The organism is Paenibacillus sp. JCM 10914 (genome assembly GCF_001315105.1).
GTDB lineage: Bacteria > Bacillota > Bacilli > Paenibacillales > Paenibacillaceae > Paenibacillus_AQ.
Genome location: NZ_BAZR01000016.1, coordinates 1 through 57,671, shown reverse-complemented (window position 1 = coordinate 57,671; position 57,671 = coordinate 1). Strand labels below are relative to the sequence as shown.

52 protein-coding genes, 6 pseudogenes and 1 riboswitch (1 of these 59 running past the window's edge) are annotated in these 57,671 nt (G+C 48.7%); of the genes and pseudogenes, 29 read left to right on the top strand and 29 right to left on the bottom strand.

Features of this window, described 5'->3' with window-relative positions:
- Positions 1-846, bottom strand: the 5' portion of a protein-coding gene (locus tag JCM10914_RS17330; protein ID WP_036718750.1) for an AraC family transcriptional regulator. 24 nt of this gene lie to the left of the window's left edge; only the first 846 of its 870 coding nucleotides appear in the window; its start codon is at positions 844-846; the stop codon falls past the left edge of the window.
- Positions 847-1,044: 198 nt separating this feature from the next.
- On the opposite strand from JCM10914_RS17330, the gene JCM10914_RS17325 reads away from it, so the two are divergent.
- Complete coding sequence (locus JCM10914_RS17325) at positions 1,045-2,343, top strand: alpha-glucosidase/alpha-galactosidase (protein ID WP_023963382.1); 1,299 nt, start codon at positions 1,045-1,047, stop codon at positions 2,341-2,343.
- Between the two features lie 13 nt (positions 2,344-2,356).
- On the top strand, positions 2,357-3,202 hold the full coding sequence (locus JCM10914_RS17320; RefSeq protein ID WP_036718747.1) for a class I SAM-dependent methyltransferase: 846 nt from the start codon (positions 2,357-2,359) through the stop codon (positions 3,200-3,202).
- Between the two features lie 101 nt (positions 3,203-3,303).
- Here JCM10914_RS17320 and JCM10914_RS17315 read toward each other — a convergent pair whose 3' ends face one another.
- Positions 3,304-4,563 (bottom strand): HAMP domain-containing sensor histidine kinase, encoded by a 1,260-nt coding sequence (locus JCM10914_RS17315; protein WP_036718786.1) that lies wholly within the window; start codon positions 4,561-4,563, stop codon positions 3,304-3,306.
- A 242-nt stretch (positions 4,564-4,805) separates the two neighbouring features.
- Here JCM10914_RS17315 and JCM10914_RS17310 point away from each other — a divergent pair, with 242 nt between their 5' ends.
- The 13 genes and pseudogenes from JCM10914_RS17310 (at position 4,806) to JCM10914_RS17250 (ending at position 22,800) form a co-directional block, all read left to right on the top strand.
- The gene (locus JCM10914_RS17310; protein ID WP_036718744.1) at positions 4,806-6,626 is read left to right on the top strand and encodes an ABC transporter substrate-binding protein; all 1,821 of its coding nucleotides are present in this window, start codon (positions 4,806-4,808) and stop codon (positions 6,624-6,626) included.
- Positions 6,627-6,742: 116 nt separating this feature from the next.
- Positions 6,743-7,753 (top strand): ABC transporter permease, encoded by a 1,011-nt coding sequence (locus JCM10914_RS17305; RefSeq protein WP_023963378.1) that lies wholly within the window; start codon positions 6,743-6,745, stop codon positions 7,751-7,753.
- 1 nt (position 7,754) lies between these two features.
- Positions 7,755-8,591 (top strand): ABC transporter permease, encoded by an 837-nt coding sequence (locus JCM10914_RS17300; RefSeq protein WP_023963377.1) that lies wholly within the window; start codon positions 7,755-7,757, stop codon positions 8,589-8,591.
- Between the two features lie 8 nt (positions 8,592-8,599).
- On the top strand, positions 8,600-9,610 hold the full coding sequence (locus JCM10914_RS17295; RefSeq protein WP_036718780.1) for an ABC transporter ATP-binding protein: 1,011 nt from the start codon (positions 8,600-8,602) through the stop codon (positions 9,608-9,610).
- Positions 9,597-10,397 carry an ABC transporter ATP-binding protein gene (locus tag JCM10914_RS17290; RefSeq protein ID WP_023963375.1) on the top strand — a complete coding sequence of 267 codons (801 nt, stop codon included), beginning with the start codon at positions 9,597-9,599 and terminating at the stop codon, positions 10,395-10,397. The genes JCM10914_RS17295 and JCM10914_RS17290 overlap by 14 nt, the downstream gene beginning before the upstream one ends.
- A gap of 254 nt (positions 10,398-10,651) precedes the next feature.
- A complete protein-coding gene (locus tag JCM10914_RS30585) occupies positions 10,652-11,164 on the top strand; it encodes a PAS domain-containing protein (RefSeq protein ID WP_023963374.1) in 513 nt (170 codons plus the stop codon).
- Entirely contained in the window at positions 11,092-13,083 is a 1,992-nt protein-coding gene (locus JCM10914_RS17285; RefSeq protein WP_231638691.1) for a PAS domain S-box protein, read from the top strand. Before JCM10914_RS30585 ends, JCM10914_RS17285 begins: the two co-directional genes overlap by 73 nt.
- Positions 13,084-13,119: 36 nt before the next feature.
- A complete protein-coding gene (locus tag JCM10914_RS17280; protein ID WP_023963372.1) occupies positions 13,120-13,782 on the top strand; it encodes a response regulator transcription factor in 663 nt (220 codons plus the stop codon).
- A gap of 290 nt (positions 13,783-14,072) precedes the next feature.
- Positions 14,073-16,082, top strand: a complete 2,010-nt coding sequence (locus JCM10914_RS17270; RefSeq protein WP_023963370.1) for a methyl-accepting chemotaxis protein — start codon at positions 14,073-14,075, stop codon at positions 16,080-16,082.
- 92 nt (positions 16,083-16,174) lie between these two features.
- The gene (locus JCM10914_RS17265) at positions 16,175-17,089 is read left to right on the top strand and encodes an AraC family transcriptional regulator (protein ID WP_023963369.1); all 915 of its coding nucleotides are present in this window, start codon (positions 16,175-16,177) and stop codon (positions 17,087-17,089) included.
- A gap of 106 nt (positions 17,090-17,195) precedes the next feature.
- Positions 17,196-18,697, top strand: a pseudogene (locus JCM10914_RS17260) (alpha-glucosidase/alpha-galactosidase).
- 257 nt (positions 18,698-18,954) lie between these two features.
- A complete protein-coding gene (gene ald / locus JCM10914_RS17255; protein WP_023963366.1) occupies positions 18,955-20,073 on the top strand; it encodes an alanine dehydrogenase in 1,119 nt (372 codons plus the stop codon).
- Positions 20,074-20,223: 150 nt separating this feature from the next.
- Positions 20,224-22,800 carry a TPM domain-containing protein gene (locus tag JCM10914_RS17250; RefSeq protein ID WP_036718775.1) on the top strand — a complete coding sequence of 859 codons (2,577 nt, stop codon included), beginning with the start codon at positions 20,224-20,226 and terminating at the stop codon, positions 22,798-22,800.
- A 7-nt stretch (positions 22,801-22,807) separates the two neighbouring features.
- Here JCM10914_RS17250 and JCM10914_RS17245 read toward each other — a convergent pair whose 3' ends face one another.
- Entirely contained in the window at positions 22,808-23,368 is a 561-nt protein-coding gene (locus JCM10914_RS17245) for a DUF1273 domain-containing protein (protein ID WP_023963364.1), read from the bottom strand.
- A 136-nt stretch (positions 23,369-23,504) separates the two neighbouring features.
- On the opposite strand from JCM10914_RS17245, the gene JCM10914_RS17240 reads away from it, so the two are divergent.
- Positions 23,505-24,374, top strand: a complete 870-nt coding sequence (locus JCM10914_RS17240; RefSeq protein WP_036718738.1) for a DUF6612 family protein — start codon at positions 23,505-23,507, stop codon at positions 24,372-24,374.
- Between the two features lie 352 nt (positions 24,375-24,726).
- Here JCM10914_RS17240 and JCM10914_RS17235 read toward each other — a convergent pair whose 3' ends face one another.
- The 3 genes and pseudogenes from JCM10914_RS17235 to JCM10914_RS31930 all read right to left on the bottom strand — a co-directional run.
- On the bottom strand, positions 24,727-25,761 hold the full coding sequence (locus tag JCM10914_RS17235) for a DUF4871 domain-containing protein (RefSeq protein WP_023963362.1): 1,035 nt from the start codon (positions 25,759-25,761) through the stop codon (positions 24,727-24,729).
- A complete protein-coding gene (locus tag JCM10914_RS31935; protein WP_023963361.1) occupies positions 25,758-25,967 on the bottom strand; it encodes a sigma factor-like helix-turn-helix DNA-binding protein in 210 nt (69 codons plus the stop codon). The genes JCM10914_RS17235 and JCM10914_RS31935 overlap by 4 nt, the downstream gene beginning before the upstream one ends.
- Before the next feature lie 134 nt (positions 25,968-26,101).
- Positions 26,102-26,233, bottom strand: a pseudogene (locus JCM10914_RS31930) (sigma factor); the annotation flags it as partial.
- Between the two features lie 195 nt (positions 26,234-26,428).
- On the opposite strand from JCM10914_RS31930, the gene JCM10914_RS31925 reads away from it, so the two are divergent.
- The gene (locus JCM10914_RS31925; protein ID WP_023963360.1) at positions 26,429-26,749 is read left to right on the top strand and encodes a hypothetical protein; all 321 of its coding nucleotides are present in this window, start codon (positions 26,429-26,431) and stop codon (positions 26,747-26,749) included.
- Positions 26,750-26,989: 240 nt separating this feature from the next.
- On the top strand, positions 26,990-27,505 hold the full coding sequence (locus JCM10914_RS17220) for a mismatch-specific DNA-glycosylase (protein ID WP_023963359.1): 516 nt from the start codon (positions 26,990-26,992) through the stop codon (positions 27,503-27,505).
- Positions 27,506-27,580: 75 nt separating this feature from the next.
- Here the strand turns inward: JCM10914_RS17220 and JCM10914_RS17215 are convergent, their stop codons facing one another.
- The 9 genes and pseudogenes from JCM10914_RS17215 to JCM10914_RS17175 form a co-directional block, all read right to left on the bottom strand.
- Positions 27,581-28,438, bottom strand: a complete 858-nt coding sequence (locus tag JCM10914_RS17215) for a 1,4-dihydroxy-6-naphthoate synthase (protein WP_023963358.1) — start codon at positions 28,436-28,438, stop codon at positions 27,581-27,583.
- A pseudogene (locus tag JCM10914_RS17210) lies at positions 28,435-29,093 on the bottom strand (futalosine hydrolase). Before JCM10914_RS17210 ends, JCM10914_RS17215 begins: the two are co-directional and overlap by 4 nt.
- A gap of 179 nt (positions 29,094-29,272) precedes the next feature.
- On the bottom strand, positions 29,273-29,992 hold the full coding sequence (locus JCM10914_RS17205) for a hypothetical protein (protein WP_023963355.1): 720 nt from the start codon (positions 29,990-29,992) through the stop codon (positions 29,273-29,275).
- 2 nt (positions 29,993-29,994) lie between these two features.
- Positions 29,995-30,867, bottom strand: a complete 873-nt coding sequence (locus JCM10914_RS17200; RefSeq protein ID WP_023963354.1) for an ATP-binding cassette domain-containing protein — start codon at positions 30,865-30,867, stop codon at positions 29,995-29,997.
- Positions 30,857-31,240, bottom strand: coding sequence for a GntR family transcriptional regulator (locus JCM10914_RS17195; RefSeq protein ID WP_023963353.1), 384 nt, complete (start codon positions 31,238-31,240; stop codon positions 30,857-30,859). Before JCM10914_RS17195 ends, JCM10914_RS17200 begins: the two co-directional genes overlap by 11 nt.
- 153 nt (positions 31,241-31,393) lie before the next feature.
- Positions 31,394-31,975, bottom strand: a complete 582-nt coding sequence (locus JCM10914_RS17190; protein WP_023963352.1) for a M15 family metallopeptidase — start codon at positions 31,973-31,975, stop codon at positions 31,394-31,396.
- A 146-nt stretch (positions 31,976-32,121) separates the two neighbouring features.
- The gene (locus JCM10914_RS17185) at positions 32,122-33,309 is read right to left on the bottom strand and encodes a MalY/PatB family protein (protein WP_023963351.1); all 1,188 of its coding nucleotides are present in this window, start codon (positions 33,307-33,309) and stop codon (positions 32,122-32,124) included.
- 27 nt (positions 33,310-33,336) lie between these two features.
- Positions 33,337-34,258 (bottom strand): annotated as a pseudogene (locus JCM10914_RS17180) (AEC family transporter).
- A gap of 227 nt (positions 34,259-34,485) precedes the next feature.
- Positions 34,486-35,204 (bottom strand): annotated as a pseudogene (locus JCM10914_RS17175) (3-ketoacyl-ACP reductase).
- A gap of 100 nt (positions 35,205-35,304) precedes the next feature.
- Between JCM10914_RS17175 and JCM10914_RS17170 the strand changes: the two are divergent.
- Positions 35,305-37,416, top strand: a complete 2,112-nt coding sequence (locus JCM10914_RS17170) for a class I SAM-dependent methyltransferase (protein WP_023963347.1) — start codon at positions 35,305-35,307, stop codon at positions 37,414-37,416.
- Between the two features lie 61 nt (positions 37,417-37,477).
- Here the strand turns inward: JCM10914_RS17170 and JCM10914_RS17165 are convergent.
- The 4 genes and pseudogenes from JCM10914_RS17165 to JCM10914_RS17150 form a co-directional block, all read right to left on the bottom strand.
- Positions 37,478-38,193, bottom strand: a pseudogene (locus tag JCM10914_RS17165) (peptidylprolyl isomerase).
- A 190-nt stretch (positions 38,194-38,383) separates the two neighbouring features.
- Entirely contained in the window at positions 38,384-38,773 is a 390-nt protein-coding gene (locus JCM10914_RS17160) for a hypothetical protein (RefSeq protein ID WP_023963345.1), read from the bottom strand.
- 108 nt (positions 38,774-38,881) lie between these two features.
- A complete protein-coding gene (locus JCM10914_RS17155) occupies positions 38,882-39,085 on the bottom strand; it encodes a hypothetical protein (protein WP_023963344.1) in 204 nt (67 codons plus the stop codon).
- A gap of 86 nt (positions 39,086-39,171) precedes the next feature.
- Positions 39,172-39,852, bottom strand: a complete 681-nt coding sequence (locus JCM10914_RS17150; RefSeq protein WP_023963343.1) for a hypothetical protein — start codon at positions 39,850-39,852, stop codon at positions 39,172-39,174.
- A 664-nt stretch (positions 39,853-40,516) separates the two neighbouring features.
- Between JCM10914_RS17150 and JCM10914_RS17145 the strand changes: the two genes are divergently transcribed.
- Both JCM10914_RS17145 and JCM10914_RS17140 read left to right on the top strand, forming a co-directional pair.
- Positions 40,517-42,409 carry a HAMP domain-containing sensor histidine kinase gene (locus JCM10914_RS17145; RefSeq protein WP_023963342.1) on the top strand — a complete coding sequence of 631 codons (1,893 nt, stop codon included), beginning with the start codon at positions 40,517-40,519 and terminating at the stop codon, positions 42,407-42,409.
- A gap of 153 nt (positions 42,410-42,562) precedes the next feature.
- Positions 42,563-44,464: a HAMP domain-containing sensor histidine kinase gene (locus JCM10914_RS17140; protein WP_197286854.1), complete on the top strand. Its 1,902-nt coding sequence runs from the start codon at positions 42,563-42,565 to the stop codon at positions 44,462-44,464.
- Between the two features lie 97 nt (positions 44,465-44,561).
- On the opposite strand, the gene JCM10914_RS17135 is transcribed toward JCM10914_RS17140, so the two are convergent.
- On the bottom strand, positions 44,562-44,801 hold the full coding sequence (locus tag JCM10914_RS17135) for an NHLP leader peptide family RiPP precursor (RefSeq protein WP_023963340.1): 240 nt from the start codon (positions 44,799-44,801) through the stop codon (positions 44,562-44,564).
- 68 nt (positions 44,802-44,869) lie between these two features.
- On the bottom strand, positions 44,870-45,634 hold the full coding sequence (locus JCM10914_RS17130; RefSeq protein ID WP_023963339.1) for a hypothetical protein: 765 nt from the start codon (positions 45,632-45,634) through the stop codon (positions 44,870-44,872).
- Positions 45,635-46,028: 394 nt separating this feature from the next.
- Between JCM10914_RS17130 and JCM10914_RS17125 the strand changes: the two genes are divergently transcribed.
- Positions 46,029-46,706, top strand: coding sequence for a general stress protein (locus tag JCM10914_RS17125; RefSeq protein ID WP_023963338.1), 678 nt, complete (start codon positions 46,029-46,031; stop codon positions 46,704-46,706).
- A gap of 74 nt (positions 46,707-46,780) precedes the next feature.
- On the opposite strand, the gene JCM10914_RS29310 is transcribed toward JCM10914_RS17125, so the two are convergent.
- Positions 46,781-47,083: a hypothetical protein gene (locus JCM10914_RS29310; protein WP_081739826.1), complete on the bottom strand. Its 303-nt coding sequence runs from the start codon at positions 47,081-47,083 to the stop codon at positions 46,781-46,783.
- 93 nt (positions 47,084-47,176) lie between these two features.
- Complete coding sequence (locus tag JCM10914_RS17120) at positions 47,177-48,373, bottom strand: GNAT family N-acetyltransferase (RefSeq protein ID WP_023963337.1); 1,197 nt, start codon at positions 48,371-48,373, stop codon at positions 47,177-47,179.
- A 230-nt stretch (positions 48,374-48,603) separates the two neighbouring features.
- On the opposite strand from JCM10914_RS17120, the gene JCM10914_RS17115 reads away from it, so the two are divergent.
- Positions 48,604-49,074, top strand: a complete 471-nt coding sequence (locus JCM10914_RS17115) for a Dps family protein (protein ID WP_023963336.1) — start codon at positions 48,604-48,606, stop codon at positions 49,072-49,074.
- Between the two features lie 181 nt (positions 49,075-49,255).
- Here JCM10914_RS17115 and queF read toward each other — a convergent pair whose 3' ends face one another.
- From queF to JCM10914_RS17085, 6 genes are all read right to left on the bottom strand, one after another.
- Entirely contained in the window at positions 49,256-49,753 is a 498-nt protein-coding gene (gene queF, locus JCM10914_RS17110) for a preQ(1) synthase (RefSeq protein ID WP_023963335.1), read from the bottom strand.
- 35 nt (positions 49,754-49,788) lie between these two features.
- The gene (gene queE / locus JCM10914_RS17105) at positions 49,789-50,568 is read right to left on the bottom strand and encodes a 7-carboxy-7-deazaguanine synthase QueE (RefSeq protein ID WP_023963334.1); all 780 of its coding nucleotides are present in this window, start codon (positions 50,566-50,568) and stop codon (positions 49,789-49,791) included.
- Entirely contained in the window at positions 50,561-51,052 is a 492-nt protein-coding gene (queD, locus tag JCM10914_RS17100) for a 6-carboxytetrahydropterin synthase QueD (protein WP_023963333.1), read from the bottom strand. The genes queE and queD overlap by 8 nt, the downstream gene beginning before the upstream one ends.
- Positions 51,049-51,726: a 7-cyano-7-deazaguanine synthase QueC gene (gene queC / locus JCM10914_RS17095; RefSeq protein WP_023963332.1), complete on the bottom strand. Its 678-nt coding sequence runs from the start codon at positions 51,724-51,726 to the stop codon at positions 51,049-51,051. Before queC ends, queD begins: the two co-directional genes overlap by 4 nt.
- A gap of 129 nt (positions 51,727-51,855) precedes the next feature.
- Positions 51,856-51,887, bottom strand: a riboswitch (PreQ1 riboswitch).
- Between the two features lie 103 nt (positions 51,888-51,990).
- Positions 51,991-52,695 (bottom strand): AIM24 family protein, encoded by a 705-nt coding sequence (locus JCM10914_RS17090; RefSeq protein WP_023963331.1) that lies wholly within the window; start codon positions 52,693-52,695, stop codon positions 51,991-51,993.
- Between the two features lie 29 nt (positions 52,696-52,724).
- Positions 52,725-53,090, bottom strand: coding sequence for a hypothetical protein (locus JCM10914_RS17085; protein ID WP_023963330.1), 366 nt, complete (start codon positions 53,088-53,090; stop codon positions 52,725-52,727).
- Positions 53,091-53,350: 260 nt separating this feature from the next.
- On the opposite strand from JCM10914_RS17085, the gene JCM10914_RS29305 reads away from it, so the two are divergent.
- The 6 genes from JCM10914_RS29305 to JCM10914_RS17060 form a co-directional block, all read left to right on the top strand.
- A complete protein-coding gene (locus tag JCM10914_RS29305; protein WP_162834836.1) occupies positions 53,351-53,491 on the top strand; it encodes a hypothetical protein in 141 nt (46 codons plus the stop codon).
- A gap of 295 nt (positions 53,492-53,786) precedes the next feature.
- Entirely contained in the window at positions 53,787-54,485 is a 699-nt protein-coding gene (locus JCM10914_RS17080; protein WP_023963329.1) for a hypothetical protein, read from the top strand.
- A 137-nt stretch (positions 54,486-54,622) separates the two neighbouring features.
- Complete coding sequence (locus JCM10914_RS17075) at positions 54,623-55,021, top strand: YafY family protein (protein WP_023963328.1); 399 nt, start codon at positions 54,623-54,625, stop codon at positions 55,019-55,021.
- Between the two features lie 343 nt (positions 55,022-55,364).
- Positions 55,365-55,601, top strand: coding sequence for a hypothetical protein (locus JCM10914_RS17070; RefSeq protein WP_036718732.1), 237 nt, complete (start codon positions 55,365-55,367; stop codon positions 55,599-55,601).
- An 8-nt stretch (positions 55,602-55,609) separates the two neighbouring features.
- A complete protein-coding gene (locus JCM10914_RS17065; RefSeq protein ID WP_081739824.1) occupies positions 55,610-56,293 on the top strand; it encodes a copper amine oxidase N-terminal domain-containing protein in 684 nt (227 codons plus the stop codon).
- Between the two features lie 656 nt (positions 56,294-56,949).
- Positions 56,950-57,671: DUF5704 domain-containing protein (locus JCM10914_RS17060; protein WP_231638690.1), on the top strand; the 722-nt coding region annotated here is incomplete at its 3' end.

The following is a 57,671-nucleotide window of genomic DNA, read 5'->3' as shown; positions in this document are numbered from 1 at the left end:
GTATTCGCTCGGAGTCATGCCATACCGTTTACGGAATTGCTTCGAGAAGTACAAGGCATCGTTGAATCCGACCGAAGATGCGATCTCGTGAATGGTGATGGATGTCTTCAACAGTTGTCGCGCCTTCTCGATTCGAACTTTGATTAAGTATTGCATTGGCGATAGGCCGGTGAATTGTTTGAACATCTTGGACAAATGCGCTCGGTGGTAACCGAGGGTTTTGGCCATGTGGTCTATCGAAAGCTGCTGATGGTAATGGGTCGATATCCAGCGCTCTGCTTCACGTACGCCTTTCTCAATATCGGGAATATCCTGAGTGCTTGGGGGAAGGAATTCCTTATTCAGCATGGCGAGTTGATGAAGGAGCAGTCGGGCCCACCCGGATGATTCCAGATCCTCAAGCCAGGGCTGGTTTGATTGCTTGAAGCACTGTCTTATATGGCGATACAGCATCGTTAGCTCGGTCAATTGATTCGGATTGGCGCAATGAATAATCGGATGAGTTGGGGTAATCCCCATGTCAGCCATCATCATGCCGGGTTCTTGATCCAGCAGAGCCAGCCATATATAGTGCCACGGATTATGGGCGTCTGCTTCGTAACTGAAGGTAACCCCCGGTAGAATGACAAACGTATCACCTGCTTGCAAGTGGTGCAGCTTGCCGGCACATTCGAATACGCCTTTGCCATGCAGCACCGTATGAATTAAGACATATTCGCGAGAGAGCGGACCGATCTTGTGGCGCGGTACGGGTGTGCCTTCACCACTGAACAGCACTGTCAACTCACCACCAGGCGAGGGATTTGTGCCGATGGTTAACAGGGTGTGATCTGGAGATATCGACATCAAAGAGCGGATTCCTCCTTCAGGCCAAAAAGTATCGTCTGGTGACGATCACCGATAACGATCAACCCCAGCTTAGCCAATAAAACAACAAATGTCCATATCTGAATTGTTTTGCTCCATATTCAAAAAAAGGTGAATATTTTATATTAATTGTTGTGAAAGCGTATTAATGTGAAGATTCAGGGAGGGTATTATTTGATGTCCAAAATTACATTTATCGGAGCTGGTAGTACGGTTTTTGCTAAAAACGTATTGGGAGATTGTATGCAGACACCAGCGTTACAAGGATTTGAACTAGCACTATTCGATATTGATCCCGTTCGGTTGAAAGACTCTGAGAACATGTTGAATAATATAAAGAAAACGAGCGGCAGCACATGCGTAGTCAAGTCTTACAGCGACCGCAAAGAAGCGCTTCGGGACGCCAAGTATGTTGTCAATGCGATTCAGGTCGGAGGTTATGACCCGTGTACCATTACTGACTTTGAAATACCTAAGAAGTATGGGCTTCGTCAGACGATTGCCGATACCGTAGGCATTGGCGGAATCTTCCGTAACTTGCGTACGATTCCGGTTATGCTGGATTTTGCAGCCGACATGCGTGAGGTATGCCCGAATGCGCTGTTCCTGAACTATACGAATCCAATGGCGGTTCTGACGAATGCTATGAATACGCTTGGCGGTGTGCAGACGGTAGGTCTTTGCCACAGCGTGCAGGCGTGTATCCCCGATCTCTTCAAGAATCTGGGTATGGAGACAGAAGGAATCCAGGCGAAGATCGCGGGCATCAATCACATGGCTTGGCTGCTTGAGGTGACGAAGGATGGCGTTGATCTCTATCCGGAGATCAAGCGACGTGCAGCAAAGAAGCAGAATGAGAAGCATCATGATATGGTCAGACTGGAGATGATGCTGAATTTCGGATATTATATAACAGAATCATCGGAGCATAACGCCGAATATCATCCGTACTTTATCAAGCGTAATTATCCAGAGTTGATTGAGCGCTTTAACATTCCGCTGGATGAGTATCCACGCCGCTGCGTAGACCAGATTGAGCGTTGGAAGACAATGCGTGAGAGCCTTGTTACCGACCAGGATTTAACGCATCATCGTTCTCACGAATACGCTTCGTATATCTTCGAAGCGATGGAGACCAACGTTCCGTTCAAAATCGGCGGCAATGTCATGAACACGGGGCTGATTACGAATCTTCCGAAGGAAGCTTGTGTCGAGGTACCATGTCTGGTTGATGCGAGTGGTGTGACTCCAACGTATGTCGGGGATCTTCCACCGCAATGCGCTGCATTAAATCGGACCAATATTAATACACAGCTTCTTACATTGGAGGCGGCTGCTACCGGTAAGAAAGAGCATATTTATCATGCTGCGATGCTGGACCCTCATACGGCAGCGGAATTGTCAATTGATGATATTAAGAGCCTGTGTGACGACTTGATCGAAGCACACGGAGATTGGCTGCCGAAATTCCAATAAGGCAGGTGATGATATGGCACGTAGTCCCATCGATTACATTGTAGAGTGTATGGATCTGGATCAGAGCGGGTCCACTATTCAGCGTATTCAAACGGCTCATCGGCTGAATTTGGCTAACATCTGGGGTATTCGAGAAGGTGATCGTATACTTGAGATTGGCTGCGGCCAAGGTGACACAACAGCCGTACTGGCTTACTTAACCGGCGAATCAGGTGCTGTGTACGGTATCGATATTGCTTCGCCTGATTATGGAGCTCCATTAACGTTAGGTGAAGCAGCAGCGAAGCTGCTGCAATCGCCATTGGGAAGTCGGATACAGATTCAATTCGAGACGGATATTCTGTCTTCAGACATCGAATATGAGGCGAATCATTTCGATGTGATTGTCTTATCTCATTGCTCGTGGTATTTAGAATCGGCTGATCAACTTGAGGCGATGATCCGAAAGGCCAGGAGATGGGGGAAGAGGTTATGCTTTGCAGAATGGGATGTGCGGATACAGATGCCTGAGCAATATCCTCATCTGCTTGCCGTTCTTATTCAAGCACAGTATGAAGTATATCAGCTTGATAGTAGTTCCAATGTACGGACGATGTTCACTGTGGACCAGGTGCGGCGAATTGCGGAGTCGGCTGGATGGGTTGTGTCGAGGGAGGAAGTGCTTCATTCGCCGGATCTTCAAGACGGGCACTGGGAGATCGATATGGCCCTACATGCGTATGAGGAAGCCCGCCAAGGGCTTGGGCATGGACCATCCAAGCTGTTAACATTAATGCAATCCGAACTCTACATGCTGCAGCAAGCCAAATGTCAACATGGTGTCAAGCCGTTATCCACCTTTATCCTGAACGCCGAATGATGTTGAATACACGGTAATGTCACTAAAACCGCTCCTTAAGCGAATGGCCGCGCATCGCCTCCATTTGCTTGACAGGGCGGTTTTTTTGGCGTCTCGATTGCTCAGGTTGTGATCGGTGCCAGCGGCAGGGTAATCGTGAAGGTTGTACCAGACTGGGGTTTGCTGTGTACCGATACGTTGCCGTTCATGGCACGGATTGCTTGATAGGAATAGGTAAGTCCAAGTCCCGTGCCACTCATCTTGGTAGAATAATAGATTGAGCCCAGCCGGCTTAATTGTTCGGAATTCATGCCAATCCCGTTATCGTGAATCTCAATATGAACATGGGAAATTTCTTCACGTATCGTTACAGTGACGGTTCCTTTAGCCACATCGCGGCTGGCTTCGATCGCATTCTTAATGAAATTGACAAGCAGTTGTTTCAGTTCTGACGTATTGCCGGAGATAAAGATAAGCATAGGCGGGCATTGGACGTTAATCGCGACATTATTCATATTGGCGTAGGACAACATCACATCCACGACGGAGCGAATCTGAGTGATCAACTCCAGCCGCTGCTGGTGCATGGCGGGAGGTTTGCTAATCGATAGGTAGTCGGACAGAATCTGTTCGGTCCGGCGGATTTCCTCCATGCTAATGTCAATGAATCGTTCGGTTTTCTCTTGCGGAAAGTTGCCACTCTTGATTAATTGGAGGAATCCGAGTACGGTCGTAAGCGGGTTGCGCACCTCATGGGCGAGCGAGGCAGCAACGTGGTTTACCGCCTCTGCTTTTTCATTCTGAATATATTTGAGCGACAGCTCTTTATCGGAAACGGATTTATTGAAAAGCGTAACAAGCAGCCAGATTCCGAGCGAATTATGGACCGGCATCATGAGAATATTGAAAATAAGATGATTCAGGATATAGTCGGGTTTGGTCGTATAGAGCACGATCAATGGAATGCATGAGAAGCTGATGCCGGCGATGAATATAATCCATAGTTTATGCCTGGACTTGTGATAGAGGAAGGCTAACATAGCCGACAAGGGGAAGGTGATCACCAAGATAATCATCGCATCGATCATGCCCGAACCCCCGATATAAAGCCGATAGAAAAGAAACTCCACCAGCAAGATCCCCCCGGTCATCATTCCGCCAAACAGCATGCCGAAGAACATAATCACATACCGGACGTCGAAGATAAGCCCCGTTTGAACGGATGAAGGAAAGGTCATCGACAGAAGCAGACAGAGCGAACAGATGAAGATAATGAAGTTGCGGGAATAGTTGACTGTCAGATTTCTGTAATAGATGTTGTAAGCGACAAAAGGCATTAACGCAAACAATAGCTGCAGCAGAATATCTTTGATCACTGGCAGTGGGCCCACCCCTTTGATGGATTTGGCAAAGTTCGCTAAGAAGATCCATGTCAATCTTGTTCGACATGAATCGGAGAAATCCTTGGCTGCGAATGGCATTAGCAAAAATTTATTGGTTATCAGTTGGTGGGAGATTACATATAAATGGATCAAGAAAACGCTTACAGTCAACGTTGCAGCCATGTCAAGACACTCAGCATTTAAGCGACAAAAGCACATTATCGTGAATGGAGGGTTCACAAGTGAAGCGAAACAAAGTGTTGCGGCCCATTTTCATTCTTTTGTTCGTCGTGTCCTTAATTGCTGCCGGATGCCAGAGTGTAACGCCACCGACAGCATCAGATCCACCGCCTGCCACCAACGAAGAGAAACCGCCTGGGGGCGAGGATAAGCCAGCGCCACAGGGGGACGCCAAAGCGACGCCCCGCAATGAAACGCTATATGTGAACGGCCTGCAATGGGGGGCACCAACGAATTTCAATCTGCTTAGTGGAAATCCGGCATTTCCGATTAACTATGGCAACTCCAGGGAGCTTATTTACGAGACGTTATTCATGGTAAACCAGTTAACCGGTGAACTGGAGCCGCTACTCGGTACGAAGTACGAATGGAGCGATGATCTTACCCTGCGCTTGGAACTGAACAAGGATGCCAAGTGGAGTGACGGCAAACCTTTCACTTCGGATGATGTGGTCTACACGTATCAACTTGGCAAGAAATACGACATCAACTGGAGCAGCTTCTGGACTTATATGGAAGAGGTGACAGCCGACGGTCCACAGACCGTTCTAATCAAATTAAACAAAGATAACCCGAATAAACTGACGGTGCTCGACAGTATAGAGTTGATCCCGATGCTGCCCAAACATGTATGGGAGGAAATCGAGAAGCAGGCCAACAATGATCTGGCTACCATTCGCAAGGAGGTTAATGCGGACCCGGTTGGAACAGGGCCATATAAGATGTACTTCTACAACGATCAGAAAATTACGATCGTTCGCGATGATAACTACTGGGGGCAAGCGCTCTTTGGCAAACTTCCGGCCCCTAAATACATTACTCATGTGATCTATAAGGATAATGCAGCAGGCGATCTCGCCTTTAAGAGTGGTCAAGTGGACGTATCGCAGCAGTTCATCCCGCAAGTATGGAAAATGTGGGAGGGCGGTGCCCCGGTCAAAACATATATCAAGGATGCTCCATATTACGTGCCGGGCTCCATGCCGTCCATCTTTTTCAATTTGTCGAAGGAAGGTCTCGACAATGCCGATGTTCGAAGAGCGATCGCGATGGCGATCGACTACGGCAAAATCTCCGAGCTGGCGATCAGCGGCTATTCGGCACCGATGCAGCCGTCATTGACATTAAATACGGATGCCGAATCGAAATATGTGGATCAGGATGCGATTAAGTCCCTGCAGTGGACGACCGATGTGGAAGCGGCCAATGCGCTTCTGGATTCCATCGGGGCTGCCAAGGGAAAGGATGGCATCCGGGTGTTAAACGGCACGCGTCTTGGGCCTTATGAAATCGAATGCCCTTATGGCTGGTCGGATTGGAACGCCTCGCTTGAGATTGTTGCCCAGAACGCCAAGGCGATCGGCATTGAGATTCGCACGAAATTTCCTGAAGCACCCGTATGGACGAATGATCTGCAGACCGGTAAGTTCGATATTATCATGAATACGCCGGCTGGCGGTGTCAGCCCGAGCCAGCCGTGGAACCGGGCGATGACGATCATGTATTCCAAAGGCGTTGCTCCGATTGGCGAGATGGCGTTCTACAACTGGGGTCGCTACAAGAACGACAAGGCCGATGCCATCATCGAGAAGATTCCAACCGTTACGGATGAAGCTGAATTGAAGAAGCTCTATACGGAGCTGACTCAAATCTGGCTGACCGACATTCCATCTATTCCGCTTATGTATCGTCCGTGGGTGTTCGATACCGTCAATGAATCGGTATGGAAGGGATTCCCGACAGAGGGGGACGGCAGCAATATTCCTCCTCAGATCTCCATGGATGGAGCAGGAATTAAGGCACTGTACCAAATTCATAACTGATTGAACAACCGAAAAGACCTATATTAGCGGGCATATCCACCACTGATATAGGTCTCTTTTCCACCCTTGGGTCGCTGCGTTTGTACAGGTTATGCATGGTTATGGAGGTGAGCTGCTTGAGTGTTTATGGCAAATATATGGTTAAGAAATTTCTCTGGTACTTTCTGACGCTGGTGATTGCGGTTGTACTGAATTTCATGCTGCCACGCATGATTGAAGGCAATCCGGTCAGCATGATTGTGTCGCAGATGACGCAGGGGATGACCGATAGTGATACGATCAAGCGGGTATACGAGACGTTCATGGTCGAGTTCGGGATCGACAAGCCCCTATGGGAACAATTCATCATTTATGTCAAAAACCTGGTCACCGGCAATTTGGGAACCTCGTTCGGACTCTATCCGAAGCCCGTAACCGAGATTCTGGCCTCCGCGGTTCCGTGGACGATCGGTTTGCAGTTGCCCGCGATTCTGGTCGGCTGGCTGATTGGTAATATTTTAGGCGCCGTTGCGGCATATCGCAAAGGTGTATTTGATAAAGTCATTTTCCCGGTTGCCTTATTCGTGAACTCGATCCCCTTCTTTACGCTGGCGATCATCATGTTATATGTATTTGCGTTGTCTCTGAATTGGTTCCCGCTGCATGGTGGTTACGATTATCAGATGGTGCCTTCGCTTAGCTTCGAATTCTTCGCCTCTGTGCTAAGACATCATACATTGCCGTTCCTGTCGATCGTTCTTGTTACCATTGGAGGTCAAGCGATCGGTATGCGGGAGATGTCGATTTACGAGCTTAATTCGGACTACGTACTGTATAGTAAGCTGCTTGGCATTCGGGATTCCAAGATCGCTAAGTATGTATTTCGCAACGCCATGCTTCCACAAATTACAGGCTTAGCGCTATCGATCGGCACGATGGTCGGCGGCTCACTGATCTGCGAGATCGTGTTCAGTTATCCAGGAATCGGCACATGGATGTTCACGGCGATTCGTCAGTTGGATTATCCGTTAATCTCGGGCTGTACCTTGCTGATTGCCGTTGCCGTGCTGCTCGCTAACTTTACGATTGACTTAATCTACGGCTGGATCGATCCGAGAATTAAGGCCGCTCAGATGGAGGATCAATAATATGAACAGTTCCTTTCGCATATTGATCAAATCGCCAAAGTTTATGTTCGGAGCCTGCATGTTGCTAACCATGATCGGTCTGGTGTTGATCTATCCGCTGTTTAACCGCAATGATCCGCTTGAGATGATTGCACTTGCCTATCAGCCTCCGGATTCCAAGCTGCTGCTGGGTTCCGATAATTTCGGCAGGGACCTGTTTCTCGAATTGATCTACGGCATACGCACTTCCTTACAGGTTGGCTTGATTGCGGGGGTATTTGCCACGATGATCGGTCTGGTCATTGGTCTCGCTTCGGGTTATATCGGAGGGATGATCGACAACTTGTTAACCGCTATCACGAATATATTTATCGTGATCCCTTCGTTTGTTATCTTGATTTTGATCTCGGTCAGTATCGATTCCCGCAGCTCGTTTGTGACGGCGGTGATCATCGGCATTACGAGCTGGCCTTGGACAGCGAGAGCTGTACGGGCGCAAACGTCTTCGCTGCGTAACCGGGATCATGTGAATATTGCCAAGATCTCCGGGTACAGCACGCCACGAATTATTATTTCGGAAATTCTGCCGTACATCGCTTCCTATGTCGTGATGGCCTTTGTGCTGCAGACGGCCTCCGGCATCCTGTCCGAAGCCTCGATATCCATGCTGGGCTTGGGGCCGTACAATACGATTTCTCTAGGTATTATCATGAACTGGGCGCTCGTATTCGAAGCCCCGGTAGCCGGTGCGTGGTGGGCCTTTATTCCGGCAGCGATCTCAATTGCCATCATCACCTTCTCCTTGTACATGATGAATACCGGAATGGATGAAATTTTCAATCCGAAGATTAGGAGCTGATGGTTGCTTTGACAACACCTATACTGGAAGTTCATGAGCTGAAAACCTATTATCGTACCCGTCTGAAGGAGCATGTCTATGCGGTGGATGGCGTGAGTTTTGCGCTTGAGAAAGGGAAGACGCTTGGCATCGCTGGTGAGTCCGGCTGTGGCAAATCGACGCTTGCGCTCAGTTTGATGGGGTTTTATTTTCCACCACTACATTTCGGCAGCGGCTCGATTGTCATTAATGGAACGGATATTATGAAGCTCGGCAAGGAACAACTGCGCGCCCAGGTTTCGGGAAGAGAGATATCGTATATCCCGCAGGCTGCCATGAATGCACTTAATCCTACGCTCAAAATCATCCATTTCATTGAGGACATCATGAAGGAGCATCGTCCGGAGCTGAGCAAGAAGCAAGTGTGGGATATGGCTGCCGAACGATTCGAGACCTTGAACCTGTCAACGAAAGTATTGAAATCCTACCCGAACGAGTTATCCGGCGGCATGAAGCAGAGAACCGTCATCGCGATCTCCACCATATTGAATCCGAATGTACTGATTGCGGACGAACCAACCTCGGCGCTGGACGTGACCTCGCAAAAAGCGGTAATCAAGCTCTTGAAGCGTTTGATGGATAACGGATTTATCCAATCGCTCGTATTTATTACGCACGAGCTGCCGCTCCTATATCATGTGACAGATGACATTATGGTGATGTACGCAGGCGAGATTGTCGAGCGAGGTACGGCAGAGCAGATGATCTTCGATCCGATTCATCCGTATACGAAGAAATTGATGGGTTCCATCATTGTACCTGAAGAAGGAATGAAGGAACACAAGCTAGCAGCCATTCCCGGAACACCGCCCAATCTGAAGAACGTGCCGGAAGGCTGCCGCTTCGCGGACCGCTGCTCTTATGTGCAAGATGCATGTCGTACAGGCAAAGTCGCAAGTCATGCCGTGGAGGAGCGAATCTATCGCTGTATCGTGGAACCTGATGTGCTGAAGGAGTGGTATGCCCATGGAGGGGAATGAAGTGCTGATTCGGGGAGAGCACCTGACGAAGGTATTCGGTTACGGTCAGCAGAAGACTACCGCCGTTGATGACGTCAGCTTTACCTTTCATGAAGGGGAGATTATTTCGATCGTCGGGGAGAGCGGGAGCGGCAAAACAACGCTCGCCAAAATGATTATGGGCTTGCTGAAAGAGAGCAGTGGACGAATCGAATATAAGGGCAAGCCAAGACAGTTGAAGCGGCACGCGGACCGCAAGAGATACTGGAAGAACATTCAGGCGATTTTCCAGGACCCGTTCTCCTCGTTCAATCTGTTCTATAAAGTGGAGAAGTTACTTCTCGATTGCATCAAACTGCAAGGTGAGAAGCTGACGAAGGAGCAGCAGTTTCATAAGATGAAAGAGGCGTGCTCATTCGTTAATCTGAAGTTTGAAGAATTGCATAACAAATACCCATTCGAACTGTCGGGCGGACAGATGCAGCGGCTGATGATCGCCCGTATCTTCATTCTTCATCCGAAGCTGCTGATTGCCGACGAACCAACCTCGATGGTGGATGCTTGCTCAAGGTCTACGATACTGGATATGCTGCTCAAGCTGCGGGATCAGAACAACATGACGATCATATTCATTACGCATGATGTTGGCTTAGCCTACTACGTGAGTGATACGCTCTACATTATGGAACAGGGGAAGGTGGTGGAACGAGGACCGGCTGAGGAAGTCATCCTTAATCCGCAGCATCGTTATACCCAGCAGCTCATCTCGGACGTGCCGAAGATCCATTCGGAATGGGATTTAGCGTGAACATGAATAGCCAAAGCGTATGATGCCCGGGGAATAACCACCCCGGGCATTGTGGCTTCACTGCACATATTTTCGAATCACCGACACTCGTCATGGGAATGAGTATTTTTATTTTTTTTTACATCTTCGCAATCTCGAATGTTTTACCGATAAAGGATGTGGCAGTTGTTTGGGATACAGACAGCGGCAGATATTATAGGTACGGTTCATGAAGAATGAACGAGTGCCGCACATCAAGGAGAAGCGATCTCATCATGCCTAACATCTATCATGAGTTATTTATTGTGGCACTCTTTGGATTCACGATCAGCGTAGGGGTTCTTCTATATAAATGCAGTTACAAGCGGAGGATAACGGATCAAGCTCTCCATACAGCCGAGCACAGATTTCGCATGCTGAACGATATGTTAATGACGCTGGATGTCGGATTATGGTCATTCGATATCAAGATGAAGAGGATTATGAATACGTCGGTGGCATTTCATGAGATCACGGGGTATACGCAAGACGATTTCGCGAAGGGCCTTGCCTGGGAAGAGATCATCCATCCCGAGGACATGCCCATCTTCCAGGCACTAATTCTTCAGCTCAAGCAAGGGGAAGCGGTCCATACGCAGTACCGGATTGTTCACGCCGAAGGGGATATTCGCTGGGTGCAGGTGAAGATGATCCAACCATGGGAAGCAAGGAGCAAATGGCAAGAGTGGATGGCATTGCTATCGATATTACATCCCGTCTGCGAATGGAAGAGGTTATGTACGACATAACAGAACGTAAGGAAATGGAAAATGCGTTGCGGGAGAGTGTGAACCGGTACCGCAGGCTTGTAGAGCTCTCGCCGATTGCAATCGCGTTATGCCGAGAACAGAGGTTAATGTATGTGAATCCGGCTGGACTACGGATTGTCGGAGCCGATGGTCCAGAGGATATGTTGGGCTCGAATCCTTGGGATTGGCTGCTCGAACCATATGGGGAAGCGGAGAGGAAGAGGTTTGAGCGGTTTATCAGGCAGGGGCATGTCTTTCCCCAAGAATTATCGATCCGGCGAGTAGACGGGGATAAGGTCGATGTGGTCGCCACAGCGCTTTATGACAGGGAATCGTTAACGACAGAGATTTTTTTCGAGGATATCACGGCACGAAAATCAGCTGAACGAGCGCTTGTGGAAAGTGACCGCACCAATCGTCATATTCTGGATATTGCACCTGTGGCGATGTTCTTGCACTCGGATTTCTCCTATATTTATGCGAATCCTGCGGGGTTGCGATTACTGGGGATTACCGATTTGGCACAACTGGACGGCTCGAGCTTTCAAGACGTCATCCTTCCGGAGCAATTGGATTTCGTGAAGTCAGAGGTACAGCACGTCTATGAGAAAGGCACGACTTCTACGCTATCGGAAAATAAGCTTGTGCGGCTGGATGGCACGGTTATCGACATCGAGGCGATCACCACGCCCATCCCCTACCTCGGTGAGAACACGGCCCTGACCATCATCAGAGATATAACGGAGAAGAAACGGGCAGAGTGTGAGCGCATTGCTGCCGAGCGGCTGGTGAGGGAGAGCGAGGATCGATATTTCCGTCTGCAGATGAGTCTGGATCAATTCTCATCTGATTTATTCGGAATGGTGAAGATCAGCGAGTTGAACGCCCGCATCGTGCAAGAAATCCAGAAGGTGCTGAGGACGGACAAGATTAGTCTGATTAAGATGCATTTCAGCAATCGGGACGTGGAGGTGCTCGGTGGAAATAGGGATTTGTCGCAAGAGCTGCTGAACACCATTCATCAACGCGGACCGGAGCATATTCCCCTGTGCAAACTGTTTGAGAATCGTGATGGGTATTATGTGAAGATCGGTGAAATCAATGGACATAGTTCCCTCATCTGCATGGGCAGTGATATTCCCCTTCTACAATTTCAAGCGAAAAAAATTTGGCTTGAAACGATTACGCGCTATGTCAGCGTTCTCTATGATAATTTTCGTGTCATTAAGGATTTGACGCTGGAGGTAGAGAAGTTGGGCTCCTCCCAGCAACGGATGCCGGTATGGTTACTTCGGCTCATGCTCCATCTGTCCGAGAATGAGCGAAAGCGGCTATCGCAGGATCTCCATGATGCCGCGCTTCAGGAGCAGATCGTATGGTACAGGAAGCTTAATCAGATTACGTCGGACGATACGCTGCCAGAACCGATCCGATGTCAACTGGAAGAGATCGAGCAAGGGTTGCTCGATGTTATCTATCAGATCCGGATAACGTGTAACGAATTAAGGCCGCCGCTGTTGAAAGAGGAGGGTTTGGAGAGATCGCTGGAGGCATTGTTTGAATTCACCCAGCTTCGGACCAATTATTCGATTCAATTTGATTGCTCTAACTTCGAGAACGACCTCAGTGATGACCGATTGATCGGGCTGTACCGGATCGTGCAGGAGCTTCTCAACAACGCGACCAAGCATTCGAACGCTACGGAAGTGAAGCTTACATTGTCTACGCAATCTGACGAGGTGAAGCTTCGATATCAGGATAACGGTATCGGCATGGACATCGACCGCAAACCGGATCAATTCAACACGATGGGCATCGGAGGGATGAAGGAACGGGTTCGCAGCATGAACGGCAAGATACAATTTGAGTCTTCTGATAGCGGGGGATTAGCTGTGTATATTGCCATAACAGCTAGATAAGGCAGATAGATTGATGATAAAGGGGTTCAGGGTCACGTGATAAAAATATTGTTGGTAGACGATCATCCCTCGGTTATGGAAGGAACCAAGGTGCTATTGGAACAGGAGAAGGATATCTATGTAAATCTCGCCAGTACGCAAGCGCGTGCGCTTGAGCTTGTCGGGGCAGAACACTTCGATGTCATGCTCATTGATATGCATATGCCCGGCATGAACGGGATCGATTTGGCCAAGCAAATTCAGCAGATCGTCCCAGATGCTGTGATGCTGATCTACACCGGATTCGAGGTAAGCAACCACTTCAACCTAATTGTTGAGGCCGGTCTTGCAGGTTTTGTCTTGAAGACGGCGGGCAAGGAGCAACTTGTTACAGCGGTTCGTTGTGCATTGCGGGGGGAGGTCGTGCTGCCCCTAAGTCTCGTCAAGCAACTGAGGAGGACAACCGGTTACGGTGCCAAGCGAGTGGAAGGGACAGGAACGCAATCGATAACGGATAAGGAATATGACATTCTTAAGGAAATAGCGCGTGGTAAGAGCAATAAAGAAATCGCCAGCTCGGTTCTAATGAGTCAGAGGTCATTGGAGTATTGCCTGACGAGCCTGTTTCAGAAACTGAATGTGAAATCGCGCATTGAAGCTGCGCTTAAGGCCAAACAGCTGGGCATTTTGACAGATACGGATTTCGGACAGCGGGAATAGCGAGGTCTTCATCACTTTATTAGAAGCATCCGCAGGTTGGTCCGCCAAAATCTTGCGTGCCTCCGCAACAAAATTTCGGTTACGAACCGAATGGTTGTGATTATGCTTAATCTACTGGATGAATATAGTCTGAAAGTAGGAAGGAAGGATGCTTGCGGCATGACAAAGGACCTAATAGAACGAGATGCTGACAACCTCTTGTCACCGGAAGAAATTGAAGAAATATTAGCAGAGCTTGAGAAAGAATGGAATGAACTTAACAGCCAGAAAAAGTGAGGGTACTAACGCACATGATGAAATCACGTAAATCACTAAAATCACTAAAAGCTTTGCTTGCTATGAAACTCCGGACACGCATGCTGTTCGTTATCCTGGGCTCAATTACGATTCTATTGGCCGGGATGATGGCTTATGTTGGTTACACCACCAAGAAGGATGCCGTAGATTCCGCCAAAACGCTTGCCCTCACCACCAGTGAGAAGATCGGGGCCCTCGTGCAAACGGAATTCGACGATGTCATGAACGCCGGACGGACCTTGGCTGTCAGCTTCGTTGGAATGAGGGATTCCGGTGCCGCCAAGCGCGAGGCGGTCAGCGAAATTCTAAGATTGAACCTGGAACATAATCCGTCATGGATCGGGGCATGGACGCTCTGGGAACCGGAAGCGTTTGACGGACAGGATGATCTGTTCCGGAACAAGCTTGGGAGCGACGAGTCTGGTCGCTTGATCTCCTACTGGGCAAGAACCGATCAGGGCCTGAAGCTTTCACCCATCGAGGATTATGAAGTAGAAGGGGAAGGGGACTTCTACCAGCTGGCCAAAAACAGTGGTAAAGAAGTGATCCTGGATCCATATCTGTATGAAGTAGGCGGTAAGGAGGTGCTGATGACTTCCCTTGTCGTGCCGATCATAGATAAAGGAAAGACGCTGGGCGTCGTTGGTATTGACGTCTCCATGGAGCATTTGCAAGAGGTAATGAATCAATTCAAGTTATTTGATTCCGGTTATGCGCATATTTATTCCCATACAGCCATGGTTGTCACTTCACCTGAACAAGAGAAGATTGGCTTGCCATTAGCCGAGGCATTTCCGGGAGAGACCGCGCCACTCATCCAGGCTGCAATTGGTGAAGGCCGCAGCTACACGGAAGAAGACAAGGAGCTTTATAAGCTCTATACCCCTGTTCCAACCGGTTTATCAGAAACGCCGTGGTCTGCGGCCGTTATCATCCCGATGGATGAAATAACGGCAGCATCGGATCACTTACTGCTATCCATCATTCTTGCCGGAATACTTGCTTTGGTGGAAATGGCGATTGTGGTTATCCTCTTGACCCGATCCATTGTAAATCCTCTGCGCAAGTCGGTTACGATTGGTGAGTATATGTCCAAAGGGGATTTCACGCAAGAAGTTCCGCCTGCTTATTTAAACCGGGCTGACGAAATTGGTACATTATCGAACGTATTCGCACAGCTCGGCGATAGCATGAAGTCGATGATTGGCCGAATCAATCTGAACGCCGCTTCGGTAGCGGCAGCTTCGCAGCAGTTGTCTGCAGGAGCGGAGGAACTGGCGGTAGGAAGCAGTAATCAAGCAGAGTCCGTTCAGAAGGTAAGCGAGCTTTTTCGGGAATGGTCGGAAGCCATTCATTCGGTTGCCGGAGATGCTTCGGCCGCTTCCGAACTTGTGAATCAGACATCAGGTATTGCACTTGAGGGAAGCGGCATCGTACAGGCATCGGTAGAAGGAATGAACCGCGTTCGCGATCATGTGGCCAAGCTTGAAGGTGATTCGCAGCAAATTGGCGAGATCATTGTTGTGATCGATGATATTGCGAAGCAGACGAATTTGCTTGCACTGAACGCCGCAATTGAAGCGGCTAGGGCCGGAGAGCAAGGAAGGGGCTTTGCCGTCGTTGCTCATGAAGTGCGCAAATTGGCTGAGCGCAGCGGGGAAGCCACGAAACAGATCGCGGATATCATTAAAGGGATGCAGCAGAATACCCTCGCAAGCGTAGAGGCCGTTCATCAAGGGGTGACCGATACGGAGAAGGCTGGGGAAGCTTTTCAATATATTACGAGAATGGTGAACGAATCGGCCGGTAAAGTGATGGGCATTGCTGCTGCAAGCGAACAGCAGGCCGCGCAAGCAGCCGACGTTGCTATAGCTATTGAGAATATATCGTCATCGACGCAGGAGACCGCTGCTACAAGCGAGGAAACCGCCGCGACCGCAGAGTCTCTCGCCGAACTGGCGGAGGAACTGAATCATACGGTATCTGTCTTCAAAATTTCATAGCATGGATGAATGGAAGCGTGATAAGCTTGGCCTAGAAGGCCAAGCTTATTTTGTATGGGAGGCCGGGTGATGAAAGAGCGGGGTGGGGAAGCATGGTAAACGGTAGTTTGTTCCAACAGGTGCTGCTAAACGGCGATTATGCTCCACGATTCTATGCGTATTACTATAAACAATGGCAAGATTATCAGATGCCGTTCCATCAACATAACTCCACCGAGATTATGTACATGATTTCTGGAGAATGTCATATTGACGTGAACGAGCGGGGAAGGGAGAAGCGTATTATTCTGAGAAAAGGGGAGTTCGTCATACTTGATGCTGACGTCTCTCACCGCTTGATCGTGGACAAAGACAGCTCATGCCGAATGCTGAATGTGGAATTTGGATTTGCCGAAGTGAGGGGACCCTCTCCTTCTTTGCGTCAGATCGCAGAAGAGGAGGCCGAGGTATCTTCACTCTTGGGCCTTACGTCGCCATATCTTGTGCTGTCAGATCATGAAGAAGTTTATCCTGTGCTGAGAAGCCTCGTTCTGGAACTCGATCAGAAAGGAACCGATGGCAAGATGTTGCCGCAGCTGCTATTTATTCAACTACTTGTCACGATCGCGCGATTGCTGCAAGAACGAGAGAGCGGGGACGTGCTGCTCAGCGAGTTATACATCAAGCGTAGCGTTGATTTTCTTCATCAGAATTATGACCGTCCGATCCAGGTGAAGGATGTGGCGGCCGAGGTTAATCTGCATCCGGGGTATTTGCACAGAGTATTTCGCAGAGGGACGGGCAGAACGATAACCGATTATCTGACTGCAATTCGCATGGAGAAAGCGAAGATGCTGCTGGAGCAGACTGATATCCCGATCCATGAGATTTCGGATTATGTAGGGGTTGGCAGCAGACAATATTTTCACATGTTATTCAAAAAACATACGGCCTGCACGCCCGTTGAATACCGATTATCGCGGGATCGGAAAGCATGGAACTATGGCCAAATTGAAGATGATAAGTGAGGATTGTTGACATCCTTGATCTTAAGAGGTCATGATCTTGATAACGCTTTCGCATCGCCCCTTGTTACAATAAGTTCAATCCCAATGATGACAAGGAGGCGATGGAATGTCATTCAAGGTTGCTTTTATTGGTGCCGGCAGCATCGGTTTTACACGTGGTATTCTTCGAGATCTGTTAACCGTGCCGGAATTCCGGAATATTGAGGTCGCGTTCACGGACATAAGCCAGCCTAATCTCGAGATGGTGACAAAGCTGTGCCAACGGGATATTCATGAGAATGGATTATCGATTTCTATTGAGGCTACCACTGATCGAAGGGCGGCGATGAAGGATGCGAAATATGTGATTTGCACGATCAGGGTGGGTGGACTGGACGCCTTTCGAAGTGATGTGGATATTCCGCTGAAGTATGGCATCGATCAATGCGTCGGCGATACGTTATGTGCAGGAGGAATCATGTACGGACAGCGGGGGATCCCTGAAATGCTGGGCATCTGTCAGGATATCCGCGAGGTGTGTGTAGAAGATGTCCTGCTGCTCAATTATTCCAATCCGATGGCGATGCTGACATGGGCTTGTAATCAATACGGCGGCGTGCGAACGATCGGTTTATGCCATGGGGTTCAGCACGGACATCATCAAATTGCGGAAGTGTACGGGCTAAACAAAGAAGAAGTCGATATCGTCTGTGCTGGAATTAATCATCAGACCTGGTATATCCAGGCTGCCCATCAAGGAAGGGATTTAACGAAAGGGCTTCTGCAAGCTTTCGAGTCGCATCCTGAATATAGCAGAACGGAGAAAGTTCGCATTGATATGCTCCGCCGCTTCGGATACTACAGTACAGAATCCAATGGCCATCTGAGCGAGTATGTCGCCTGGTATCGCAAGCGCCCCGAAGAAATAACGGATTGGATCGACCTCGGCAGCTGGATCAACGGGGAGACTGGGGCTATCTGCGTGTATGCACGGAGGGGCGCCACTGGTTTGAGACAGATTTTCCGAATTGGATGAACGATCCGGCTATGACTTATACCGCGGAGCACCGAGGTGAAGAGCACGGCTCCTATATTATAGAAGGGTTGGAAACGGGAAGAATGTACCGTGGACACTTTAATGTCGTCAACCAAGGCATCATCGCCAACCTGCCGGATGACGCGATCGTGGAAGCTCCGGGGTATGTCGATCGCAACGGCATATCGATGTCGCATGTGGGTAAGCTGCCGCTGGGGCCTGCTGCCGTATGCTCCGCCAGCATCTCGGTGCAACGATTAGCTGTTGAAGCTGCCGTGCATGGTGATGATTTGCTCTTGCGCCAAGCTTTTATGATGGATCCGCTCGTGGGAGCCGTATGTAATCCGAAGGAGATTTGGCAGCTCGTGGATGAGATGCTAATTGCCGGCGAAGCTTGGCTTCCTCAGTACGGGGAGGCGATCGCCGCGGCTAAAGAACGACAGTCAGCGGGCAGTCTGATTCCGACTCGCGACTATGAGGGCGCCGCCCGTTTGAGAGTAAAGACAGTCGATGAGATGAAGTTGGATCGGGAGAACGCGAACAAGAACGCCGGAGAGTCGGATAAGGGGAAGGATCGGGAGAAAGTGTTGTAGATGATCTAGCCTGGTGGAATGAAATGCGAAAGCCTCTATACGAGCTGGTGATGAAGCCGAAACAATCTTCCGCTTCATCCGGGTCGGATTGGAGGCTTTTTATCATGGACGTGCGCCATCTCTGATCCCGTGCAACCTGCATATACATGTAATTTATCGTAAAATTCTCACAGACTTAAGAACTGGTACACAGTTCGGATAAAAATGGGTACAATGCAGATAGATAGTCAAAGTTGACCACTAAGGAGGCCATGGGGATGATTATCGGGGTTCCCAAAGAAATCAAAAACAATGAAAGCCGCGTTGGCATGACACCAGGTACCGTTATCAGCTTCAAGAATGCGGGACATGAGGTGGTCGTTCAATCCGGAGCGGGTCTGGGGATCGGTTTTACGGATGAAGATTATAGAGCCGCTGGAGCCAAGGTCGTTCCAACGGCGGCAGAAGCATGGCAGGCGGAAATGGTGGTTAAGGTCAAGGAGCCTCTGCAAGAGGAATACGAATACTTCCATGAGGATATGATCCTGTACACCTATCTGCATCTGGCGCCAGAGCCCGAGTTGACCGAAGCGCTAGTCGAGCGCAAGGTAGTTGCGGTGGCCTATGAGACGATTCAGTTAACCGACGGCAGTCTGCCGCTGCTAACGCCGATGAGTGAAGTAGCCGGCCGGATGTCGATTCAGATCGGCGCGCACTTCCTGGAAAAAGCCCACGGCGGCAAGGGAGTTCTGCTGAGCGGGGTTCCTGGCGTCGCTCCCGGCAAGGTAGCCGTTATTGGCGGCGGGATCGTGGGTACCAATGCTGCGCGGATCGCGCTCGGACTTGGTGCGGACGTCAGCATACTCGATATCAACCCTGGCCGGTTACGCCAACTTGACGACTTGTTCCAAGGCCGGGTGAAGACGATCATGTCGGATCCCTATCATATCGCGGAGACGGTCAAATCGGCTGATCTCGTTGTTGGTGCCGTCCTCATTCCGGGGGCGAGAGCGCCGCGATTGGTCACAGAGGAGATGGTTCGGAAGATGAGTCCTGGATCGGTCATCGTGGATGTCGCGATTGATCAAGGCGGCTCGATTGAGACGATTGACCGAATCACGACGCATGATAATCCGACCTATGAGAAGCATGGCGTCATCCACTACGCCGTCGCGAACATGCCAGGCGCCGTCGCCCGGACGTCGACAATCGCCCTGACAAATGTAACCGCACCGTACGGACTGCGAATCGCGAATCGCGGCATTCGAACGGCGGCACGCCAGGATAAAGCATTAGCCCGGGGCATCAACGCCATTGGCGGCAAGGTGACGTATGAAGCCGTAGCAGCTGCACACGGCTACGCTTATACCAGCATCGACGATTATTTGTTGGCGTAGGGACAAATCAAAATATAAACAATGAAGCGTGCCTCCTGTCAAGGGAGGCTCTTTTTACTGATTCGAAAAATTTATGTAACGAAGGTTTGATTATAATGGTATATAATGGATAGAGTTTGTGTTGTGAAGAGTGGGGGCTAGCGATTGGAAATGAAGTTTATACGAATGATTATGGTGGTTCTGGTGCTAACGATGATTAGTGGAATTTCTGCGTATGCTGCCGGGATTCCGAATAAAGAAGGGTATGTTCAGGATAAAGCGGGTTTGTTCGATCAAGGTCAGATAAAGTATTTGAACAAAATAGCCGAGGGCGAGTTTCTGAATGTGTATATCCTGACATTACCAAGGCTTAATGGGGCAAACCCAACCGATATAGCCAATCAGACATACGCTCAGTGGAAGTTGAAGAATCAAGATACCCTCCTGCTTATATCATTGGAGGATCGAAGCGTTGAGTTTAATTTTAATCGTCCAGACTTGCAGAAGGTGCTGGATGACTGGAGTCATCATAAAGGGCTGGGAAGCGGAAGTGTTGCGATCACGGCTTTATTGGATACTTATTTTATTCCATTTGCCAGAGAAGGGGATTTCTCAAAAGCAAGTGCGAGTATGATTAATCAAGTCCACCGCCTTGGCTCAGTTGCTGCCCAAGCTACGACTTCGTCCGAGCATGAAATAATGAATCCAGAGCCAGCTCCCGAGCTTGAGACTAGCTCTAAATTCGAGCCAACCATGGTGAACACCAATGGCTTGAATCAGTTATTGATCAGAGTCCCTTGGCTTCAAATCTTTGTTGCTTCAGCGATTATAATTTTCATAGGTTCGGTTCTGCTAGGTTGGTTTAAATTACGCAGGCTTACACGCATTCAACTACAGTTCGCAGAGTTAACGGTACGATGTAATACGGCTCAAGAGAAGGTCACGAACTTTCGAGAGATTGTCAAAGGGACTACGGCTGAGGCTGTTCAAGAGATCTATAGGGTTCTGACAGAACAGTGCGCTCAGGCGGTGGATTCCAAGCAAGAACTGAAGAAAATGAACGTTTTCATTTTCGATTACAAGAATCTCAATCTGAACATACATCGTTATTCAAGTATCAGAGAACGTATTGATCACACAGTCATGAATGAGGAAAGTAAGCTGATGGTTATTGAAGTTGCAGGTCAAACCAGCAAGGATATGGCAGTTAAGCTTAATGAAGAGCTTCAAATGAGCCGGAAGAGGTTGGATCGTAAGTCGACACAAACGGGCTTTCCGCTTCAAAAACTGTACGAGGAGCTGCAGCAAATCGAAAGCCAAATGCAGCGTGCAATTGAGCTGAATTTATTTGATCCTTTGGAATCACAGCGAGTACTTCGGATTGCAGAGCAACGGCGCGCGATCATCGGGCAGAATATCGATGAAGTGGACGTGTTTTTGCAGGATCATCTCGCATTCCAAGAGAAATTGGAGGCGACTCATACGGAGATCAGACAAATTATCGAGTCTAATCATTTAAACCAGATTAAGGTCCGTCCATTTGAGCGACTTGAAGAATCGCGCTATGAGATGAAGCAATCAGAATCATATCTTCGTGCTGGAGCGATGGATGAAGTCAGAAGACACGCAGAAAGAGCACATACCCAACGGGCGGAAGCATTATCCTTGACCCAATTTCAGGCAGACCTGAGAAGCCGGAATCAGACAGACCTCCCTGATCTTAAGGATCAAGTCCAACGATTCTATGAGGAACACTTATTGCTGAATGGAATATTGGACAGTTGTCGGGATCGTTTTAAATCGCGTTACTGGTCAACAGGTGAGCATGAATTAATACGCACGCAGAGCATGGTAACGGGTATTAATCAAAACATAGCGGATGCAGAGCGACTTACTGATGATCTGATTCAGGATTTTGAAGCAGCCCGAACGAGAATTGACGAGGGGCTGAGCATGATGAGCAAAGTCCGTCTGGCTTTGGCCCAGGTCAGAACTGAATTAGATAAATTGGATGAACGACTTCAACGGGTTCGTAACGATCTGGCATCTTCGGAAGATGTCATAATTCAACATGAAGAGACTGTCTCTCGAAGTCAGATTGTGACCCGAAGCCATATGCAAGTGATTGATATGCCGCAGTTCATCTGGGAGAGCATTCGAACGCTATATGATCGATTATCTTCTACTCCATATGATTTGGAGCACTTGGAGCTAATGGCAGCTCTCATCAGCAAGAACGCCGAACAGTTTTCCTTCGCAGTCCGCGAGATCGTGCGTCAAAAGGAAGAAGCTGAACGCAGAATTGCTCAGGTGGAGAGGCAGTATAAGCAGGTTGCTCGAAAAGCAGGAAGAAGCTTTAAGAAAACCAGTAAATCCTATCTAGCCCGAGTCAGGGATATGTTATCGGAAGGACTTTATACGGAAGCTATTTATGAGCTCCAACAGATTGATGATTACATGCGACGTGTAGCATCCGATATTCAGCAACAGGAGATCATCGAACAACAGCGAAGAGCCGCTATCGAAACTCAGCGCACAGCAGTGGCGATGAAACGTGCCGCGGATCAAATTTCTAAATCGAGCAGGTCTGGGATAAGTAGCAGCTTCAGTCAGAGCAACAGATCATCTAATCCCTCTCATAGTGGTGTTTCACCAGACTCAAGTAGTAGCAAAGGAAGTTCCACGGGTAAATCTAGCTGGAGCGGAAATTCTAACAGCAACAATTCTTCAGGTGGCTCGAAATGGTAAAACCCACCTAATAATCAGCCTGGTTCATACTCTCTTCATCGGCTATTGCCTGAATCTCTTCCGAACCGATGCTAATGAAGCGGTAACCTTCCTGGGACTGCTTCTTTAGCGCACGTTCTTTGATGAACTTGGGGCTGGCTTCCCCGTTATCTTCGTCGTAGACGAGCAGGATTCCGTCGGTCTTGCGGAGCAGCAGCTCATCTCTGGCAGAGAATTGCCAGCTTCCCTGATAAGCGTCCTTGCTGACCGGTGCGTAGAAATCCACGCCTTGTTTAAGCTGCTGAAAGTAGGCTTTCTTGTCGTCCTTCCATTGCTCCTCAGGATTGGCATAGGCGGTAAGAATGGAACATCGCAGCGCAGGATACTGAGCTTTTAACTCGATAGCGACTTCAATGGCCCAGAGGTCTACGCCGTACTGTCCAGGGGTAATGACCCATTGCAGCCCTTCATCCAGGAGGGGAATGAGGCGTTTGGCAATGGCTTTGCGTATATAGGGAATGCCTTCATGTTTGTTGTTGTATATACCAAGCTCATGGGCTCGATAACCGGTGATCAATAGATTGTCCAATGAAGCACACTCCTAAGTGAACAGAATAGGTCTAGTGTATCTCGTTCCCTGCATTCGGGCAACTTCCGCACGATATGTTACGAATGGCAAGAATTGGGGTAAATAACTAGGACACCTACTTTAGGAGGATATGGATTTGAAAAAATGGACGTTGGTATTATTCACAGCCATGCTTATGATGGTCATCGCAGCATGTGGCAGCGACAATGACGTTGAGGAGGGCGCTGCGACGCCACCAGTAGAGGAAACAGCGCCGCCTGCAGAGACGTCGCCGGTTGAAGAGGAGTCGCAAGATGAGGTTCCGACGGCAGAAGAGTTGCTGCAACGGTCAGTGGAAGCATCCGCTAATTTGAAGAGTTTTGCCATGAATGCCGATATAAAGCAGCATATCGTTGTTGAAGGCGAGCAGAGTCAGGAACAAAATGTGGACATGGTGCTAGAATCGGAGATTACGATGGACCCCATGGAAATGATGCAGATCATTGAGATGGATACAGCTGAGGGCAAAGTGGAGATGAAGCAATACATTATGGAAGATGGCATCTATGTCGAGATGGACAATCAATGGATGAAGATTCCGCAAGAGCAGGAGCAAGAGATCCGAGATAGCATGGATATGGCGAATGCGGGTCCGGATCAGCAGTTGGAGCAGTTTAAATCGATTGCCCAGGATACCACGGTCACTGAAGAAGGTGACGTGTATATCCTGACTGCGGATGTGTCCGGTGACAATCTGAAAGAGATTGCCAAGTCGATGATGAGCCAGGCGGGAAATGATCCGCAGATGGAAGCGATGATGGAGCAGATGGACATCAAGAGCGTAAGTCTTGTATATGGAGTGCACAAGGAAACATATCTGCCGACGACAACCGACCTGGATATGGTGCTTGAGTTGGAAGCCGAAGGGGAGAAAGTGACCCTGGAGATGAAGATGAAGAGCACGTATTCCAAGTACGATGAGATTGATCAAATCGAAGTGCCAGAGGAAGCGCTTAACGCGCAGTAATGAATCGATCTTACGTAACCGTACCTTAGTAACGGCTGCCTGTCTTGTAGTGATATACTGCATGCGGGCAGCCGTTACTGGTGTGGGAGCAAAGAAAGATGCGGAAGTGCAGGAATTTATCCAATAAAAGTTGAAACACCATAAATAGCTGCTTATCTGCAGTTATTTATGGTGTTTTTTTATTATCTGGCTAAGGTTGAGGAAAAAGGCTGCATTTTTGCAGGAACTGTATCGTTAAAGTGATAGAAGTCTGGAAAAGGATGTATTTACGCATCTTTTTGCCTCGCATTGTGTGCTAGGGATGTTGATTTATGAGCAGCAGAGAATTATTAATAATGGCATCTATCGTTCATCATCCATCCGGTGACTTCACGTCAACTACAACGCTGCCGAACAATTGGCCGTCGACCGTGGCCATGAGGCGCCACAATCCGGAGCTAGGCAGGAGCAACATCGTATGGAGCGATGCATCCGACCCGTTAAGCTGGGATTGAAGAGTCTTGGCCTCAAAGAGAGTAATGACTTCGTGCGATCCCTTCTTCACAGCTGTAATCTGTACTTCGCCTGTGAGATCTTCACTGCGCCCCCAAAAATACCACATGTGTTTGTTGGTCGCTCCAGATATAATTTCTGCGTTTAATAACCCTAATCGTCCTTCCACGCCATTCAGTACATATGGGAAGTTATTTATTCTAGAATTCATTTGGAAATTGTCCGAATTACCCAATAGAAACTGCGGACTAGGCTCCCAGCTGCCATCGGGTACGTCGATCACCACATCACCGTATTTGTCGCCATCCACGATCACGTCGTATCTCCATAGTCCGGCCAATGGCGGACCGAAGTTTGAGGTCACACGGGTGAAGTTATCATAAGCCATCTCGGCTGTTATGATCGTCTCGGGCAATTCCATGAATGTATATCCTGATAGACGATGAATGGCGTGGATCTCGATTGTTTTTCCTTCCATCGTCTCAATTGGATCCACCAACATCCACATCGCTCCTGAGGTTATACCCGCTGGAAATTCCCCTCCTGGAAAGGCTTGTATTTTGTCAACACCATCCTGGGTGTAAACTTGGCGAGGAGCCCAATCCGATGAATCTCCCATCGTCAAAGAGGTCCATTGCTGGAGTACAGGCGACTTCTGCCATACGCCGGCAGCTCCTGCCAACAGGATGATCAGGATACCGACGGGTAGCAGACGCCAGCGAATGTTACGCGTACGAATGGATGTACGATGAGGGATGGACTTCGGGGCAAGTTTGCCGCTGAGCACCTGGCGTTTCATTTCTTCCGTGAACATGGGCGCTTCAAACGGTGGCGAAGAGAGCTCGCTAGTCCATGCCGATTCGGTAGGCTCATTCGATTGTTTTGTGGTGGTCATGGCATATCCTCTCCTTTCAGCAGTTCCTCCATCCGAGCACGTGCCCGGTGCAACCGGGATTTGATCGTACCTTCGGCGATGTTCAGCAGCTCCGACATTTCTTTGCGTGTGAGGTGATAGTGGGATTCCAGAATAAGCACCTCCCGGTATTTGGCTGGCAGCTGCATAACCAGCTTCCAGATACGCGAGACGGCATGTGTATCCATATACTCCATCTCGCGGAGGGCATACTGGAGTCTGGCATATTCCGCCCTAGCAGCATCACTCTGGATATGAAGGATGATTTAAGATAATTGAAGGAGATATTCCGGGTGATGGTCAGCAGCCATGTCTTCACGGAGCTTCGGCCCTGAAAATCGTGTAAATGTCTGAACGCTTTTAGAAAAACCTCTTGGCTAATATCATCTGCGGCATCCCGCCGCTTGGTCAGGAAATACGCATAATTCCATACATCCTGTCCATAAAGATCCATTAATTCACTCAGGATGGCGCTAGCGTCATCCGCTGCGACCATATGCTTCAGATACTCCAATCGCATCACCTCATCATATTAGACAATTCAATCTTGAATTGGTTCCCGGTTCACGTTAAAAAATGTTGAAACAATTCGGCTTCGAAATCGTTGTAATGGGTAACACATAAACATAATAGAAGGGAGCGAGGTGCAATGAGCCTCTACTTTAAGGATAACTTTTTTAATGCGGGCAGAACAGACATCATGAATCGGCAGGGAGAAGTCATCGGCGAATTGGATTTGAAGAGTGCTTTTGGCTCCTCCGTGGATGTATACGATGCAGCGCGTGACCGGGTGTGTAGCGGATCGTTTCGCTTCTTCTCTAATCGCTGGAACGTGCGTGATCATAACGATCAGGAGCTCGGGGTGCTACGCATGAGAATGAGTTTTATGAAGAAGAGGTTTGAATACGATGCGGGTCCCGCGGGACGTTTGAGATTATATCGCCAGCCTTTTCCAACGAATATGAAATAGCTGATCATGCGGGGAGCCTGGCCGCACGATTTCATCGTGTAAGCAACTGGCTGCAATCAGGTGCTTACCATCTGCATAATGAGAGCGAGGAACTGACGGATTGGGAGCTCGTTACGGTCGTAATGGGCATCCATGAGATACGCAAACGTAACAATAGCCAGAACCATTCGGCCACTACGCATTAACATAACAAGATAGTAGGGTTCGTCTTGGCAAGGCTTAGCAGCAGGAGGCTAAAGCATGAATGAAATCAGGGATCATCTCGATTACGGATTGACCATCTTATTTATCGGATTCAATCCAAGTTTGCGGTCCGGCGAGGTCGGGCATCACTATGCCAACCCCCGTAACAATTTCTGGCGCATCCTTCACCAATCGGGGCTGACTCCCCGGCTATACGAGGCTAGAGAAGACGGGCAATTATTGAAGTTAGGGTATGGCTTCACCAATATCGTGGCCAGACCCACAAGGGGAGCAGAGGATATCACCCGCTCGGAGTATCAGCTTGGGCGAGATATACTGAAGGAGAAACTCGAACAATTCAGACCGCAAGTCGCGTGCTTCGTCGGTAAGGGGGTTTATACCGAATTTAGCGGTAAATCGCGAAGTGACTGGGGCTTTCAACAGGAAATGCTAGTAGATGGGGTCCAGGAATTTGTAGCACCTTCCTCCAGTGGACTGGTCCGCATGCCAATGGATGAGATTGTCGGGATCTATCGGCAATTGAATGAATATATCCAGTCGGACGAACGATAGTTACCGATGCCAAAAAAAGAGGAGCGTACAAGTTGGCCGCCAAATCAGCGGCACGGTACGTTCCTCTTTCATATGTCAGTACGGTCTCTTTAACAGCGCGGGATCGATTCGCGGAACGAGCCCTTCGTCTGCCGCGCGTTCGAGCAGGGCGGAGATGGCAGCATAACCGTCTTCGCCGAGTTCTGCCGTAAACGAGTTGACGTACAGATCGATATGCGCTTCAGCCACCTGCTGCTCCATCTCCTGTGCATGCGCCAGGACGTAGGCCTTGGAATCTTGCGGGTGTGCCCACGCGTATTCAACGGAAGTTCGAATCCACTGGGAGATGCGCTTCAAATCCAGGGATCTGCGCGCGACGATGGCTCCGAGCGGTATCGGCAGCCCGGTATCGGATTCCCACCAGCTCCCAAGGTCCGACATCAGCTTCAACCCATACGATGGGTACGTAAAGCGTGCCTCGTGGATGACCAGGCCGGCATCAACGGCGCCGTCGCGCACGGCAGGCATGATCTGGTCAAACGGCATAACGATAATCTCTCCGAGGCCGCCCGGCACGTTCTGTGCCGCCCATAACCGGAAGAGCAAATAAGCGGTGGAACGTTCGCTCGGGACGGCGATAGTACGGCCGGATAAGGCGGTTGGTCCGCTAGCCGCTTCCCCACCAGGCAGCTTATCCGCCGTTAATACGAGTGGCCCGCAGCCACGACCGAGTGCGCCGCCGCAAGGCAATAAAGCATACTCGTCCAGAACCCATGGCAGGGCGGCATAAGAGATTTTCAGAATGTCATGCTCTCTATCGTCAGCCGCCCAATGATTGGTAATATTAATATCTGCGTACGACACATCAAGCTCAGGCGCATCCGGTATCAGGCCGTGCACCCAGGCGTGGAATACAAAGGTGTCGTTGGGACACGGGGAAAAAGCGATCTTCATGTAAGCACCTCCGGTAGTAATGAACTGGCTTGTTCCAGCGCCTGCAGCGCTTCTTTGATCTTCCAGGCACCCCGATCGCGGGGTCCGACCATATTGGAGATCGAACGAATCTCCAGCACGGGAATCGCTGCCGCCGCAGCAGCGGTGGCTACGCCGAATCCTTCCATGCTTCGGCGGCGGCACCTGGTACGCGCAGCAATAGGCGGTCTGCGGTTGCGGCCGTGCCTGTTGTGGTGGAGACGGTAAGGATGGGGCCGAGAGTGGTCTGGATATCGTTAGCCTGCAAGGCTTCTACTAATTTGGCTGCGTAGGCGCGGTCTGCTTGAATACGGGCCGTGCCGAAGCCAAGCTGCTCCACGCTATGGAAGCCGCCGTCTTCCCCGGTTTCAGAGCCGAGGTCCGCGGCAATCAGCGTATCGGCGACCACGATGGATGCCATCTCTGCTTGTCCGTGAAAGCCGCCTGCAATGCCTGCGCTGATCACGAGTCGATAGGCGGACTGGGTCAACTGGCGTGCGGTTGCTGCAGCGGTTGCTGCGGGTCCGACGCCGCCGGCGATGACATCGACGCCTGCAGCGTTTCCCAGCCCCCGCAGCACGGCGTCCTTTTCCGCGTCTACGGCGGTGACGATAAGTATTCGATTCATTTCCTGCATATATGTTCTCCTTCATATCACATAGACTGTCAATCCGTATGACTATAACGTTATACTCTTCTGACGGTTGTGTAAAGACCACCTTCAGGTTTACGTACTCATATGAAACTGTCATAACCTAGAATGGCTGACTCTTAGGCAGCACCTGCCAAGTGAGTCAGCCATTTCTAATAGATGTGTCACATCCTGATCGTGATTTTTCTGGACATAAATCGGATAAGGATGAGGGCGACAACGATGACAGCTAGTGAGACAGCCAACGTGGCCAAGAATGGCATTTCCCCGAAAGTGATCGGCAGCCAGTTACCCCAGAATGATTCCAACTCGTATTGCCACAAGCCATCAATTACTGCGATACCGACAACTGCTATGGCAATGAAGCCGATTCCTCGTATCCAGTCGTAGCGGTAGAAGCCTGTTCCGATCAACCATCCCATAAGATAAAAGAAGAAGTTCTGGATACTGTACGCAGTGACAAAATGCAGCCAATTGTTGTTGAATTCCTGCAGGATGGCAGAATTAATGCTGCCATTCATGAACAGCCCGAGCACAAGTTGGATGGTTCCAGCCACAAGCGGAAATAACAGGGACAGTATGCCAGTAGATAGTACAGCGCCATAATAAAAATCTTTGCGCGTGAGTCCCATTTTTACATAATAACTCAGGAAGCCATAGGCGGAAAGAATACCGATCACCAACAAAAAGCCTTTGCTTGAACGGAACGCAAGCGAGAGGAAGTCTTCCTCTGCGAATTCGCTTCGAACGTTCAAACCGATACTCGTTCCGATGCCCATTCCAACATGGAGCAGAAGCAGGACCAATAGGAATCCCAAGGCCCAATTCCCTTTTTGGTATAACATGTCGAATGTGATTTTGGATAACATTGATGATTTCTTCATATTCAGCGACCCTCCCCGGTTAGATGAATGAACAGATCCTGAAGCGATATCGGGCCGAGCTCAAGTCCAGATCTCTGCGCAGCTTGTCGTTCCATTTCTTCCAGTTCACCATAGATCATGACAGACTTGGTTGCACCGAGCTGCTGCGTATTCAGCACCTTCTTGCCTTGAATGAATTGATCTACTTCATGAGCTGCACCCGTAACCGAAACCCCGCGGGAGGTTAACGATTCATAATCGTCTTGGAGCACGAACCCGCCCTGGTGAATGATGATGACGTCTTCGAACAGATAATCCATCTCCGATACCAGATGAGTGGAGAGAATGAAGGTTCTCGGATGCCGTGCCTGATCCTCAAGCAGTTCGCGGTAGAAGATTTCCCGAGCAGGCGCATCCATGCCAAGATACACTTCGTCCAGAATGGTAACCGGCGAACGGCTTGCCAAACCGATGCATACGTTGAAAGCAGACTGCATCCCCTTGGATAACTCTTTGAGTGGTTTTTGAGGCGGCAGACCGAATTTGCCTACAAGCTCCATCGCATAAGCGGCATCAAAGTGCGGCCGATACCTTGCGAACGATTCCACCATCGTCTTGACCTTCTCCGACTCATCTTTATAGTCGACATCATAAATAAAGGATACCTCTTGCATGATCTCCCGGTTCTCAAATGGCTGCATACCGCCAACCGTAACTAAACCTGCGGAGGGTTCCCGGAATGAGGCGAGCACCGATAATAGCGTGGTTTTACCTGCTCCGTTGCGTCCGAGAAGACCGTAAATCCTGCCACTCTCCAGGCGGAAGGAGACGTTGCGAACGGCTTCAACATTGCCATAACGTACCGATACAGAGTCAAACTGGACATCATAATTCATGAGGATCACTTCCTTTTAGCTTGTTTATGATTTCGAATAGCTCGTCATTGGATAAGCCGAGATTACCGGCTTCTTGAAGCATGGGAACAACATAATCGTCTGCAAATGCGTTCTTCCTTGATTGCAACAGCATCTGCTTCGCGCCGTCAGCAACAAACATACCAACCCCTCTTTTCTTATAGATTAGACCGGATTCTACCAGTAGATTGATTCCTTTCAGCACGGTAATATGATTGATTTTGTAAAACTGAGATAGCTGCGTGGTTGAAGGAACTTGATCACCTTCATGCAATTGGTCGTTCACAATCTGATCTTCAATACGTTCCTTAATCTGAATGAATAAGGGTCTGCTATCTGCATGGCCGCCACTCATTTAACAATCACCACCTTGTTCTTGTGACCTTAATATTAGTTATATACTCATATATATAACTATATAACCAAAAGGCAGGAAAGATGTCAAGCATCTCGGAGCTTTTTGGGCATGAAAAAAAACGAGGACGACTTATAACGTAGTCATCCTCGTCTATGGTATAGCTATATCTTCCGGCGGCCGCTTGCCGCGCTGCAGTTCACGAATGCTTAAGCCGAAATCCATCTGAAGATGCGGATAGTCCGGGAAATTGGCCCAATCACCGCCCCACTGGAAGCCTAAGCTCTTCGCGATTTCAACGACTTCCATCCAGTCGGATTTGCCGTTGTTGTTCCCGTCATATTCCATATCCCAAATTACGCTGCCATCCTTTAGCTTTAATGCGAAATCGATGGCAAGGCCATAGTTGTGTAGGGATTCTCCAGCCTTGGCATTGGTGACAATGCTCCCCCCCGTTGTGCGACCTTGATTGTAGATGCGCGTCTGTTCCTCGTGGCTCCGGTAGCCGTCAGAGATGATGATGGTAATTCCCTTCTCCTCCGTTAGACGAACCAGTTCATTCTTCTGCTTCAGAACGTAAGGATGCAATTCGGTTACAGGCGGAGCGTCCTTCTTACTCAAATCAAAATCAAGATCTTGTATGATGCCGGGTATAGTCGTTTGCAGTTGCATGTAGAATATCGCAAGCATTAGAACAACAATGAGTACTAGGGTTGATTTTTTACGTTTGATCATAGAGTTCGACTGTCTACCTACTTTCACCATGATGTCTACTCTATTATATCGACATCGACCCCGATGATCCAGTTAAGCGATGGAGGACTCTGTGTTAATAACCAAAAAAGCCGCGCCAGAAGGCACGACTCTCTTGTTATCATGTATTACTTCGCTCTCCAAGCTTCAATAGCACGATGCAGGCGCGACAAAGCTTCCTTCACGGTGGCTCGGGTACAAGCCAGGTTCATGCGCATGAAGCCTTCACCATCAAGACCGAAGGCAGCCCCGCTATTCAGTCCCAGCTTCGCTTCCTGAACAAGGAAACGGGTTAGTTCCTCATGAGAGATATTCATGTTTCTAAAGTCGATCCATAGCAGGTATGTTGCTTCCGGTAAGTTTACTTTCAGCTCCGGTAGATGCTCGTGAGCGTAACTCTGAACCAGTTCCATGTTCCCGCGGATATATACGAGAAGTTCGTCCAGCCACTGGCCGCCATGGCGATAGGCAGCCTCTGTTGCCGCTGCTCCCATCGGCGTGATGGAGCCGATGGAGTAGCGATTCAAGATTTTGCGGAATCTGCTGCGAAGCTGTGCGTTCGGGATGATCATATTGGCGGTGTTCAAACCGGCGATATTGAACGTCTTACTTGGTGCCGTACAGATGATGGAGCGCTCGGCGGCATCTTCCGATAATGCGGCGAACGGCGTGTGTGCACCCGTCTCGAACACCAGATCTGCGTGAATTTCATCGGAGACAACCAGCACATTGTATTGTTGGCACAGCGTCGCAAGACGATCCAGCTCTTGTCTGCTCCATACTCGTCCTACAGGATTATGTGGACTGCACAGAATGATCATTTTGACCTTGCCGCCCGCAAAACTCTTCTCCAAATCCTCAAAATCCATGGTGTAATCGCCGTCCTCGCCTAATGCGAGCGGATTATGAACCAGCTCACGTCCATGTTCTTTCACAACGCGATAGAAGGGAGGATATACCGGCGTCTGGATGACGATCTGATCGCCCGGCTCGCTGAATGCATCCACGATTAGACTAAGTGCGGGAACGACGCCCGGACAGAATTGAATCCATTCTTGCTGAATGGTCCAGTCATGACGTTGTTTCATCCAGTTCGCGATGGCTCCGCGATAGGACTCGGTCGGGAACGTATAACCGAACACGCCATGTTCAACCCTTGCTTGCATCGCCTCAATTACAGCTGGCGGAGCGGCGAAATCCATGTCGGCGACCCACATCGGCAGCGCATCGGGTACGCCGAATATCGCGGGTACGTTGTCCCACTTCTCGCAAGCGCTGCGGTTTCGGTCAATGGCAAGATCAAAATCATATTTCATGTGTAACTTCCTCCTGATTACGATAAGTTAGGCGATAAATTTGGCTAGCGTAATTAAGCCAGTAATGGTAATAACATTTAGTATGGTCGAAATAAGAACGGTTTGTGCAGCGAAATCGGGTTCATTCTGATATTCTTCTGCCAGTATGGAAGAGTTCACCCCCGCTGGCATCCCGGAGGCAATAATCAGCGCCTGGGCGGGAATACCCTTCAGTCCGAGCATCAGCACGATCAGGATGCCGATCGCAGGTGCGATCAGCAGGCGCAGCAGAACACTGAGATAAACATCCAGTCTGCGCAGGCGCAAAGGATACTTGATAATCTGGGCACCCAAGGTCAGCAGTGCGATCGCGACCATCGATTGATCGGCATAGATCAGTGGCTGGGAAATGAATACCGGCAGCGGCAGCGCGAGTGCATGCAGCAGAATACCGAGCACGAGCGCATAAGGCACCGGCATCTTCAGAAAGCCGATGATGGCCTGTTTGTATAATCCTTCCGTCTTGGCACCCTGAATGGAGATAACACCGTAAGTGAATGTCAACAGACTCTGAAATGACATGATCAGCGCCTGAATCGATCCAGCCAACGCATCTCCTTTGAATGCCAAATCATTAATCGGCAGTCCATAATTACCGGAATTGTCCAGAATTATGGAATTGGTGAAAGCAGCCTTCATGCCGCGGTTGAACTTGCGCTGCTTGGCAACCGCGAGACTGATCACATAGAGAATCGCGATATAGATGGCATAGAATAAGGCGACCATACCCAGCAGTAGGTGACATCTGCGACTCATACATACTCATAAATACAGCCGCGGGCGTAATGTAATAGAAGTTGATTTTGGCAAGTGTGTACAAATCCAGCTTGAAGGCATATTGAAGAATAATACCGAAGCTTATCAGGACAAAGATAGGAAGTACCACTTCCAGTAAAATGTCGGCGATCATGCTGTAGTCATCTTCTTTCCATAAATATAACGTAAGGAAGCGTACTCGATTGGCCTTTATACGTCCTGTCATTATATCATGAGCTTACACGTATGGCACAACGAAATCGCGCCTGGGGCTGGTATGAGGCAAGATGAGTGAACATGTCGGTCATAATGAAGGATGCACCCATTATCCGCAGAGCCGAATAATGGGTGCATCCTTTATACTTTTTTGAGGCGCTGAATCTATTGCGGATTGGTAGTCCAAATTCCGGCGGATTTCATGAATACGCGCTGCGGGAGTTTCAGTCCGGCGAGTACGAGTTCGGCCACATCCTCTGGCTGCATCATGCGATCCTCTACACCGATCTTGAGACCGGCGTTGACCGCAAGCTCTGTGTTAACGGTGCTCGGGGTCAACGCTGTGACACGGATATTGTGCTTGCGAACTTCCTGCATTACGGCTTCGGTCAGTCCCATAACGGCAAATTTGGAAGCGTTGTAAGCAGAGCCGGTCGCGAATCCGCGTTCGCCTGCCGTGGATGAGATATTCACGACATCGCCCTCGTTATGTTCAATCATGCCAGGCAATGCGGCACGAAGCATGTGATAGGTTCCCATCAGATTGACGTCCACGATGCGTTTCCAATCTTCGGGCTGCATATCGAGCAAGTTGCCGAATTGGGCGATACCGGCATTGTTAATAAGTATCTGAATGGAACCGAGCTCCATGTTCACTGCGGCGAAGGCAGCTTCCGCTTCATGCTGTACAGAGATGTCTCCCACCGCAACGACCGCTTTGACTCCGTATTCATCAGCAATGTGCTTACTCAGAGATTCCAAATCGCTGCGGTTCGGGATATCAGACCGACGTGGACTCCTTCTTTGGCCAGGGCAATGGCAAGCGCCCGTCCGATTCCTTTACCTGCGCCCGTAATGAGAGCCGTCTTGTTCTTTAGACTCATCTACATTCACTCCTTCATCATAATTAAGGCTATCTGATATACTTGTAACAATATTGCGACACTCATACACATTTTATCCTAAGAAGTGGGGGAACTGCGAATGCTGCGCTCGCTGGAGAAAATTAGTGCCTTTCGTCAAGGGGACGAAGAAGCGGTGAGAAGCTGCCCCTGGCTCAAAATGCTCGCTTCTGCCGAGGAGAGAATCATAAATCTGGAACGCATTACCTCCTTCAGGGAATTGGCGGATGCCAACCCTGTCCTCGATTACGTGGAACGCTCGTTGCTTATGCTGGATTCGCTACAAGTCTCCTATTGGATCAAAGAGCTGCTGGAGGATGTGCTGGCATGGTCCGAGACGGCCAAGGGTGGCACAAGGCGTGAGCGGATTTCTCTGCAGCAGACGGGGGTCAATCTGTTTCTGCATCATATCGGTTCCGCAGAGTTGTATAAGAGGCATATGGAAGCCGTTCATGGAACCATGACTGAGCGCGGGGAGATGGTCCATGCTTTAATTATTACCCACGGATTGCTCGGACAGCACATTCGCGGGGAAGTGGCGCTTGCGGATAGCTTTCCGCTGCTGCGGCTTATGGATCGGGGAAGGCTAACGTCCGAGGAGTGGGTGCGGCTGCTGACATCCTTGAATCACTGTATTATCGGGGCTGTATCGAACTCCTTATGGGATGCCGTTCAGACCGAGATCACATCCCTTATACAAGGCATGGCTGATGGGCGCGCATCGAAGCCATGGAGTTCTAAAGATCGGCTGCGGCGCTTGCGGCATGCCTCGATCGCCAAGGGTGAGGACTTCGAGCAGGCGTTGGAGAATGTGCAAGGGCGGCTGGAGCTTGATGCAGCCCTTCGCGGTTTACAGCCATTAACGCTCTGGTACGTGGAAGCTGCGCTGCAGGATTTCTCGTTCGAGGAATTTCTGAAAGTGCTGCTGCTCGCGCTGCATTCCGATCCGCAAGATCGATCTCCCGTTGACGAACCAACGACTGCTGCGGCACATCTTAGTTTTGAGCTGCTGATGAACGATATGTACTACGATTATAAAGGTGTCAAGAAGCTCAACGTGTATAAGAAACGGATGATTGAACAATACTTGCGGCAACTGGATTGGGAGGATTGCCTGATTGGTAAGCCAAGTGCGAATCCGCATTTACAGTATCGAATCATTGAACAACCGGGTGCGCCGCATACGTTGTTCTTCACGTTTGAATTCTCGCAGGCAGCGGATAAACTGATCGATTTCTGCATCGAAGCGGAGAAATCACCGCTCTACGAGAAAGCCGTATTGATGCTGTTCGACCTGTTCGGTCTCAGGCGCGATGCGTATGATCGGTTTCATAACGAAGAGAGCTACCTGAAGGATATGAATAGTACAGGCGATTATAAACAGATTATTCTGGACTTCATTACCGGCGATACGGTTCTGGATATCGGCCCAGGAGGAGGCGTTCTGCTCGATCTGATCGAGGAGCGTATGCCTGATGTGCGTCCGATCGGGATCGATATTTCCCTTAACGTTATCGAAGCGTTGGAGAAACGTAAGCGCCTTGAAGGGAAGCGATGGTGTGTCAGGCAGGGAGATGCTCTTCGGCTGCATCAGTACGTCGAGCCGGGAAGCGTAAGTACCGTGATCTTCTCGTCCATTCTTCATGAATTGTATTCTTATATTGAAACCGATGGTGTCCGTTTTAATCCGAATACGGTTAAACAAGCGCTTCGTAGTGCCTACGACGTGTTAACACCTGGTGGCCGAATCATTATTCGTGACGGGATTATGACGGAAGAAGCCTCGCTTAAACGGAGAATCCGGTTTCTGGAGCCGAATGGGCCGGAGTGGCTGGCACGTTATGCGGCAGATTTTGCAGGTCGAACGATAGCATATGAACAACTCTCGGTGCACGAGTACGTGATGCCCGTCAATGATGCAATGGAGTTTCTCTATACGTATACCTGGGGGCCGGAGGCTTACGTGCATGAAGTACAGGAACAGTTCGGATACTTCACCCCAGAACAATTTGTGGCTTGTATTACGCAGGTATTGGGGCCGGAGGCGCTGATCCTTGAGAAGCGGCACTACTTGCAAGATGGATACACGGAGGCGCTGGCTGGACGCATCGAATTTATGGATGAGCAGGGGGAACCGGTCGTTTTGCCTGACAGTACATGTTTGTTCGTAATCGAGAAACCAGTCACACCATGAAATAAAGGATAAATAATAAGGACGGAATCCAGAGGTTAACCACGGATTCCGTCCTTTACAATTAAGATTGCTTCTCTGGCTCTGGATAATCTTCGCCCAGGGTGTCGACCGTTACTTTTTTCATGACGGGATACTCCAGTGGTTTATCCATTTGGTCCCGTTCCAGCGCCACGATCTCGTGGGCCACTTCGATTCCTTCAATCACTTTGCCGAACGCAGCGTATTGTCCGTCCAGAGACGGGGCAGCCTCGACCATGATGAAGAACTGGGATCCGGCCGAGTTCGGATCTGGTGCCCGGGCCATCGAGAGCACGCCTTCCGTATGCAGCAGGTCGTTCTCAAAGCCGTTGGCCGCGAACTCGCCGGCGATGCCGTATCCGGGACCGCCAGTACCCATTCCGTCAGGATCGCCCCCCTGAATCATAAAGCCGGGAATGACGCGGTGAAAGCCTGTCCCATCATAAAAGCCTTGCTCAACCAGCGAGATGAAGTTGTTGACCGTATTCGGAGCTACTTCTGGATATAGTTCCAGCTTAATGGTCTTCCCGCTATCCATCTCAATAGTAACCACGGGGTGGCTTGCGTTCGGGTCAGGAACGTTCCCTTCCGTCTCCGGCTCTTGCGGTGTCTCGGCAGGTGTTTCATTCGATGTGCCGTTTCCGCCCGTTGCACTATCTCCTGCTCCTGTGTCGTTATTCTGGCCGCATGCGTCATAACGAGCAGCAGGGCAAGAATAACCAAGAGAGCGGGGTAGAAGCGCTTCTGTGATCTCAACATCATTGACTCCTCCTGTGTATATCTGTCTAAATTTGGTCTATATTCAGTATGTATCTTATCATATGTTGGAGTACGACTAAAGTTTGGATGTGTAACCGGCGCCAGATCTGAACAAGCCCCCGGACATGGAGTCGTCCGGAAGCTTGGTTCAGCATGTACTGATGTCATTGGCTAGTCTTCAGGCTGTGGATCATTTGATAGGGAAAATGCCCTCTACTTTATTCAAGGGCAGCAAGATCCGTGAACGGTTCTTATCCTTTCCCAGCAGTTCAATGAAATCGGTGCCGATTCGCACAATTCGTATTCGGTTGAAAGCGCCTCCGGTCGGGAAAGTGGTCCGAATTCCTACAGGTATACTTCGTCTAGGGGGAGAAACATTGAATACGCGAATGGAATTCAAGCTTAATGGAACGAACAGTTCTCCCTGTACTTTGATAAATCGGTTCGGAAACACACGCTGAATTCGGCCAGGTTCCAGACCTGAATTGGGCGCGTTAATCTCAGCCAGGTGTCCGGTTAATAGGGCGAGGCGCTGCTGAAGCGTGATCTTCTGTCCTATGCGGGTCAGCAGTCCTTTCATATGGCATCATCCTTCCAGAGTCATATGGTGTAGTGTATGTTGGAAGGTATAGCATGGGTGAAAGGATGGATTCAAAGTTTTGTTACGGAATGGTTATTACCCAGTGCTTCATTCTGCGGATGAAGGTTGGTTTCCACGATTGCTGCTATCGCTGCCGTCTGGTTTCTCATGCCGGATGCTATCGGGTATGGCCTCACTGTCAGGATAGGAGTCTTCACGGAAAAGCCCTGATTCAGCATCGATGTCCCGTTCGATAACTAGACCGTGCTCATGTTCCATTTGTTTATTCTCTTTATCAGGTCGATTATTCATAAGAGTAATGCCTCCTTAGATGTATAATCAAATGAATGGCAAGACCCGCATCCTGCAATGGCGGGAGGCGGGTCCTGAACTTACCTTTAGCGAGTGTCTTCCTCACCGTTGCTGCCATTGAGCAAGTCGATGCCGTGCATTTGATCGACTGGTGGCGCTGCTGGGTCGACGGGGCTGTTAGGCGCTATAGCATCTGCGTCGGGGACATCTTCCAAGGGAGCGCTATCCTCTTCAGCAGAAGGGAAGTTTTTGAAAATATCTTGTTTCATGAATGCTGTCCCGCTGCCGGTCATAGCCGCGTCCATCTCTACCCGCTGCACCGGATCCAGCGAAGATTCAGTTACGAGATCATCGCCTGGGCGGGAAGGGATGTCTCCTTCGACGGATCTCCACTCATGTTCAGCGATCTCATCGGCGGCATCCTCACCTTGCAGTGCGATATCCGGTGAGGAAGGATGAGCGCGGTTCATCTCGTCGGTATCCTCCCCCGCAACAATCGCCGCGTCCTCACTGGCTATCTGCTCCCATGCCTCGTTGGCGCTTTGATCCTGATGAAGCAGGCTAGGATCAGCATCGGCTGGAGCTGAATCGTTCTGATCGTAAGCGATATGATCTGCTTGCTCGCTGCTAAGGCTTTGAGTTGTATAGGTGTTCACATCCTTCATATCGTCCTCCGGAATCAGCTCGGTATCCGATACTCTCCGTTTAGCTTCGAATTCCAGATATGTTAAGTCGGCTAAAGTATTGCGATTGTTTTCGTCACGCATTTTTTTGCATCTCCTTTCTCATTCCAAAGCATATAAAGATTTTGATTCTATACTTCGACTTTACCCGTTCGGTGGAGATTGAATCCTTGATGTCGAAATCGCATATTGTAAAGTTCACGACCGTTAGTCTGTCCTATTTCCTGTAAGCGTATGAAATTTTTACGGTTTATGATAATCAACCGATAGGAAACGAAAGTGTATGAAATTCGCGGAAAGCTCTTCTTTAGAAGCATGATGTATTTTGTCGAATAACTGACGCAAATCAAGATCCGGATTCGGTCATCATCGATCTGTCCAAGTTGCATTTCTGGGATCAATTTGCCCTGATGACATCTTCGAAGTGATGGATAAATATTTGCAGCCGGCAGACAGGTTACTTGGGTAGTCTTGAACCAGGAAATCTTGCGAATGCTGGATAAAGCGGGACTTACTGCAAGTTCTCATTCGTAAAAACAAGAAGGATTGCGCCAAAGTAAACCGATGGGTGGGAGCCAACCTTTTCTTTATTTATGGGCTGATAAAATTTATACGTTCATCGCTCTCGTTTCATGTTATATTGAATGTGAATGAACACGAAGTTTGTCGAATAATATTCAGGCTGGGGAGAGGTTTCTATCAACAATTCCGTGGTCAGGACTATGAACGGTCAGAGGTGCTAACTTAGATGAAGGATATGCATAGATACATATTCCTGCTTCTGCTGCCGATATTGTTTGTAACAACGATGATAATACCGGAAAAAGCGGATGCATATAACAACCAAAACGTGATACTCGATTGGCAGTTCAGATGGGATCGTAAGCCGCAAGACAGCGTATCACCCGGAAATATTCGACATTCTAGTGACTGGTCGGACGAAGAACCCAGCAACTTTCATGTATCACCAGCAGATGCGGTGAATTCGGTCTGGAACCGGTTTATCGTGCCGGAATATGACGGGAAGCAGGCTGCCATTATGATCAATCGGATCAGGGGCCAGGACGTGCTCGTCTTTCGTGAACTGGAATTGGTATATGAGCAAAGACGCGATTACGCTTACACCAATCATTCGCTGCTGCTTCCACTTGTACCTGAGGACGCAGGTAAGACGTTTTATATTTGGTCCCATGCGGATATGGAAGGGTCTCTAGGCATCGGAAGCGACGTTATATTTGGTGACTATGAGACGTTGCGGGGATTGTTCATTAAAGAGGATTTGGAAGATTTTATACTAGGAAGTTCATTCCTGTTTATCGCCGTGGTCATGTTCTTCTGCTGTCTTTTTTTACCGAGGTACACCATATCCAGCTGGCTTGCGCTTAGTTTGATTATTCTCGCCTGCGGTGCACTGCTTATTACCTACACACCGTTTCTTTATACTTTTTACGGGGAGCTTGGCAGCTTGTGGCTCTTGATATTCGACTTTGCTCTGCTAACCGTATTGCCTGCTTTATACTATTATTTCGAGAAAATATATGGTGCGGGACCTTACAAATTGCTGCGGTATGGTCGCAAGTTCCAGACGGGTTACTCCATCCTATGCGTAGTGTTACTTGGAGTCAATGTACTAACGGGCAACGGTATTTATGATTTATATTATCTTGTCTCGGTTCAAATCTTAGGCATCCTGATCATTGTACAGTTGTTGTTACTTATTGGCGTGACGATTCTATATGCGTCCAAGCGCAATAAAGACGCCTACATTTTTTCGATCGGGTTTGCGGCGCTGGCGCTGACTACGCTCAGTGATTTGTTCGCTTTCTACTATCATGACCGCGAGTATGAGTTTTTCTTGTGGAAGTGGGGGGTGATTGCACTGATTATTGCGCTGATCGTTATGCTCGGGCGCAAATTTGTCCGCAGTCATGAGCAGGTCGTACAATACTCACATAAGCTGGAACTGTTCAACAACGAACTGCAACGATCGGAGAAGATGGAGATTATTAGTGAGCTGGCGGCATCGGTCGCGCATGAGGTGCGAAACCCATTGCAAGTAACTCGGGGGTTCATGCAGCTGTTGGCCCAAAACTCAAGAGGGACCGAGAAGGAGTATTTTGGCCTGGCGCTTAAGGAACTTGACCGCGCATCGGGTATTATTACTGATTTTTTAACCTTCGCCAAACCGGAACTGGAGCATGAGAGTAGACTGAATGTCTATGAGGAGCTCAAGCATGTCAGAGGGATCCTGCAGCCGTTGGCGAATTTGAATGGGGGCACGATACAGTTAGATGAGACGAAGGAGCTTTTTATCACCGGCAACTCTTCGAAGCTGAAGCAGGCAATGATTAATATTGTGAAGAACAGCATTGAAGCATTCGACTCGGAAGGTCACATCCAGATATGGGCATACGGTGAAGGGGAAGAAATTGTCGTCCATATTAAAGACAATGGTGTCGGTATGGAGGTTGGTGACATTGCCAGACTGGGTGAAGCCTACTTCACGAATAAGTCGAAGGGGACTGGACTTGGCTTGATGGTGACGTTTCGAATCATTGAATTGATGCACGGCAGTATTCATTTTCAAAGCGAGAAGGGGCAGGGAACCGAGGTCATCCTCCGTTTTCCGGCCGTGGAATAGCTGCTGGATGATACTTGATATAACTCCATTTCATATTTATTTTCGAAGAAAATCTAGAAAAATAGAAGGTTTCGATTTTTGAGCATCGAATAACACAATAAGGTAATTATTCATTTTAAGGTAATTATTCATTTTATTGTATGAGGTGCGTCCATGAGATCCCGATGGAGAATCATCATTGTGCTGCTGATGCTCATTATCGTAATATGCCAGGGAATCCCCGGCGGTATCGATGCCGCTTCCAACGAAACAGCGAGTGAGGCTGTGATTCGGGAGTGGCGAATCCAATGGTCGGACGCGGATGAAATTCCCGATCAAGTGCCTTCTGCTCAAGATTTATGGTTAGAGGCCGCAACGGGTGCTTCGGAGCCGTCCAAGCCCCATGCAAAGACCTCCGCCTGGATTCACATGATCATTCCCGAACAGCGGTCCGATTTACAAGCGATTCTAATTGATAAGTTGCATGGACAGCAGGTTGCGATCTATGTTGACCAGCAGAAGATCTACGAATCAATCCGCACGTATAATTATGAGCTGAATTATATTTTATTGCCTCTCCCCACCAATATGTCAGGCGAGGATATGTATATCTGGCTTCAGACTTCACGAGAACATGTGACCATGGAAGGAAAGATCATGGTCGGTGAGTATCATGAGCTGCTTAACCGGTTTGTTCGGTCGAATATCGTGGATATTATTCTCGGTTCTGCTTTTATCTTTATTGCATTCATCATGCTTGTCTGCGCTGTGTTTTTGCATCGCAAATACCTCGTCGCTGTGTTATCCTTGGCCTCCATTATTTTGTCGGTCGGTATTTTGGTGTTTACTTACTCCCCGTTTCTGTATGCCATGTTCGAGGAATATGGTGATCTCTATACTCGCTTATACGACATCGCGTTGTTTATGTTGCTCCCATCGTTCAGTCTATTCTTTGAGAAAATATTCGGGCCTGGCTGGAAAGGGATCTTACGCAAATTGCGAAGATTCCAGGTAGGCTACTCCCTGTTCTGCGGCTTATTACTAATATTGAATCTGCTGACAGCTAATCAATGGTTTCATACCTATTATTTCTTCTCGGTTCATGTGATGGGAATCGTGATGATTATGCAGTTCGTGCTGCTGGTGGGCAGTTCGATGTTTTATGCGGTCAAAGGTAATAAGGATGCTGTCATATTTAACATTGGGTTTGCGTTGTTTGCCTTAATCGGGCTTGCGGAACTGCTCCAGTTCTTTCTAACCAGAGGCAGTTATAATCTCTTTTTATGGAAGTGGGGGATCGTTAGCTTTATTATTTCTCTCATTGTTATCCTTGGTCGTCACTTCGCGAAGAATCATGAACAGATTCTGCAATATTCTAAGCAGCTAGAGTTGTTTAATAATGAACTGCAGCGCTCCGAGAAGATGGAGATTATTAGTGAGTTGGCGGCCTCCGTTGCGCATGAGGTGCGCAATCCGCTGCAAGTGACACGAGGGTTCCTGCAACTACTTAGCGGGAAGGCGAAGGAGTCGGATCGGGAGTATATGGCTTTGGCACTCATTGAACTTGATCGCGCCTCCGGTATCATTACCGATTTTTTAACGTTTGCCAAACCGGAGATCAGCAAAGAAAGCGTGATGAAGATATCGGATGAATTCAAGCATATTGAAGGTATTCTCGCACCGTTAGCCCACCTCCAGGGCGGAAGAATTACCGTTGATATTCCTCATGAAGTATGGGTCCGGGGCAACTCCTCTAAATTCAAACAGGCACTGATCAACATGATCAAGAATAGTATTGAAGCCTTGAAGGAAGGCGAAGAGGGTTTAGTCCGAATCCGCTGTTATCAGCAGAGGAAGAATGTCTATATTCATGTCACGGATAATGGTGAAGGGATGGCGGAGAAAGAGATTATGCGTCTTGGTGAACCTTATTTCTCTAATAAGACCAAGGGGACGGGGTTGGGTCTGATGGTGACATTTCGGATCGTCGAGGCGATGGGAGGCAGTGTTTATTATACAAGCAAACAAGGAGTGGGGACCGATGCCGTCATTACGCTTCCCGCCGCTTATGAGTAGGCTTTACTCCATAAGCGGCGGGCGATAATGGCGATTAGGTCCCCACTCTTCCTGTGTACCGATATTGTATGATTATTAACTACGCTGTATGTAGTCTTTACCAGATGGCTCTTTCCTTAGCTTCTGATTGGATTACGCCTGATGGATTCGGAGGAATGACCAGATATAACTCATTCGGATTCTCTTCCAGCGTTACAATCTCGATGTGGTCCGGAATACGGACACCCAGCATTTCCTTGATTGCGGATTTCGGATCACTTAGCAGCTTTGCCTTGAAGCTTGGATCCTCCCATGCTTTCTGAATCAATTGTGTTTGAAAGATGGCTTCTGTCGTCATTAGAATCACCCTTTCAACGAAATGGTTATATTTTACTATTAAAGAATACCATGGAATATAAATTAAATCTATCTTTTTGTGTCTTGATTAGACAAATAATAGTTTAATCCGCCATATAATAGCTTTTGTCTGTTAAATTCGATATAGTTGGCATCTTCAATAAGTTCATCCACCAGCGATTGATGGAATGAGATAAGTGACACCGCGTCTAGATCGATAGCCGATAATATCGAATGATTACGAGCAGCGATCTGAGCATAGGGCTTCAATACATTGTTGGTATAGAGTGCTTGTTGCACCTCAGCTACGGTAAGGGAAGCGTCCTGCGATTTGCCCTGTTCTGATTTGATGAGCGACAACAGGCAGTTATAGCTGCCGTCTGCAAGGTCTTGCTCCCAGTCGGTCCAGTCATCCATCATTTGTAATGTAATCAGGACTTGGGTCATCATTTCATTGGTAGGAGCAATGAGTTCAGGTTTCCCGGAGAGCAGCAGCGCTCCTGTGCTTCCGAGTTTGACGGGGGCTGCTTTTTTTGCAATCGAAGTGGGGTCATTCTGGAAATAATCGCGATTGCTTTCATGCATAACGCCTTCTGCCCATTCGTCATTATAAGTACGGAAGTAATTCCAGAAGCAAGAATCCGGTCGGAAGTAGATCTGGTAGGAGGTAATAAATTCGTAATATAGCAGGTTGGCGAGTGTGAGATAGTGTTTCTTGTTGAACGTTGATGGGTTGTTGTGAGGGCTATCCATAATATCGTCTTGAATGAAATAGTAGAGCATGCCCATGATGTTCGTGGTGGCCAGATGGCGGTATACCTCAGTGGGAAGCAAAGTGAGTCTTTCATCCAGAAGGGAAGCAGATAGCAGATGTAATTCTTGGAGCTGTCGTGTTCGAATACGTGAAATAATTTCAGATACGAAAGACCGAGTTCATCAAGTGGTGGGGGAAGTTGTGTCAATCGAGCCTCGCAAGCGGAGAACACCACTTCAAGATCATCTTCGAACGGTTTAAACCAGTTCATATGATACCACCAACCTATTCAATTTTAAGGTGATTGCTTACTTGCTAGTTTAGCATAAATGCAATATTAGTCAAATATTCCCAATCATTGTTATGTGGGTATTTGTCTGGATTTGTTGTTTGATGAAGGCGGATGGCGTTTAAGTTAGGGATGTACCCGTGAAATTAAGATAAACGAAACGATCACTATAGGAGGTTATTCATATGACTCACAAAATTGTTGGCGTTTTTCGTACGGAACAGGAAGCTACGCGTGCAATCGAGGAATTGAAGCAACAAGGATTCAGAGCCGATGAAATCTCTGTCTTAGCTAAAGATCGCGGAGAATCTTCAACGATACAAAATGAGACCGGCACCAAGGCGCCTGAAGGCATGGCATCCGGAGTTGCAACCGGAGGTGTACTTGGCGGCGTGACGGGATTGTTGGCTGGGCTTGGTGCATTGGCGATTCCAGGTGCTGGGCCTATCATTGCAGCAGGTCCTATTGCAGCGACGCTGACCGGGGCCGCGGTGGGAGCAGGTGCAGGCGGATTGGTCGGCGGCCTGATCGGACTTGGTATTCCGGAGGAGTACGCCAAGGAATATGGAGGTTATGTGGATGAAGGACATATCCTGTTGATGGTGGATGCCGATGAATCCAAAGGCGGTCAGGTGTATGATATATTCCGGAGCAACGACGCATTGAATGAACATCATTACCGCGAAAGCGGCATGTTCAGCGGCACCGAAGCGCCGGTTGATTCCAATAATGAAGCAGCGGCGGCTACCGAGGATGCGGTGCCGGATCCGAATCTATATCAAGGCTATGGCGATGGTCGCGGTGGTGCGGTTAGCCCGGAAATCATAAGCCCGGATCGCGAAGAAACGGTGAGAAAAGATTAATCTTGAATGAAGAATGGCGAGTGCAGGTGATTCCTGCACTCGCCATTCTTGGTTATTGCCTTTGCCAATCCGCCTCACGAGCGACGTTTGCGCTTGGTTGCCGATCCGCGCATGGAGTCGTTCCCGTCAGGTCTGTGTCCCGGACCACCAGGTCCGTGCCCGGGACCTCCGGGGTGCCATGGTCCATGGCCATGGCCTGGGCCGCCCGGATGCCACGGTCCAGGTCCTCCAGGGAACCATGGTCCACCGCCTGGCGGGAATGGTGGATACGGATAAATAGGATATGGAGGATAATATGGCGGATACGGATAATATGGATAACCGGGGAAAAGACCGGGAATCCCTGGGGTGAGAGCTCGCTTATCTTTATTATTCATGCCGCGCACCTCTTTCTGTCAAGCAGCTTACCACATCCTATGTCATAGCGGAGATATGGGGCACTTATCCATAGTAAAATAGGCATTAGTCTACTATTGCAAGAGAATAGCCAGACGCAGAGAAAAAGCGCATTCGTAACTACCCTCGTGGGAGGTGTCGGATGCGCTATTACTTGTAATGCTAAATATATTGTAGACCTGAAGTATAAGGCAAAGGAATGGGGTCGAATGGAATGTTGTGCGCTGCACGATAAGGTGACTCTGGATCGAACAAGATCGATAACAGACCCTCATCATCAAGTTGCAAGGTTGTTTCTGCCAGATGCAGTTGGTATGGTCCATGATCGCCTGCAGCTTCAATGATATGTTCCGGCAGCAGGATGCAAGTTGCAACAACAGCTGCGGGCCGCTAACCACATAGACAGTTCCGTCATTTTGAATGGTCTCGCTTGTAGCGCCTGCTGCATGGAGGAGTGTTGCAAGTTGTTGATCCTGCCAAGCCAGCGGTACGGTTAGTTCAGGCAGGTGGAGGGATTGAATCGCTTCACCTATCATATGTGCAGCCGCTGCCGGCTGTCCTCCCCACTCGACGAGCGTAGCTTCTCTTGAAGGGGTTAATTCCATGCCCGGTACGGCGATAATAGCATAAGCAATCAACTGTCCGCCATCTTCTGCAACCAGCACCTGCTGCTGCATACGAATGACATTCGAATACGCGCTGGCCCCAAGTAATCTGTCGAGCTCGGAAGGCGTAGTCGTATACCGAGCTTGGCGCTGCTCCATAACGGCGTGGAGCTTGAACAGGTCTTCAGGCTGCATCTTTCGAATCTTGGAGCGGGGATTGCCTGCTGATCGGAGCGACTCCGCATTGCCTGGCAGAAGGTGATAACGAACCGCCCGCCCGAATCGCCGGCTGCCTGCCCTGGTATAAAGGGAGCGACCGCCAGAGATAAAGATCAGGGACGCAAGCGAAGATTCGGCATGACGGAAGCATTGCTCCAGAATGGAGCCCGCCAGTCGCTGCCCCCGATAGTCCGGATCGGTACAGACCGAGCCGATGGAATATACATTCAGCTTCGCATCATGAATTTGCATCGTATAAGGTACAAAGCCCATAAAGGATACCAACTTCTGATCATCCCATGCGCCATAGGAATGACTTATGCCCGGGGAGAAGATCGGAGGGAAGGATACTCCCATGGAACGCTGCTCCGGTTGTTTGAGAAAGATACGATCAGACAATTCAACAGCTTGCTTGAGTTGATGGTTCTGCATAATGGTAATGTTCACTCGGTTGACGCCTCCCTATGTATGTCGCTAACACCAGTATAAAGTCTAAGTCTGTTAAATATCCAGTAAACCTTTCCAATTGCATGGTATGAATTTCATCATATCTTCATGGAAAAGAGCCTGATAATCTTTGCAATATAAGTTGGAATTTGATATGATTAATACAAGGATTTAGATTAAGTCTAAATTTAATTATAAAAAAATCAACCATCATAAAGGAGACGATAAATATGAGTAAAGTGATGACGAATCAACAGCAAACAGGGCAGGACCTTCAACATGTGCTGAATGTGCAAGTGGCCAACTGGAGTCTGCTCGGTGTGAAGTTGCACCACTATCACTGGTTTGTCAAAGGTCCCCAGTTCTATGTGTTGCACGAGAAGTTCGAGGAGCTGTACAATACGGCGGCTGGTTACGTGGATGAACTGGCAGAGCGCCTGTTGGCTGTTGGCGGTAAGCCGGCAGCAACCATGTCACAATATTTGCAGCTTGCAACGCTTAAGGAAGCCTCGAATGAGGAGAGTGCCGAGCAGATGGTAGGCCAGCTGGTTGCGGATTTCCGCCAACTCGCCGAAGAACTGAAAGCCGGGATCGATGCTGCAGGCCAAGAGCATGACGATGCTACGGCTGATCTGTTAACCGGCATGATGAGCAACGTCCAGAAGCATGCTTGGATGCTGAGCGCGTACTTGGGCAAATAAGCGAGTGGACCACTGATATAAAGGAACGATCCGCGATGTGGCTGAAGCGGACAATGCTTTATGAGTAGCGCTGCCTTGCCTGGCGGCTGTGAACCATGGAATAGCCGTCGTAACGGATATCAGGTGATTTATATAATAAATTCTAAAAAAAGTTGCCCACTCAATGTGGGCAACTTTTTTTTTATCGATTATCGACCGTCTCGGGGTATAAGTCATGATTCATCAGACGATTCGCTGCGATTTCCTCGTATTTTGTTCCTGGACGACCGTAATTGCAGTATGGATCGATGGAAATGCCGCCGCGTGGCGTAAACTTCCCCCAAACTTCGATATATCTCGGATCCATCAGTTTGATCAGGTCATTCATAATGATGTTCACGCAGTCTTCATGAAAGTCCCCGTGGTTGCGGAAGCTGAACAGGTAAAGCTTCAGGGATTTGCTCTCAACCATTTTGATATCCGGAATATAGCTGATGTAGATCGTCGCAAAATCCGGCTGGCCCGTGATCGGGCACAAGCTTGTGAATTCGGGACAGTTGAATTTGACGAAATAGTCCCGGTATGGATGCTTGTTATCAAAGTTCTCCAGGATGCCAGGATCATATTCAAAAGTATATTTCGTGCCTTGATTGCCGAGCAGGGTTACGTCTTCGAGTTCTTCTTTCTGTCTTCCGGCCATAGCTGATAGCTCCTTATTTATATTTATAGTAAAATCTACACTCCGCGCTTATTGCTCCACACGAGGGTGTGCAATTGCGGGAGAACCCGCACGTCATTTAAGCGATCTGATTGCATGACGGCATCCACTAACTGCTCATAACGATCAAGCAAGAAGGTAACGTGAGCGTTCTTATCGTCCGTACGAACATCCGGATTGCCGGTCTGCAGATAAAACGGAACATTCGGGTAACGCTCATGAACCGTCTCCGCATAGGCGAGATCTTGATCGTCGAATACAACGACTTTCAAGCTTAGGCCTCTTCCCGGTGGTCTGCCGGACAGCCTGGACACAATCTCATCCAGCTTGCCCCAGTCTGTTGTCATGCCGGAGCTTGGCGGTTTAGGCGAGATGGTGACTTCATCGATGTCCATCAGCCAATCCTGCCAGCGGGAGCCTTGTGTTTCCACTGCGATGGTAATGCCGTGGCGATGCAACTCATCGATGAGCGAGCCTAGCTGGGAGAGCAGGGCAGGATTGCCGCCTGACAAGGTAACATGGTCAAACCGTTCCCCGCCTAAGCGATACAACTCCTGCCATACCTCTTGGGCACTCATGCGAGCGATCGTGTCGGTTGCTGATCCATCCCACGTGAAGGCCGAATCGCACCAGGAGCAGCGGTAGTCACAACCGGCGGTGCGGACGAACATCGTTTTGCGGCCGACCACCATCCCTTCGCCTTGAACGGTAGGACCGAATATTTCCATGACCGGTATTGGACGCTCTGCCGTAGCTGAATTGGTCTTGAACGGAGTCGTTGTGTTATGGCTATTCATGGTACATCCACTCCCGTCTGACCTCCGCGTAGCTGGTGGGCGTTTCGAACAAACGAACGAATTCCGTACGCATGTTCTGCTGTACATGTGATTCCCGGCTGGACAGTGCGGTTTCCATTTTTTCGAACAGCCAGACAACCATATTCTCAGCCGTTGTGTTCATAGGCGGCAGCGTTTCATTCAAATAACGGTGATCCAGATAGGGTTCAATCTCGGCTTTCCAACATTCCTTAATATCGCCGAAGTCCACGGTAATGCCGACTTCATTCGGTGTACCGCTGATTCCGAAGATTACCTTGTACGTATGGCCGTGCAGATTCTTGCATTTGCCTTCATAAGCGTGCAGATGATGGGCAGCATCGAACGTAAACTCTTTGGATACTAGCACCCGCTTGCTGTGATAACGCAGGTCTTTAAGTCTGATATCCTCGCCGAACTGTTGCAACTGTTCTACGATGCGGAAAATCCCGGGTTCGCGGTTCATACCAAGGACCCTCCTTCGGAGGTGGTATTCCGGCGCTTCATGTATTGATCGAGTCCTGCTCGTCTTAGCTTGCAAGCCGGGCACTCCCCGCAGCCATCGCCCTTGATGCCGTTATAGCAGGTCAACGTATGATCCCGCACGTATTCCAATGCATTCATCTGGTCAGCAAGCTCCCACGTTTCCGATTTATCTAGCCACATCAGGGGCGTATGAATGACAAACGGATAGTCCATCGCCAGATTGAGTGTGACATTGAGCGATTTAATGAAGCTGTCCCGGCAGTCGGGGTATCCGCTGAAATCAGTCTCGCATACACCAGTGATGAGATGCTTGGCACCGATTCCTTTAGCAAGCACCGCGGCGAAGCTTAGAAATAATAGATTGCGTCCATCGACGAAGGTCGTGGGTAATCCTTCGCCTTCCGCGATTTCGATGTCATCCCGAGTTAACGCATTCGGAGCGAGTTGATTTAACAGGCTCATATCGAGCACGGTCTGCTTCACGCCTTGCTCCTGCGCGATTTGGGCGGCACAATCGATCTCAAGTTTATGACGTTGTCCGTAATCGAAAGTCACCGTCTCTACTTCTGCAAAACGCTCCTTCGCCCAGAACAAACAGGTGGTGCTATCTTGACCGCCGCTGAAAACAACAACAGCCTTTTCATCTTTAAGCATAAAAAAACCTCTCATTTCTTCAGAAATTAGGGCTGCCGTGAAGCAATACCCGTAGAAGAATTGAGAAGTTCTTGAACTGAATCCGCAAAAAAACAAGCCTTATTTCGTTATACGAAAAATAAGACACGATAGTTTTTTATAGAGGGAGTTCACGAACCTCTCCCATATCCCGATGTGGGGCATGGACTGTCTTCTGTTGTGAATGACCGCAATCTGACGATGCAGCCACGTGCGTACTACGCCCTACATTATATCACGTGTCCTCTATTTGATAAACACTCCGCCAAAGGGAATTGCTTCCCGCAAAAAGCGTTTCACGATTCCTTCATCGTTCAACTCGTTTACGAGACGTTGGTTCTGGCGGCCGGCCTGGAACAGGACGTAGCCCTCACCGGTCAACTTCCAGTGATAGTTCATATGTTGGCTCGCCAGATGATTGCCGTACACGGTCAGATCGAGCTTGGCCGCTTCGGGGTAGGCAATGATACTGCCGGCATCCACATAGAGCGGCTCGGTCGGATGCAGCTTCACTTTGCAGACGGGACCCTGGGTAAGAATGCCGATGCTGCCTTGGCCGGAGAACTTCATTTTAACGGCGTCACGTGTGACCAGCATGTTCTTGATCTTTAGTATGCGCGTTTGCATCGTGACGTGAGTCGTATAGAAGAACACATGTCGGAAATCGTATAGCATGTCCTGCTCGCCTTGTAGCTGAATTTCATGCATACTGAAACCAGGCGGTAGTGCAGCTGTAAATTGACTGGGGCCTTTGATGTCCGCCCGAACCAGCCTTTTTTTACGATAAATGCCCTTTACGTTCATGATACGATCGCTACGACCCGATGAGGGGCCACGGTAAGCGACAATTTGCTCAGGGTGGAGTACATGCGTCGTATCTCCTTCAGCTAGGGAGAAGGTGACGGCCTGTCCGGCTCCACTCCCTGCTGCATCCTCCATTCGAATAATCATGGCACACCTCCTGGTAGGGCTGTCTATTATTATTTGAGACGATTCATGCGGCGCATGCCGAACCGAAGCGCTCGTATAAGGACAAAATACAGGACAGCCAGCATTATAGCCGTCAAGGCGACCGTCTTCAGTCGCTCCACACCGCGGCTTCTGGCGGCCTCGGATTCCTGCAACTGGCTTACCATTTGCGTCAACTGCCTGTTTTGCTCGGCAAGATCGGCGTTCTGCTGCTGTAATTGTTCCGCATTGAGGCGGGCTCGATCGAGTTCCTCCATCGTCTGGTTATAACTGTTCTTGAGATTGTTCACTTCCTGGGGCAGTTCGGAGAATTGCTGAATATTATCGTATAAGTTACTGATATAGTTGGCGTTTGCCTGACGCCCTGTTGTCCCCATCGCGATCCCCGCTAGCGTCAAAACCAGAGTCACTCGAATTAGCCTTGATATTACAGGCTTGTACAAAAGGGATCACCACCATTCGATCATTTATAGTTCATACGAATCAAAATACGACAGGTTTCTTATTTTACAGTTTCTATATGTTATTACCATTCATAGTCATGATGTGAATCGGTGATAATGTTATCATGTTTCGTGGTCTCGGCGTTAGGGTAAATACTTAAGTAAGCATGATGATATAAAAGGAGATTACGCTGATGATGAACGAGAGCAATGTGAAGAAAATTAAGATCACCGTTAATGGCAAACCGGTAGGCAATGGCTTGATCATTGATAAAGTCACTTATGCCCCTGTACAAGGCTCTGCCCGAACCAAAGGGGAAGGCGAGAGAGGATAAGCAACTGATATAACTGATATCCATTATATCCATTATGAACGGAAGCGACGAGACCCGGTGAGCGTGTTCATCCGGATCTTTTTTATTTTTCAGGATAAATGAAGCGAGTCCTTCGAACTAGTATAGGGCTTTTTTTCATATATAATTGGATAGACATACTCATTAATCAGATCATGGCTCTAGGGCTGTGGTCTTTTTTTGTCGAAATGGGTATAGGAACATACGTTCCATGACAGTAAGGTGTCCATCTCTATTGGTACATTATTAGAAGAAGAGGAAAGAGGTGGATATGTTGATGCAGTCAGGCTTGAATTCTGATTTTACATGGAGTCATACCCAGGTATCCGCTGGCGGTACGAGCCAGGTTTTTTTGCTGATCGAGTGGCGGGCTGGTGTTCATAAGTCAACCGCAGTGCCTGTACACTTCGGTCAGCAGTTCGCTGATGAGGTCCAGTTGCACCTTCAATTAGGTGAACGCGTTCAATTGGTGCAGATGTACGGGTGTAAAGGCCAACTGCTGAATGATCGTAATCTTACACTGTCATTAGGCTCGTTATCGGAAGGAAAGCCGAGGCAGTTGGGGCTGGAGTTTAGGATCGGAGGACGTGCCTCTGGTGTGTATCCGTTGATCACGGCTCTCTGGACATATTGGGACGTACTGAAGCAGAAATCCGTTCTCCAACCTTCGCAGACGCTGCCGCTTCAATTCAGTAATCACACTTCGTTGAACCATCGTAAGGCCAACGCTCGAGTGGATAAAGCGCTGAGGTTACTCCAGAATGCTACGGTCCTGGACCGGGCGAGGGGGGAATTGGAGAAGGGAAATTTGGCTGAGGGAGAGGGCATGATACGGCGGCAAGCCGATGAATTGCTCATGCATGCTACTCGGCTTCGGGATACTGATTACTTGGAACAGGCAGATATGTTGTATAAACTAAGCGGTCTGTATATTGATACATATCGTCAATCACCTGGTGATGTCGCGAACACATAAGGGACTTGAGACTCAATTATGAACTGGTTATTAAGAATCTTTATATAAAAAAGGAAAAATGGTATGAGGGTCGAATGTACTATCTGACAGTCAATAAAACTACGTCTAATTTACTAGAGAGATAGGGAGAATGCTATATGACAGACCGACTGATCCGACTAATGAGAATCATTACCCTTGTACAGGCTAGACCAGGAATATTGGCACGAGAGCTGGCCGAACGTTGCGGCACAAGCGAGCGCACGATTTATCGCGACATGGACGCTTTGAGTGCGATGCATATCCCGATCACGCATCAAGGTCGAGGTCGAGGATATACCTTTATTGGACATTTTGCATTGTATCCACTTGGGTTAACGGAAGATGAGGTCCAAGCTTTATTCAAGTTGATGACGGTGCTGGAAGAGATCAAGCCGCTGTTGCCTGATGAATTTGAAAGCGCTTATGAGAAAGTGTTGGCCGCCGTATACAAGCAAAGTGCGGAGAAAGCCGAAATTCAGGCAGGAGATCGTGATGACTCCTCCTCGAGTATATAAGTCTGATCCCTTTATAGAAGTGGCCAAGGCCACGTATTCCAGGCTAACCCTAACCGCTAGTACACGATTGTGTGGCTAGCCGTTGGGGGTTTTTGGGTTCCGGTCTTTTGCAGGGATGCGCAGGTCAGTAGGGGAACAATGGTCCATTTGTATTAAAATAGGGATATTATCCCATATTATCGCGGATTTGTGATAAAATAATTCCAATTTCGATCACATTACAAATTTTGTATAGGATGTGTAAATGTGAGAGAATGCGGCGAGATGTCCCTAAGCAAGGGCGTAGGAAGGAGATATGGATATCAATAAGGGATAGTATCTTAATTTTACGAGGAGAAATGTAATGAGTAGAAAATGTATGGATCATTGGACGAGAAGTAGAAAGAGAATATTGGCTATTCTACTGTGCAGTGTGTGCGTGTTCGGATTGTACAATCCCTGGATAGTGGAGGCGGACGCTGTTGGTAGCCCTAAATTAGCCGTGCTGGTTGATGGACGCAAAGTGAAGTTCCAAGGAGGCGATCCAATCTTTGAGCAGGGACGTGTACAGGTGCCGCTGCGAGGAATAGGCGAAGCTTAAAGGCTGAGATCGGATTCAGCGGCAAGACGGTCAGCTACAAAAAGGATGGGCGTTCCATCGTCCTTACAATTGGAAGTAAAGAGGCTGTCGTCGATGGAAAGAAAGTGACGATGGACACACCAGCTAAATCTATCAAGGGGCGTACTTATGTTCCATTACGATTCGTAAGTGAGAATCTGGGTATTCCGGTTAGCTGGGATCAGGTCGGGAACTGGGCTTGGATTGGATCGAAAGAGGTTCCGGATATTGAAAAGTCACACATAGCCAAGCAACCGATTAGTAAAAAGTTTATTGATTTAGTTTCTACTAATAAATACTTGATTAAAGATAAGTCTAGTGTGCGAGTTTTTACTATTGACGATCTTCCACTGAAGTTTGGGCAAGTGACTGTTTATGATGTATGGACAGTTAAAATAAATGAATATCAGGCTGTAAGAGTGAGGTATTCGCTTGGGAGAGGGAATATTTTCTATTTAGGTGAAGGAGATAGAGCACGATTCCGAAGCAATATGAGTCATGAAAAAAACTCTGATCAAACAGTTACTATTACCTATCAGACAACAAGTCAAGGCGATGAATTACGTGAGGGCGACAAAAATTACATGTCTTTTAATCTACACAAAGCTGAATATATTGGATTTGACCGTGGTTCAGATTCTTTAGAGCTACTACAAAATCCATTTAGGCAGTAGGTGTGGTGTTTGAATAAAAAGAGCCGAAAATTAATAGCATCTTTATTAGTAGTGTTATTAGCTAATCTCTTATTGTTTGAATGTGTGTTCGCTTCTTTACCGACCACTCCTAAGCCAAGCAATCGTAATATTCATTATTTTGTAGGGTTGTTTTCCTATGATATCTGGAGATACTCTGATGGAGTAAATTGGACTCCCGAAGGATATGAAGGAGAAAAAAATAAGAGGATGCCTTTTACTTACTCCTTTGATATACCTAATCGAAAAATTAAAAGAGTGGCAGTAACCAAATTTGATCCAACCATGACTGACCCCAACGGTGAAGATTTATATTTTTATTCCCGATACAAGCAAGAGTTATGGGTTGATAGAGCACCACAAGTTTCTTATCGTTATGTTCCAAATATTGTGGGTAGTATACAGGGACTGGGCACAGAGTCTGTTACTTTTATTGTTGAGGTAATAGGAGATTTAGATGCACCTAGCCCGGAGGATATCACCAGGAATGACCAAAATCAAAATGTTAGAGGATTACGTTATTATTTTCCAATGCTCTTCGAGATCGAACTTGAACCAGAAGGCGGCAATGCCTCATTAAGCACTATACCACGACAGGTCGTTCTATCGGAAGTGTCTTCTCAGATCGAGAAGAAGTATTGGAGAAGAACCAGCCGTACGCGTTCACCCATACACCGGGGAATGCAGACTACACCTATGTCGGTCATAAGAAAAGTACGGTATCGCCTCCTAGCGGTGGTTCCATCACACCAGGCGATCCGGGTCGGTTTACTTACGACGGATCGTTTCCGACTTATTACTTGTATTTTTACTACGAAGAGAAAGGGCCGCCTCCTCCAGACCCTTCTACCGCTTCATGCACCGCACCCACACCGGGTCAGACCCTTAACGGACGGTACATGGACCCGGTCGTCACCGCCCGCATCCTAGCGGATCAGCGCGGAAGCGAACGCTTTGATGTGCTGCAAGGCATCCCGACCTCTGAGAGCTTGTACGGCAACATTATCGCGCGGAACTATCTCTTTCAGCATACCTTTGTCAACATGAGTGGGGTCTGCACGTTCGAAGTGAACGTGGAGAAGACCTGGTCGCTCAGTTGGGATCCCGGGCAGGAAGGACCGGAAGGTCCGGACGGGAATCCAACCACGATTCCGGATCCCCAAACCGAGGAAGAAACCGTCACCGAACGCTACACCGTACAGCGACCTTACTCCTATTGGGTGATCGATAACCTAGAAATCTACCGCATCCAGCAAGGCGTACTACGGAATTATGCGCTGCCCGGTGAACAGATCACCATTACGCCGCAGGGCTATCAACCGCCGTCATACAGCACAAACCGCTCCGGGGCCTTCTACCC

Coding starts and splice junctions, on each gene's coding strand:
- queE (WP_023963334.1), bottom strand. CDS start 50,568: ATGAATAGCCATAACACAACGACTCCGTTCAAGACCAATTCAGCTACG.
- queC (WP_023963332.1), bottom strand. CDS start 51,726: ATGCTTAAAGATGAAAAGGCTGTTGTTGTTTTCAGCGGCGGTCAAGAT.
- JCM10914_RS17320 (WP_036718747.1), top strand. CDS start 2,357: ATGGCACGTAGTCCCATCGATTACATTGTAGAGTGTATGGATCTGGAT.
- JCM10914_RS29310 (WP_081739826.1), bottom strand. CDS start 47,083: ATGAATAATAAAGATAAGCGAGCTCTCACCCCAGGGATTCCCGGTCTT.
- JCM10914_RS17185 (WP_023963351.1), bottom strand. CDS start 33,309: ATGAAATATGATTTTGATCTTGCCATTGACCGAAACCGCAGCGCTTGC.
- JCM10914_RS17200 (WP_023963354.1), bottom strand. CDS start 30,867: ATGAATTATGATGTCCAGTTTGACTCTGTATCGGTACGTTATGGCAAT.
- JCM10914_RS17220 (WP_023963359.1), top strand. CDS start 26,990: ATGAATGAAATCAGGGATCATCTCGATTACGGATTGACCATCTTATTT.
- JCM10914_RS17070 (WP_036718732.1), top strand. CDS start 55,365: ATGAGTAGAAAATGTATGGATCATTGGACGAGAAGTAGAAAGAGAATA.
- JCM10914_RS17190 (WP_023963352.1), bottom strand. CDS start 31,975: ATGATCAAACGTAAAAAATCAACCCTAGTACTCATTGTTGTTCTAATG.
- JCM10914_RS17090 (WP_023963331.1), bottom strand. CDS start 52,695: ATGATTATTCGAATGGAGGATGCAGCAGGGAGTGGAGCCGGACAGGCC.
- JCM10914_RS30585 (WP_023963374.1), top strand. CDS start 10,652: ATGCCTAACATCTATCATGAGTTATTTATTGTGGCACTCTTTGGATTC.
- JCM10914_RS17150 (WP_023963343.1), bottom strand. CDS start 39,852: ATGCGTGACGAAAACAATCGCAATACTTTAGCCGACTTAACATATCTG.
- JCM10914_RS17270 (WP_023963370.1), top strand. CDS start 14,073: ATGATGAAATCACGTAAATCACTAAAATCACTAAAAGCTTTGCTTGCT.
- JCM10914_RS17170 (WP_023963347.1), top strand. CDS start 35,305: ATGCTGCGCTCGCTGGAGAAAATTAGTGCCTTTCGTCAAGGGGACGAA.
- JCM10914_RS17215 (WP_023963358.1), bottom strand. CDS start 28,438: ATGAAGATCGCTTTTTCCCCGTGTCCCAACGACACCTTTGTATTCCAC.
- JCM10914_RS17290 (WP_023963375.1), top strand. CDS start 9,597: ATGGAGGGGAATGAAGTGCTGATTCGGGGAGAGCACCTGACGAAGGTA.
- JCM10914_RS17115 (WP_023963336.1), top strand. CDS start 48,604: ATGAGTAAAGTGATGACGAATCAACAGCAAACAGGGCAGGACCTTCAA.
- JCM10914_RS17300 (WP_023963377.1), top strand. CDS start 7,755: ATGAACAGTTCCTTTCGCATATTGATCAAATCGCCAAAGTTTATGTTC.
- JCM10914_RS17155 (WP_023963344.1), bottom strand. CDS start 39,085: ATGAATAATCGACCTGATAAAGAGAATAAACAAATGGAACATGAGCAC.
- JCM10914_RS17085 (WP_023963330.1), bottom strand. CDS start 53,090: ATGGGGACAACAGGGCGTCAGGCAAACGCCAACTATATCAGTAACTTA.
- JCM10914_RS17265 (WP_023963369.1), top strand. CDS start 16,175: ATGGTAAACGGTAGTTTGTTCCAACAGGTGCTGCTAAACGGCGATTAT.
- JCM10914_RS17205 (WP_023963355.1), bottom strand. CDS start 29,992: ATGAAGAAATCATCAATGTTATCCAAAATCACATTCGACATGTTATAC.
- JCM10914_RS17325 (WP_023963382.1), top strand. CDS start 1,045: ATGTCCAAAATTACATTTATCGGAGCTGGTAGTACGGTTTTTGCTAAA.
- queD (WP_023963333.1), bottom strand. CDS start 51,052: ATGAACCGCGAACCCGGGATTTTCCGCATCGTAGAACAGTTGCAACAG.
- JCM10914_RS29305 (WP_162834836.1), top strand. CDS start 53,351: ATGATGAACGAGAGCAATGTGAAGAAAATTAAGATCACCGTTAATGGC.
- JCM10914_RS31935 (WP_023963361.1), bottom strand. CDS start 25,967: ATGGATACACATGCCGTCTCGCGTATCTGGAAGCTGGTTATGCAGCTG.
- JCM10914_RS17160 (WP_023963345.1), bottom strand. CDS start 38,773: ATGAAAGGACTGCTGACCCGCATAGGACAGAAGATCACGCTTCAGCAG.
- JCM10914_RS17080 (WP_023963329.1), top strand. CDS start 53,787: ATGCAGTCAGGCTTGAATTCTGATTTTACATGGAGTCATACCCAGGTA.
- JCM10914_RS17125 (WP_023963338.1), top strand. CDS start 46,029: ATGACTCACAAAATTGTTGGCGTTTTTCGTACGGAACAGGAAGCTACG.
- JCM10914_RS17195 (WP_023963353.1), bottom strand. CDS start 31,240: ATGAGTGGCGGCCATGCAGATAGCAGACCCTTATTCATTCAGATTAAG.
- JCM10914_RS17075 (WP_023963328.1), top strand. CDS start 54,623: ATGACAGACCGACTGATCCGACTAATGAGAATCATTACCCTTGTACAG.
- queF (WP_023963335.1), bottom strand. CDS start 49,753: ATGGCCGGAAGACAGAAAGAAGAACTCGAAGACGTAACCCTGCTCGGC.
- JCM10914_RS17140 (WP_197286854.1), top strand. CDS start 42,563: ATGAGATCCCGATGGAGAATCATCATTGTGCTGCTGATGCTCATTATC.
- JCM10914_RS31925 (WP_023963360.1), top strand. CDS start 26,429: ATGAGCCTCTACTTTAAGGATAACTTTTTTAATGCGGGCAGAACAGAC.
- JCM10914_RS17135 (WP_023963340.1), bottom strand. CDS start 44,801: ATGACGACAGAAGCCATCTTTCAAACACAATTGATTCAGAAAGCATGG.
- JCM10914_RS17250 (WP_036718775.1), top strand. CDS start 20,224: ATGAAGTTTATACGAATGATTATGGTGGTTCTGGTGCTAACGATGATT.
- ald (WP_023963366.1), top strand. CDS start 18,955: ATGATTATCGGGGTTCCCAAAGAAATCAAAAACAATGAAAGCCGCGTT.
- JCM10914_RS17145 (WP_023963342.1), top strand. CDS start 40,517: ATGAAGGATATGCATAGATACATATTCCTGCTTCTGCTGCCGATATTG.
- JCM10914_RS17285 (WP_231638691.1), top strand. CDS start 11,092: ATGGCAAGAGTGGATGGCATTGCTATCGATATTACATCCCGTCTGCGA.
- JCM10914_RS17235 (WP_023963362.1), bottom strand. CDS start 25,761: ATGACCACCACAAAACAATCGAATGAGCCTACCGAATCGGCATGGACT.